This is a genomic window from Pseudomonas sp. GW821-FHT03A09, assembly GCF_059421065.1.
On the sequence record NZ_JBWKUX010000015.1, the window covers coordinates 55,251 to 110,405 of the forward strand.

Sequence of the window (55,155 nt, forward strand, 5' to 3'; positions counted from 1 at the left end):
CGGCAGGCTGCGAATACCAAAGCGCGCGACGATATCCTGCTCGGCCTCGCAATCGACCTTGGCCAGCAGCAGCTCGCCCTGATAACTCTCGGCGATCTGTGCCAGCAACGGCATCAGCGCCTTGCACGGCGCACACCACTCGGCCCAGAAATCCACCAGCACGGGCTTGTGGAACGAATTCTCGATCACCGCCTGGTCGAAGGTGGCAGTAGTGACATCGAAGATATACGGCGTGGGCTCACTCATGGGGCGTCTCGAATAAAGCGGGAATGGGGGCAACTATAAGGGCTGGCGCGATTAGCTGAAAGCGGGGTGGGCGCAAGATCGTTATCGCGGGCAAGCCCGCTCCCACAGGGGAATGCGGTCACTTGTGGGAGCGGGCTTGCCCGCGATGGCCTCAAGAGCGCCGCGAGTGGTACAGGCTCACCTTGCGAAACTCCCAAGGCTCAGCCAGATCCGGTAGCGTCAGGGCATCGAGGATTTCCAGGCGCTGGTACGCCGGATGCTGAAAGTCCCGTACCCGCGAATCCGCCACCAGCGCTTCACGACCACGGGTCAGGAACTGGTCCAGCAGCGGCAGGTTGGCGCGGTCGTAGAGCACGTCGGCGACGAGAATCAGGTCGAAGCGGTCGGCTTCGGCAAAAAAGTCGGCTGAATAATTCAGCTCAACCCCATTGAGCTCGGCATTTGCCCGGCAGGATGCGAGCGCCAGTGGGTCAAGGTCGCACGCCACCACTTCCAGCGCGCCCGCCTTGACGGCAGCAATCCCGGCCACGCCGGAGCCGGCGCCAAAATCCAGTACGCGCTTGCCCGCGACCCACTCGGGATTGGCCGCCAGGTAGCGCGCCAACGCCAAACCGCTGGCCCAGCAGAAACTCCAGTAGGGCGGCTCATGCAGGATGCGCCGGGTTTCTTCCTGGCTGAATTCGCGGTCCATGTTGTCGGCGTCCAGTAGCCACAACGACAACGCGGTGCCCGGCAGCGGGCAGGGCACCAATTGGGCGTCGCCGATCAACTCGCTCAGGGCGCTTTGCAGGCCCAGCGGTGGCGTCATGGTGCCTTGACGAGCTGCAGGGGGCCGGTGGTCTGGGTGATCGCCTGGGTGATACGCACGGCGGGCAGGTGCAGGATCAACTGGCCGGACTGGCTGGCGCGGCCACGCAATTCAACCCGTGCACCGGCCGGGAAGGCCTCGGGGTTGAAGCGCAGGCGGAAGGCCACAGGCTTGCCGTTGCCGGTCAGCACGCTGCTGGCGAGCAATTGTTGTGGGCGGTTACGCTCGTCGATCACCAACAACGCCAGTTCGACTTCGGCATTGGCCGGCACGCCGTTGAGGACGCCGCTGATTTCCCGCTGATAAGCCGGCAAGGGGCCGAGGTCTTCAATACCCGGGACTTTTTTCTCTTGTGCCGGTGTCGGTTGAGGCGCTGCCGGCTTGGGGGCTTCGCTGCTGCAGGCGACCAGAAAACTGAACAGGGTGAGTAAAACCAGTGGTCGTAGCGGCATGTACGGCTCCAGAAAGGACAAAATCCGTGGCGTGAAAATAAACAAACATAATAGCCCGCCTATATACCGTAAAGGCTATGGCTTGTCTTGCCACGGGGATGCGCTACCATGGCCCTCCCTTTTTTTGTTGCCTGCCACCATGCACTGTCCCTTCTGCGGTGCCAACGACACCAAGGTCATTGACTCGCGTCTGGTCGCCGAGGGCGATCAAGTGCGTCGCCGGCGCGAATGCCTGGCCTGCGGTGAACGTTTCACCACCTTCGAAACCGCCGAACTGGTATTGCCACGTCTGATCAAGTCCGACGGCAGCCGCCAGCCTTTCGACGAAGACAAACTGCGCGCTGGTATGCAGCGCGCCCTGGAAAAACGCCCGGTGAGTGTCGAGCGGCTGGAGGCGGCACTGGTGCATATCAAGCACAAGCTGCGCGCGACCGGCGAGCGCGAGGTCAAGAGCCTGGTCGTTGGAGAACTGGTGATGGGCGAGCTGCAAAAGCTCGACGAAGTCGCCTACATCCGTTTCGCTTCGGTGTATCGACGCTTCCAGGATCTCAATGAGTTCCGCGAAGAGATCGACCGCCTGGCCCGTGAGCCGGTTAAACAATGACCTCAGAACAAGCGGTCCTCGACGCCCATTACATGGCCCGCGCCCTCGAGCTGGCGCGCAAGGGCCTGTACACCACGCACCCCAACCCACGTGTGGGCTGCGTGATTGTGCGCGATGGGCAGATTGTCGGCGAAGGCTGGCATGAACGCACCGGCGAGCCCCATGCCGAACCGAATGCCCTGCGCGCCGCCGGCGACAAGGCGCGTGGTGCCACGGTGTACGTGACCCTCGAACCGTGCAGCCATCACGGGCGTACACCGCCTTGCGCGGATGCGCTGGTGAGCGCCGGGGTCGCACGCGTCGTGGCCGGCATGCAGGACCCCAACCCGGAAGTGGCCGGGCGCGGTATGCAGCGCTTGGCCCAGGCGGGTATCGAGGTGCACAGCGGTGTCCTGGAGGCCCAGGCCCGTGCATTGAACCCGGGTTTCCTCAAACGCATGGAACACGGCTTGCCATTTGTGCGGGTCAAGCTGGCGATGAGCCTGGACGGTCGCACCGCGATGGCCAGTGGCGAGAGCCAATGGATCACCGGCCCCGCCGCCCGCGCCGCTGTGCAGCGCCTGCGCGCCGAGGCCAGCGTGGTGCTGACGGGCGCCGACACGGTACTGGCTGACGGTGCGCGCTTGACCGTACGTGCCGCCGAACTGGGTCTGGATGAAGAAACCACTGCGCTCGCCATGTCGCGTCCACCGCTGCGTGTGTTGATCGATGGTCGCCTGCGCGTGCCGCTCAACGCACCGTTTTTCAAGGCTGGCCCGGCGTTGGTCATCACCTGCGTCACGCCGGAGAACCAGTTCCCCCGTGGCCCCGAGTGCCTGGTGGTGCCGGGCGTAGAGGGCCAGGTCGACCTGCGCTCGGCCCTGGTCGCGTTGGCCGCCCGTGGCGTCAACGAAGTATTGGTGGAAGCCGGCCCAAGCCTGGCGGGCGCCTTTGCCCAGCAGGGCCTGGTGGACGAGTACGTGATATTCGTCGCCGGCAAGTTCCTCGGCTCCGCCGCCCGACCCTTGTTGGACTGGCCGCTTGAGAAACTGGCGGATGCCCCCCAACTCAAGATCACTGAAATGCGCGCTGTAGGCGACGACTGGCGAGTCACTGCCATTCCCGTCCCGGCGGCGAGCGTATAATTCCCGGCCTGCGCCACGCGCAGCCTCGTTTTCCAGGAGAAGGCCATGTTCACCGGCATTATCGAATCCATCGGCAGCATCCGCGCCATGACCCCCAAAGGCGGCGACGTACGCCTGCTGGTTGAAACCGGCAAGCTCGACCTCGGCGACGTCAAGCTGGGCGACAGTATCGCCGTCAGCGGCGTGTGCCTGACCGTCATCGAATTGCCGGGCAACGGCTTTGCCGCCGACGTCAGCCGGGAAACCCTGGACTGCACCGCGATGAACGACCTCAAGGCCGGCAGCCCGGTGAACCTGGAAAAGGCCCTGACACCGACCACTCGTCTCGGCGGCCACCTGGTCAGCGGTCACGTTGATGGCGTCGGTGAAGTCGTTGCCCGCAGTGAAAACGCACGCGCCGTGGAATTCCGCATCCGTGCACCTAAAGAGTTGGCCAAGTACATCGCCCACAAAGGCTCGATCACCGTCGACGGCACCAGCCTGACCGTGAACGCCGTGAATGGCGCCGAATTCGAACTGACCATCATTCCCCACACCCTCAGCGAAACCATCATGGCCTCGTACCAGCCGGGTCGCCGGGTGAACCTGGAAGTGGACTTGCTTGCCCGTTACCTGGAGCGCCTGTTGCTGGGCGAAAAGGCCGCAGAGCCAGCATCCGGGAACATCACTGAAAGTTTTCTGGCCGCTAACGGCTACCTGAAATCCTGACCAAGGGGGTGCCGCGTGGCGCTCAATAGCATCGAAGAACTGGTTGAAGACATCCGCCAAGGCAAGATGGTCATCCTGATGGATGACGAAGACCGCGAAAACGAAGGCGACATCATCATGGCCGCCGAGGCCTGCCAGCCTGAGCACATCAACTTCATGGCCAAGCACGCCCGTGGGCTGATCTGCATGCCCATGAGCCGCGAGCGTTGCGAGTTGCTCAAGCTGCCGTTGATGGCACCGCGCAATGGTTCGGGTTTTGGTACCAAGTTCACGGTTTCCATTGAAGCAACCACCGGTGTCACCACCGGTATCTCCGCCGCCGACCGCGCACGCACCGTGCAAGCCGCTGCCGCGAAGGATGCCAAGGCTGAAGACATCGTCAGCCCCGGTCACATCTTCCCGCTGATGGCCCAGCCGGGCGGCACCCTGGCCCGTGCCGGCCACACCGAAGCCGCCTGCGACCTGGCGCGCATGGCCGGTTTCGAACCGAGCGGGGTGATCTGCGAAGTGATGAACGACGACGGCACCATGGCCCGTCGTCCGGAACTGGAAACCTTTGCCGCCGAACACAACATCAAGATCGGCACCATTGCCGACCTGATCCACTACCGCATGATCCACGAACGTACCGTTCAGCGGATTGCCGAGCAGCCGCTGGACAGCGAACTGGGCCAATTCAATTTGGTGACCTACCGTGATTCAGTGGAAGGCGACGTGCACATGGCCCTGACCCTGGGCAACATCTGTGCGGAAGAACCGACCCTGGTGCGGGTGCACAACATGGACCCGCTGCGTGACTTGTTGATGGTCAAGCAACCGGGGCGCTGGAGCCTGCGGGCCGCCATGGCTGCGGTTTCCGAGGCGGGCAGTGGCGTGGTGTTGTTGCTCGGCCACCCGTTGGATGGCGATGTGTTGCTGGCGCATATCCGCGAAACGGCTGACCACGCGCCGGTGAAAAAGCCGACCACCTACAGCATCGTCGGTGCCGGTTCGCAGATCCTGCGGGACCTCGGTGTGCGCAAAATGCGCCTGATGAGCGCACCGATGAAATTTAATGCGATATCCGGTTTCGATCTGGAAGTTGTAGAATACGTGCCCTCCGAATAAAGGCCGGCGATTTTTGCCCCTTGTTCGCGGTTAAATCATCACTAAGGGACGCCCTTTTCGCGTCCCGGCTCTTTAAGAGATTTGTCGAATGACCCTGAAGACCATCGAAGGTACCTTCATCGCCCCCAAAGGCCGCTATGCCCTGGTGGTTGGCCGCTTCAACAGCTTCGTGGTTGAAAGCCTGGTAAGCGGTGCCGTGGACGCCCTGGTTCGCCACGGTGTGAGCGAAAGCGATATCACCATCATCCGTGCCCCTGGCGCCTTCGAAATTCCACTGGTTGCGCAAAAAGTCGCGCAACAGGCTGAATACGCGGCGATCATCGCCCTGGGCGCGGTCATTCGTGGCGGTACCCCGCACTTCGAATACGTGGCGGGCGAATGCACCAAGGGTCTGGCCCAGGTGTCCATGGAGTTCGGCGTGCCAGTCGCTTTCGGCGTACTGACCGTTGATTCCATCGAGCAAGCCATCGAGCGTTCCGGCACCAAGGCCGGTAACAAAGGCGCTGAAGCTGCCCTGTCCGCCCTGGAAATGGTCAGCCTGCTGTCGCAGTTGGAGGCCAAGTGATTTCCGACGAGAGCGATCGTTTCAACCCACGCGACCCACGCCCAGCGGACGCCGGCAAGCCGTCCAAGAACGAGAAGCGTCGCGCTGCTCGTCAGTTGGCAACCCAGGCGCTGTATCAGCGTCAGTTGGCGGGCGCCTCGTTGAACGAAATCGAAGCACAGTTTCGCGTCGACAACGATTTCACCTTTGCCGATCTGCCGTACTTCCACGACATCCTGCACGGTGTGCATGCCCACCTGACCGAGATCGACACGGCCCTGGCACCTTGCCTGGACCTGACCCTCGAAGAGTTGGACCCGGTTGAGCTGTGTGTGATGCGCCTGTCGGCCTGGGAGCTGCTGTATCGCGTCGACGTGCCGTACCGCGTGGTGATCAACGAAGGCATCGAACTGGCGAAAGTCTACGGTTCGACTGACGGCCACAAGTTCGTCAACGGCGTGCTCGACAAGCTGGCTCCGCGCCTGCGTGAAGCCGAAGTAAAGGAGCACAAGCGCTGATCCGCGCTTGAGCTACCGTGGGCGAGTTTGAGCTGATCCGCAGATACTTCGCCGCCGCGCCTTGTGCGCAGGGCGGTGAAGGCATTGCCTTGGGGATCGGCGACGACTGCGCCTTGCTGGCGCTCCCCGCAGGGGAGCAACTGGCGGTTTCTACCGATACGCTGGTGGCCGGTGTGCACTTCGCCGACCCTTGCGATCCCTTCCTGCTCGGTCAGCGCTCGCTGGCCGTGGCGGTGAGCGACTTGGCTGCCATGGGCGCCAACCCTCTAGCGTTTACCCTTGCACTCACTACCCCGACGGTCGATGCCGATTGGTTGCAACGCTATGCCCAAGGTTTGAACGCGATGGCACAGCGCTGTGGCGTGGGCCTGATCGGTGGCGACACTACCCGTGGGCCGCTGAGCCAGACCCTGACCGTGTTTGGTCGTGTCCCGGCTGGGCAGGCGTTGACGCGCAGCGGGGCACGGCCGGGCGACCTGCTGTGTGTCGGTGGCGAGTTGGGTAACGCCGCGGGTGCCTTGCCGTTGGTACTGGGCCAGCGCAGCACCCAGGCCACCATCGCCGAACCGTTGCTGGCGCATTACTGGTCGCCGCAACCACAGTTGGCCTTGGGGCTGGCGTTGCGGGGCAAGGCGACGTCCGCGATGGATATCTCCGATGGGTTGTTGGCTGATTGCGGGCATATCGCCAAGGCGTCGTCTGTCGGTCTGTTGGTTGAGTGTCAGAAGTTACCGCTGTCCACGGCCTTGCTGGCGTTTGTTGGTGAGGACGAGGCGCGCGTGGCCGCCTTGAGCGGGGGCGACGACTACGTACTGGCGTTTACCCTGCCACCTGCCGAGTTGGCGCCGCTGCTGGCCGACGGCTGGCCGATCCATGTGATCGGCCGGGTCGAGGCGGGGCAGGGCGTGACGCTGCTCGACGCACACGGGCAGGACATCACTCCGGTCGTGCGCGGCTACCAGCATTTTCGAGACACGCCGTAAACCGGCGACCTGCGCTAACCTCTATACGGTTCACGCCGTGTAGGAGGTCGTCACCATGCCTGTGAGTTACTGGCTGCTGATAGCGCTGTGTACTGTCGTGCCGCTGGTGCAGGCGGGCGATGCAGCGCCCCCCGGCAAGATCATGCTGGCCAGCGAAGAATGGAACGACTACACCAACCGAGATGGTAGCGGCCTGGCGTGGGACGTCTTGCGCCAGATCTTCGAGCCGGTGGGCATCACTGTGCAAAGCCGTAGCGTGCCCTATACGCGTTCTGTAGGCCTGGCCCAGCGCGGCGAGGTGGATGGCTGGGTCGGTTCTTATCGTGACGAGGCCGACGGTGTGTTGTACCCCCACTGGAACTTCGACTCCGACCACATCTACGCGCTTGGGCTGGCCACCGCGCCAACGCCGAGCCTCGCCACTCTGGGCAAGTACCGTCTGGCCTGGGTGCGCGGTTATAAGTACGAGGAGTACTTGCCCAATGTGCTGCACTTCGAGCAGATCGAGCGCCGCAACGGCATTCTGTTGATGCTGCAACACGGACGTGCCGATTTTTATATCGATGCGCTCAGCGAAGCCAAATATGTCCTCGCTCAGGCAGACGACCCCACACAATTCAAGCTCACCCACATTGCCGAACTACCGCTGTACATAGGGTTTGCCGATAACGAGCGTGGGCGCGCCCTGATGGTTGTGTATGACCAGCGGGTGGCCGCCCTGGTCAAAAGCGGCGAGCTGAAGCCGATTTTCGAGCGCTGGAAGCAGCCTTATCCGTTCTGACCTGCATAGAACCAGGTCGAAGGCCAATCGAACCGATTGATCTTTATCAGCGATAATTCAGCTTAAGCGTCTGTAGGAACCTGCTGTTACAATGACCGCCTCTGTGAAATCTGAAATCAGGAGCACACGGTGCCCGTCGTTTTCGTCGCCGCTTCCAAGCTGCCTACCCCTTTTGCCACGTTCACCATGAACGGCTTCCTCGAAGAGGCCACCGGCCGCGAGCACGTTGTGCTCAGCCTGGGTGACATCGCCGACGGCGCGCCAGTGCTGGGTCGTGTGCACTCCGAATGCCTGACCGGTGACGCACTGTTCAGCCAGCGCTGCGACTGTGGTTCGCAACTGGAAGCCGCACTGCGCGCCATCGCCCGTGAAGGCCGCGGCGTGTTGTTGTACCTGCGTCAGGAAGGCCGTGGCATTGGCCTGATGAACAAGATCCGCGCCTATGAGTTGCAAGATGGCGGCGCCGATACCGTCGAAGCCAACGAGCGCCTGGGCTTTGCCGCCGACCAGCGTGACTACGGCATCTGCCTGCCGATGCTGGAACATCTGGGGGTGAAATCCCTGCGCTTGATGACTAACAACCCGCGCAAGGTCAAAGCCTTGACCGAGATGGGCATCACCGTGGCCGAGCGCGTACCGCTGCACACCGGGCACAATCCGCACAACAAGCTCTACCTGGCGACCAAGGCCAGCAAGCTCGACCACATGATGGGCAACGAGCATCAGGGCGAGGTCGACCGCGCGTGACCCGCGGCCAGGTGAAACGGCGACTATCCTTCAACTGGTGGCAGTACCTGGCCCTGGCACTGCTGCCCTTGTTCGTGATCAACCTGGTGTTCGGCCAAGCCGAACCCTTGTTGCCCGTACTGGCCATGCCGTTCTTTATCGCCGGCGTGGCCTCGATGTTTCTGAGCCTGCGTTACTTCAACGGCTATAAACACGCACTGATCGCCACCGCCAAAGCCCTCGACACCCACGATGAACCGGCCGCCTGGCTCACCCTTGCGGCCCGTCGGCGTACGGCGCTGATGGTGGCGGCCTTGCCGGCCTGGATCGGTGCGCTGGCGGTATTCGTCGGCCTGGAAGCGGTGCCGCTATGCCTGCTGGCGCTGTCGACTGGGGTGCTGTTCTATCTCTACCGCATTCCGCGTCAGTTGGGATGAAGCGTTACTGGCTGGCGGTGTTGCTGGCGTTCAGTGTCCAGGCGGTGGCGGTTGAGCGTGTCGTCAGCCTGGCGCCGTCCCTCTCTGAGATCGTGGTTGAACTGGGGGCTGCCGACCTGTTGGTGGGTGTGCTAGACGGTGGCGAACGGCCCGCTGCATTGGCCAACGTGCCCTCGGTCGGGCAATACGGCCAGTTGGACATGGAGCGCTTGCTCAGCCTCAAGCCGGACTTGATCCTGCTGTGGCCCGGCAGCGTCGGCCCGGCCCAGCGCGAGCAACTGCAGCGCCTGAATATCCCCGTGTATGTCGCCGAACCCCACAGCCTTGAACAGTTGACCACCCAAGTCCAAGCCATTGCCCAGCAGTTAGGGCGGGCCGAAGCGGGTCGGCAGTTGTCTGGGCAGTTGCGTCAACGCTTGGCCGAACTGCGTCAGCGCTATCAACGTGCCGAGCCCCTGCGGGTGTTTTACCAAGTGTGGAACCAGCCGCTGTATACCGTCGGCGGCGGGCAGATCATCAGCGATGCGCTCAGTGTGTGTGGTGCACGCAATGTGTTCGATGACTTGAAGCTGCCCGCGCCGCAGGTGAGCATCGAGTCGGTGTTGCAGCGTAATCCCGACTTGATTCTGGTAGGCGACCAGGCTCAGAAGGAAGCCTGGAAGGTCTGGCCCGCTATGGTGACGCGGGTGCGGTTGGTGCCCGACAAAGGCCTGGAGCGGCCCAGCGGGCAGATGCTGGAGGCTGTGGCGCGGTTGTGTCAGGTAATTGCTCCGAGTCTTTGAGACCTTCTCGGGGGCAAGCCCCCTCCCACCTTTGATCTGTGAATACATTCAAAATGTGGGAGGGGGCTCACTGGCGACGATCAGATTTCAGGCGTCCAGGTCACGCCGAACATCAGCGCCCGACCTTCTTCCCGGTAGCCATATTGCTGGCCTTGATACTGATACAGCGCCCGGCTGTAGGTTTTGTCCAGCAGGTTATCGACCTTCATGTTCAGCGTGACTTCACGGCTCACGGCCCAGTTGGCGCGTAATCCAAGCAATCCATAACCACCCAGCGGTTGCTGGTTCTTCGGATCGTCGTAGCTGCTGCTGACCGCTTGCCAGCTGGCACCGATGCCAAACTGGTCGAATTGACGGTCCAGGTCCAGGCTCAAGGTGCGCCTGGCACGACGGGCCAAAGTCCGCCCGGAGTCACGATCCCGTGGGTCAATCATTGCCAGTCCCAGGCTGCCTTGCCAGCCGAACAGCTCTTGCTTGAGTGTGGCTTCGAAGCCATTGATACGCGCCGAACTGACATTTTGCGGGCCATCGCTGCCGAATACGATCGCGTCCTGAATGTCGGTGCGGTACAGCGACGCTTCCAGGCGGCTAGTGTCGCTGAGCTGGCTGCGCCATTGCACTTCGTAGCTTTTCGAGGTTTCGGGTTTCAGGTTCGGGTTGCTGTTTTTAAAACCGTATTCGTCCGGGTAGTACAGGTCGTTGAACGTCGGCGCGCGGAAGCCCTCGCTGTAACTCAGCAGCAGGTCGTTGTCCGGGTTGACCGGTACGGTCAAGGTGCCGCTCCAGCTGTTGTGACCACCGAACTGTTGATTCTGGTCGCGACGCAGGCCCAGCTCTGTAGAAAAGTACCGGGCTTGAAACCGATGCTGGATAAACGCGGCACGGTTCCAGCGGCTGTCTTCGGCGAGCGTAGTGCTGCTGTTGACCCGATCTTCGTACCAGTCGGCGCCCAGGATCAGGCTGTTCTGGTCATTGAGGTTCAGGTCGTTCTGCCAGTTCAGCGAGTCGCGGTAAGTGTTGAACACACTGCGTTCGTCGCTGAGTTTATCCAGGGTTTTTTCGCGGTTTTCACTGTGTCCCAGTTCGACGCGGGATTTCCAGAGGTCGTTGATCTGTGCGTCGACATAGCTGCTGACACTACTGACGCTGAAGTCGGTGTAGGGCTTCTGCTGGAAACTTTGATAGGTGGCCGAGTCATAGCGACCGAAGGGGTTATCGAACTCGCTTTTGCCGCGGTTATCCAGAACGTTTATGCCGGCATCGACGTCATCGGTGAAGGCATGGCTCAGGCTGAAGCTGACAGCTTGGTTGCGATAGGCATCATGATCGCCATCGCTGGGGTACGAGGTGTGCGTGCGGTTGATCCCGGCCGTGTCATCCAGGCTGGCGCCGAGGCTGAAGCGGGTTTGCTGGTCGCCCCCGGACAGCCCAAGGCTGCGTTCCCACGTGTGGTTGCTGCCAATACCCACGTGCATGCGTGGTTGTAGGCCTGACTCGGTGTTGCGCCGGGTGAAGATCTGAATCACACCGCCAATGGCATCGCTGCCGTAGATCGCCGAACGTGAGCCACGTAGCACTTCGATACGCTCAACCTGCTCAATGTTGAGGTATTGCAGGTTGCTGGTGCCGGTGGTGGAGCTGCTGATGCGCTGGCCATCCACCAGCACCAGGCTCTGGGCGGTCGAGGTGCCACGAATGTAAACGTTGGTCGCGCTGCCACGGCCACCGCTTTGTGCCACCTGTACGCCGGGCACGCGGCTCAGCAAGTCGCTTACGCTGGTGGGTTGCAGGCGGTCGATATCATCGCGGGTGAAGACGGTGTTGGCAGCGCTGCTGTCATTACGCGCCTGGACCTGGCGGTTGGCGCTGATGACCACGTCGGGGAGCTTCAGGGCGTTGTCGCGCTCGAAGGTGTCGGCGAGCAGATCGGCGGCGGGGAGCAATAACAGCGGTAAGGCAAAGCGAAGACGGTTCATGGGCTGTCCATAGCAGTCAGCAACAATACAAAACAGATGTGGGAGCTGGCTTGCCTGCGATAGCGGTTTATCAGACACATTGATGTTGAATGTGCCACCGTCATCGCAGGCAAGCCAGCTCCCACATTTTGATCCGGTTTCTACCGGGGGACCGGGTTACAGGCCCAGCAGCGCCAGGCGCTCGCGAACCGAAGCCTCGATCCCAGCCTCATCCAGCCCACACTCGGCCAACATCTGCGCCGGCTTGGCGTGTTCGACGTACACATCCGGCAGGCCCAGGTGCAGCACCGACTTGAGGATATTCTCCCGCGCCAGGTACTCGCTGACCGCCGCGCCCGCGCCGCCCATGATGGCGTTCTCTTCGAGGGTTACCAGCAACTCGTGGCTACCGGCAATCTCGCGCACCAAGGCTTCATCCAGCGGTTTGACGAAACGCATGTCGACTACGGTGGCGTCGATCTTCTCTGCAACCTTCAGCGCTTCGGCCAATTGCACGCCAAACACCAGGAACGCGGTCTTGCTGCCTTGGCGACGGACGATGCCTTTGCCGATCTCGATCGGTTCCAGGTCCTTCTCGATCACCGCGTTCGGGCCGGTGCCGCGTGGGTAACGCACGGCGGCCGGGCCGTTGTACAGGTGGCCGGTGCTGAGCATCTTGCGCAGTTCGTTCTCGTCGCTCGGCGTCATCACCAGCATGCCGGGGATGCAACGCAGGTAAGACAAGTCGAAACTACCGGCGTGAGTCGGACCGTCTTCGCCGACTAAACCCGCGCGGTCGATGGCGAACAGCACGTCGAGGTTCTGTACCGCCACATCGTGAACAAGCTGGTCATAGCCGCGCTGCAGGAACGTGGAATAGATCGCGACCACCGGCTTGGCGCCTTCACAGGCCATGCCGGCGGCGAAGGTCACCGCGTGCTGTTCGGCAATTGCCACGTCGAAGTAGCGCAGCGGGAAACGCTCGCTGAATGCCACCAGGTCGGAGCCTTCCTTCATCGCCGGGGTAATCCCCACCAGGCGTGGATCAGCGGCAGCCATGTCGCACAGCCATTCGCCGAACACCCCGGAGTACTTCGGCCCGCTGGCCTTTTTCGGCGCAGCGGCGGGGGCGTCCACAGGTTCCAGTTTGGTGATGGCGTGGTAGCCGATCGGGTCGACTTCCGCTGGCGCGAAGCCTTTGCCTTTCTTGGTGACGATATGCAGGAACTGCGGGCCCTTGAGGTCACGCATATTGCGCAGTGTGGCGATCAGGGTCGGCAGGTCGTGGCCGTCGATGGGGCCGATGTAGTTCCAGCCCAGCTCTTCGAACAGGGTGCCTGGGACCAGCATGCCCTTGGCGTACTCTTCGGTGCGCCGGGCAATTTCCCAGGCGCCGGGCAGGCGCGAGAGCACCTTTTTGCTGCCTTCGCGCATGCTGGCGTAGGTGCGGCTGGAAAGGATCTTGGCCAGGTAATTGGACAGGCCACCGACATTGCGTGAGATCGACATGTCGTTGTCGTTGAGGATCACCAGCATGTTGGCGTCCACTTCCGGCGCATGGTTCAGTGCCTCGAAGGCCATGCCGGCGGTCAACGCGCCATCACCGATCACCGCAATCGCCTTGCGATCACTGTTTTGCAGGCGGGCGGCAATCGCCATGCCCAGCGCTGCACTGATGGAGGTGCTGGAGTGGCCGACGCCAAAGGTGTCGTACTCGCTCTCGGAGCGACGCGGGAAGGCGGCGATGCCGTCCTTCTGGCGCAGGCTGTTCATGCGCTCACGACGACCGGTGAGGATTTTATGCGGATACGCCTGATGGCCCACGTCCCACACCAACCGGTCGTCCGGAGTGTCGAACACGTAATGCAGGGCGATGGTCAGCTCGATCACGCCCAGCCCGGCACCGAAATGCCCACCGGTCTGGCCGACCGTGTAGAGCAATTCCAGGCGCAACTCATCGGCCAGGGTTTCCAGCTCGGCTTCACCTAGTCGACGCAGGCCGTCCGGCGTGGCAGCACGGTCGAGCAGGGGCGTGGACGGGCGCTTGCGGGGAATCTCTTGAAACGTCGTGGGCATCAGGCGAATCGTTATAGGTATAGAAGAGGCGGCAGTTTACCTCAAGCATCGCAAACTGCCCACGCGGAGCGCCGAACTTGGCTGATAGGCGGCGCGAATGGCCGCACTTATCAATGGCGGCGTTCGACGATATACCGCGCCAGGTCGCGCAGTGGCTCGGCCGCCGCGTCGAAAGGTCGCAGGGCATCCAGGGCTTGGTCGCGCAGTTCCAGGGCATAAGCCTTGGCCGCTTCGAGCCCGAGCAGCGCGGGGTACGTTGGTTTGTCCCGCGCGATATCGGCGCCTTGGCGTTTGCCCAGGGTGGCCGTGTCACTTTCCACGTCGAGAATGTCGTCCTGCACCTGGAATGCCAGGCCGATGGCCCGGGAATAGACCTGCAAGGCGGTCAATTGCGCCGTTTCTGCGCGGCCGCTGGCCAGGGCGCCCAGGTGCACGGCGGCTTCGATCAAGGCGCCGGTCTTGTGGCGGTGCATGTGTTCCAGGGCCGTTTGGTCCAGCTTGAGGCTGACCGAACCCATATCGATGGCTTGCCCGCCGACCATGCCGGCCGGGCCTGCAGCGTGGGCCAGGGCGGTCACCATGCGCAGGCGGATCTCGGCATTCACACTGCTCAGGCGCGGGTCCAGCAGGGCGCTGAACGCCAGGCTTTGCAGGCCATCACCGGCCAAAATCGCATAGGCTTCGTCAAAGGCTTTGTGGGTGGTCGGCTGGCCGCGACGCAGATCGTCGTCGTCCATCGCCGGCAAATCGTCGTGTACCAGGGAATAGGCGTGAATCAACTCCACCGCACACGCCGCGCCATTGGCCTCTTCGGCCGGTACGCCCAAGGCTTCACAGGCCGCGTACGCCAGCAATGGGCGCACCCGCTTGCCGCCATTCATCACGCTGTAGCGCATGGCGTCGTAGAGGCGGTTCATCTCCGGGCTTGGCGCAACAAACAAGGGTTCCAGCGCCGCATTGACCCGGGCTTGGCTACTGGCCTGATACGCGTCGATCATTCCGGCTGTTCCGCATCGAAAGGTTCCTCGGCCAACTCGCCGTCACGCTCCAGCAGCACCTGCACTTTCTGCTCAGCCTGCGCCAACGCGCTCTGACAGTCGCGAGTCAGGCCGATGCCTTGCTCAAACGCCGTCAACGAGTCTTCCAGCGACAACTCGCCGTTCTCCAGACGCTCGACCAGGGTTTGCAGGTCGGCGAGGGATTGTTCGAAATCGAGTGCAACTTTTTTGCGGGCCATGGCGGCTATTCCGGTAGACGGTAAACCGGCGCGACACTAGCAGACATGGGGATTCTGGGCAAATGAGTGGGGGAGGGTGTTCAGGCGGTGAGCCGAATAAGCGCCCTATTCGGCTCACCGCCGGTCAGGATCTTTGCGCCATTGACGAGCACTGTTCTTGTGATGTTTTCAACTGTGCTTCAAATGTCTGCAATCCCACGTGCATTTCCTGTAGCGCAGCAATTTTCAGGGCCAGTTCCTGCTTCTTGTCTGCGATTGCCTGGTCCGCCCGCTCCCAAGGCAATGCATCGCCTACGTGGCCGGAAAGAATTTCCTGCAACTCCTTGAGCTTGAACCCCAATTGCTGCGCGCACTTTATGAACATCAGCAGCTCAACGTTCTGCGCCGAATAGACCCGGTACTGGCCCTGACGCTGCGGCGCAGGCAGCAGCCCAATCGCCTCATAGTGACGAATCGCCTTGATGGTCGTGCCCGACAACTGCGCGGCTTTGCCGATGTACATGAAAACTCCTTTTTTCCGTTAAAGCGCCGGCCTGTTTCAGCCATGTATCCCGCTGCGCCGCAGTGGAGCCCAGCACCGGCCCGAGCAGCAATGTCTTTGCTGTCTTGATACCGCACAGCCCCAGCGTGGTCTTGCGCATCTGGTGAATGCCCGGCATGCGATAGAACCAGCGGTAATACCATGGCGGCGTGTCCAGGGTCACCAGCAAATGTGCCGTTCGGCCGCGAAGCAGTTTGTCAGGAAAAACCTTGCCTGCACGGTATTTAAAGGCAAAGCCGGGTAGGAAAATTCGGTCTATAAAGCCCTTCATCAACGCGGGGATGCCACCCCACCAAATCGGGAAAACAAATGTCAGGTGAGTGGCCCAAAGAATGTCGTCTTGCGCGCTGAGTAGGTCGGGCTCCAGCGGTTGAATCTGGGTGTAACCATTATGAAGGACGGGGTCGAAAGCCAGTTCGCCCAAGCGCAGGACGCGTACTTCATGGCCGACGGTTTTTGCTGCGTGGATGTAGGAGTCGGCCAGGGCTGAACAGAAGCTGGAGGCAGAAGGATGGCAAAGGATCACCAGCGTGCGCAGGGTCATGGGGGAGGTCCTGAATGTGGCATTTCAGGGTAAAGGCTGCTGTATAGGGGAGAGTCAAGTCCGTGGTCCGCAATTGCCAGCAGGAGGTTTCTGTAGTTATTGAAAGGTCCTTCTTGAAGCGCGCTTCGCCCCTTGTGACAGTAAATCCGCCTGACTAGCCTGCCTCAAAACTCCAGAGTGAAATGGCATGAGCGAACCCTGTATCGGCTTGACCACACCCCCTGCGGGCTACAGTGACTGGTTGACGGACTTGAAGGGCCGTATTCATGCGGCGCAACAGCGCGCAACACTGGCGGTGAATCGGGAATTGGTGTTGCTCTATTGGCAGATCGGCCACGACATTTTGACCCGCCAGGCGGAGCAGGGCTGGGGCAGCAAAGTCATTGATCGACTTGCCCAGGATTTGCGTGCGGCCTTTCCCCGAATGAAGGGTTTTTCGCCGCGTAATCTCAAGTACATGCGTGCTTTTGCCGAGGCGTGGCCAGATGCTGAATTTGTGCAAGAGGTGCTTGCACAATTGCCCTGGTATCACCATTTGGCATTACTGGACAAACTCCCCGGCCCCGAAACCCGCCGCTGGTACATCACCCAGGCGATAGAGAACAACTGGTCGCGTAACTCGTTGGTGATGCAAATCGAAAACCGCTTGCTGGAGCGCAGTGGCAAGGCCGTCAGCAACTTTGAGAGCCACCTGCCCAAACCGCAATCCGACCTGGCGCGCGAGTCGCTGAAAGACCCTTACCGTTTTGACTTTCTCAGCCTGGCCCTGGACGCGCAGGAGCGCGATATAGAAAACGCCTTGATCAAACACGTCACCGACTTTCTGTTGGAGCTGGGCGCCGGTTTCGCCTTTGTCGGCCAGCAAGTACTGGTGGATGTCGGGGGCGATGAGTTCTTTATCGACCTGCTGTTCTATCACGTGAAGCTACGATGCTACGTGGTCATCGAACTGAAAGCCGGCAAGTTCAAACCCGAACACCTGGGGAAGCTGAGCTTTTATCTCGCTGCAGTCGATGCCCAGCTTAAACACCCACAAGATGGGCCCACCATCGGCCTGCTGTTGTGCAAGAGCAAGAACGAAGTCGTCGCCGAATATGCATTGCGCGACAACAACCGACCGATTGGCGTGGCGGAGTATCAGGTGGTTGAGTCGTTGCCCGCAGAATTGCGGACCAGCCTGCCAAGTATTGAGCAGATAGAGCGGGAATTGGCGGGTTGAAACCGACTGATTGCCTCAAAAACCCGGCGGAATATACCCCGGCACAAACGGCACATTCAGGCACTTGCCATGCAAGATCCGGCCATCTTCAATCCTGAACAGCACGATCTTCTTCGCCTTATCCACCGTGGCTTCAAGCTTGCAATCCGAACTGTGCCCGACTTGCTGGTAATACTCCGTATACACCATCCCGTTCCCGGTGTGGTTCATTGAAGTCCCAGCAGCTTCGGTGGTCGTCCATGAAGAAGACTTGTGCCAGGTCATCACCACTTGGGTGTCGCCATTGGGTGCATTTTGCTTCTTCATCGAATCGGGTTTGCCGAACAAATTCAGCGCCTCTTGCACGTCACGGCCTTCCCAGCGCGATTGTGCAATCAGGTGGCACCCGTTGATAAACAGCACGGCAGGCAACAAAAGCCCAGCCAGCAACAGCCTTGTCCATGTAGGCATAGTGAATCCTTCCTGTAGGTGAGTGTTGCTCAGCGTTTGTTGCCCAACATGTCGTCGAGGTCATCGACCATCTGGCGCTTCTCCTGAGTTGGCCCCAATTGGTCGAACATGGCTTTGGTGGTCTGGATCATCTGCAGGTGGGTCATCTTGCCCATGGCGATGGTGTCCTTGCTCTTGCCCGGTTCGCAGACAAACGCGAGCGTGCGGTCGAGCCAGAACTCCTTCGGCGTCTGCCAGGTGTTGGATACCTTCAAGTGCGTGAGGGTGTAGGAAAAGGATGCGACCGACTGGCCGTTAAGAAAGCGCACCTTGCGTGTGGGGCACTGCACCTCGATGTTGTACACATCGATCATCGGTTTGCCCGGTTCTTCATACACCACCGTGACAGCGACCAGTTTCGCGCCCTTGTTGTGGTTCGAGGGCACCACAGAAGTGCGGTCAGCCACGTACATCACGTTTTTATGGGCCCGGCCGCTGCCGTAGATGATCGACCAGTCGCCGATCGGTGTTTGTTCATCGGCCAATACCGACGTTGTGCTGGTGAGTAAGATGGGCAGCAGTGCCAGGCAGCGACCGACCTTGGTTAATGTATTCAATAGCGTCCTTCCTTGAGGCTCGAAATAAGCGAAGGACTTTAGTGGTGAGGTGGCGCGGTCACAATTAGGGCGAGTGTGCTAATGGCGCATTGCTAGTTAACCAAAAAAGCCTGCGTTTTAAGGCAGGCTTAGTGTGTGCAGCAGTTGAGTTAGTCCTTACGCGCCGTCAACGCTGAGTAACCGTTCATCAAGTTACGATAGTTGGGAATGCGCTGGGACAACAGATTCCCCAGCCCTTCGACATCGTTGCGCCAGTCGCGGTGCAACTCACACGCCACCGAGAACCAGTTCATCAGTTGTGCCCCGGCTTGCGTCATCCGGCTCCACGCCGCCTGCTGCACCGTGGTATTGAACGTGCCCGACGCATCGGTGACCACAAACACCTCAAATCCTTCCGCCAGTGCCGACAGCGTCGGGAACGCCACGCACACATCCGTCACCACACCGGCAATGATGATCTGCTTACGCCCGGTGGCCTTGATCGCCTTGACGAAATCTTCATTGTCCCACGCATTGATCTGACCAGGGCGAGCGATGTACGGCGCGTCCGGGAACATTTCCTTCAGCTCTGGCACCAGCGGGCCATTGGGGCCTTGCTCGAAGCTGGTGGTGAGGATGGTCGGCAAGTTGAAGAACTTGGCCAGGTCCGCCAGGGCGAGCACGTTATTCTTGAACTCGTTGGGCGAGAAGTCCTGCACCAGGGAGATCAGGCCGGTCTGGTGGTCGACCAGCAGAACGATGGCGTCGTCTTTGTTGAGGCGGTTGTAGGTTGGCGTGCTCATGGTTGAATCCCTTTTTGTTTAAGTGGGTTTGGCGTTGCGTTCAACATGGGCACAGATTAATGGGTGGAATGTGGTGGATAAATCGGGTGAGACCGGTAATACCGTCAACTCAGAGGTGACAATTGTTGGAGCGCCAGCAATACCCATCTCTTTCATTTGAAGGACGTTTCCGAGATAGGCGGGAATGCGTGACTAGGCTGCGGATCGTCACTGCTTATTCAGTGATCAGGTTTAGTCGCTCGGACCTCGCTAGGCGCACGCGCCATCCCAAAGACAGGTGTCTTCTCACCTGCACTTTATGGTGGCTGTGCGCAGGGCACCTCCGGGTGCGCCGGTGCCTAGCGGCCGGTCGATTAACCTGCGTACAGCCGCCACCTCTACTCGTTTAGTCGTGAAAGGACGGTGGTATTCACTTACCGCTAGAGGTTTTGCCATGGATAACGTTTGTTCGGACTTACAGTCTTCGCGTGCACCCAACCCATTTGTAGTCAATGAAGAACTGAGCTTTGAGGATGCTGGGTGCGGGTTGCGGAGTTGCTGCAATGTGCGGTGGCGACGCCGCAGGTGCTCGGGGAACCGCTGGGTGCACCGCAGAGGGTGGTGATTCATTTGGTGGAGATGGCGAAGATGGTGGCGGATCGGGCTGTGGAGTGTTTGCAGCCTAGCTAACGCCCTTCAACGGCGGGAAGGTCTATAGGCCGCTGGCTTTTGATCATTCAATTGTCCAATAGCTGTTGGACAATTGAGTTGGGATCTTTACAGACATTAAAAAGCCGGCTTGTGGCCGGCTTCTCGGGGACTGCCTCAGCTTGTTTTTGACAAACCTCACCAGCCTTCAAATCGCTCAGCCCACATCGCGTCTGGCTGAATAGTAGGGGCATCCGCGGGAACTCCTCCGCTTCGCCGAGCAGGGTGGATAGCCTTAAGCCACCCCCTGCCAAATGTGGGCCGCATGATACCCACATTCACCTCAATTGCCCACCTCCGGTTCCGATTTAGAGCCTTCCCAGCCCACTAAGTGTTCATCCAGCGGTACGGGTGGGCGGCGGTTGTTGAGGGTGGACCACCAGAATACCCACCCGACGATCTGGAAGTTCTGCTCGAAGCGCTGGTCGTAGGTGAGGTATTCGTCCGGGTGTTCGCTGGCGTTGTGGCTGCGCATGCGCAAGCCCCCTCCTGGTCGGTTGTAGAGGTATTTGATGCGCAGCATGCCGTCGTGTTCGACGGCGTAGATTTCGCCGTCGATGATTTGGGTGCGGCCGCAGTCGATGGCGAGGGTGGCGCCTTGTTGGATGATGTCGATCATGCTGTTGTCGACCATGTAGGCGCCGCAGGCACGGTCGGGGTTTACGTTGAGGGTGTCGAGGGTGTGCAGGGAGACGCGGATGCGTTCGGTGGAGGTAAATGTGGGGTGGAGGGGGATCTCCACGTCGAGTTTTTCCGGGAGGCAGGCGGGGCCTGTGAGGTATTTGCCGCTGTCTTCGCGGGTGGGTGCAGTCCTTGCGGTGGGGCCGTCCAACAGGAAGTTGACCGGTGGGTGTTTGGGGCCAAGGCCGGTGTTCAGCCACCGGCTGGAGACGCACAGCAGTTCTGCGATCTCGTTGAGTCGGCCCATGGGCACGCCGCGTTTGAACCAGTTGTTCACGTGTTGAGGCGTGACGCCACGGTTCTTGGCGAAGTCGGAAGCGGAAAGATGAACTTCCCGCAGTAGCGCTTTTAAACGATCACCTGATGTATTCATAAACGCAGAGTTTACTGGCCGGGAAAACCAATCAAATAAACTATGCGTTGAATTGCGCCTGTAGGTTTTTGCTTAGTTGTAGCCTGTTTTTTCTATATTTCTTCGCTGTTAAACGTTAGTTGTTGTTAGTTGAACCGGGTGTTTAATTTTTTCCACAAAAAAGCCCCGAATGATCGGGGCTTTCTGGATTGCCGAAGCGGGTATCAGCCTTTGTAGGCGGCAACCGACTTGGTGATCTCGGCGCGGGCGGCGTCTGCGTTGCCCCAACCTTCGATCTTCACCCATTTGCCTTTTTCGAGGTCTTTGTAGTTCTCGAAGAAGTGCTTGATCTGTTCCAGCAGCAGTGGCGGCAGATCGGTGTATTCCTTCACGTCCACGTACAGCTGGGACAGCTTGTCGTGTGGTACCGCGATCACTTTGGCATCGCCGCCGCCGTCGTCGGTCATGTGCAGGATGCCGACCGGGCGTGCGCGGATAACCGAGCCAGGGGTAACCGGGTAAGGGGTTACCACCAGCACGTCGAGGGGGTCACCGTCGTCAGCCAGGGTGTTTGGGATGAAACCGTAGTTGGCCGGGTAGAACATCGGGGTGGCCATGAAACGGTCAACGAACAGGCAGTCGCTGTCTTTGTCGATTTCGTATTTGATCGGCGCGTGGTTGGCCGGAATTTCGATGGCGACGTAGATGTCGTTCGGCAGGTCTTTGCCAGCCGGAATCTTGCTGTAGCTCATTGGGCGTTGCCCCCGTAGTTGGCCATGGAACATGGCCGGATTGGCCTAAAAGTGGCGGCGATTATAGGCATATTCTGACGCCGATGCCACGCGCCAGACGTCGCAAGCTCATTCGCCGTGCGGCTGGTAGCGCGGGTCATGGGCTTGCAGTTGAGTCAGCCGGGCCAGTGGGTCCTGGCGGTAAAAGTGGCTGAGTTGTGCGTACACCTGTGGATAAGTGCTGGCCAGTAAATCCGGGGCACTGAAGAAATATTCGCTGGTGACGGCAAAGAACTCCGCCGGGTTTTCGGCGGCGTAAGGGTCGATCTCGGTTTCGGCGTTCGGGTTGGCGTCCAGCTGGCGATTGAGGTCATCAAAGGCGCTCTGCATCACGCTGGCCCATTCCTGCACGCGCATGTCGTGGTGCAGTGGTGGCAGGCCATTGGCATCGCCGTTGAGCATGTCGAGCTTGTGGGCCAGCTCGTGGATCACCAGGTTGTAGCCTTCCCAGTTGCCACTGGCCAATACGCCGGGCCAGGCAAGGATCACCGGGCCTTGTTGCCAGGCTTCGCCGCTGTGTTCGCCGTCCCACTCGTGTTCGACACCGCTGGCATCGCGATGGCGCTGCGGGCTCAGGAAGTCGTCGGGGTACAACACGATTTCGTGGAAGCCTTGGTACCAGTCGAGGTCGCCCAGGTTCATCAGCGGCAACTGCGCTTGGGCCGCGAGCAGCAGGCGTTGTTCCTGATGCAGTTCGACGCCGGGCAGGGCGGTCAGGTGTTTTTCGGCGAGGAACACCACGCAGGCTTCACGCAGCCACTGGTCCTGTTCGGCGCTGATGCCGTCGAGGAAGGTCAGGTGGTGGCGCACCCGTTGCCAGGTGTCATCGGCAATCGGGTGCTTGGCCAGCAGGCGCCGGCGACGCCAGGCGCTGAGGGACCACATCGGCGGTTACGGCTTGGCTTCGGAGGAAGCGTTGCCAAAGCGGCTGCGGATGACGCCGATGATCATCGGCACCAGGGACAGCAGAATGATGAACACCACCAGCAACGACAGGTTTTTCTTGATAAAGGGCACGTTGCCGAAGAAGTAACCCAGGGTCACCAGGCCGCCGACCCAAATGATGGTGCCGAACACGCTGAAACCGAAGAATCGCGGGTAAGGCATTTTGGCGATGCCGGCGACGAACGGTGCAAAGGTCCGCAGGATCGGCAGGAAGCGCGCCAGGGTCACGGTTTTGCCGCCGTGCTTATCATAGAAATCGTGGGTTTTTTGCAGGTAGTCGCGACGGAAGATTTTCGAGTTCGGGTTACTGAATAGCCGTTCCCCCGCCGTTCGTCCGATCACGTAGTTGGTACTGTCCCCGAGGATCGCCGCCAACATCAGCAGGCCTGCCAGCAAGACGGGGTCCATGCCGCCGCCTGCGGCGACTGCGCCAGCGATGAACAGCAGCGAATCACCCGGCAAGAACGGCATGACCACCAGGCCGGTTTCACAAAAAATAACCAGGAACAAAATGGCGTAGATCCACACACCGTAGTTTTTTACCAGCATGTCGAGGTACACGTCGAGATGCAGGATAAGGTCGAGCGGGTTGAAATCCATGAATGGCACCTGTGTGAATGGCCCGGCTCAGCAGGCCAGTGCGGGGGCTACGGGGGAAGTTAGGCTACAAGCTTATGTCGTGATTCTTACAATCCCTAAGAGGTCGGCATTATACGGATTGGCAAGTGAAAAGCGTGTTGGTTTTGTAGCGGGGGATGTCGTGATTATCCAGGATATGCATCGATCTAAATGTGGGAGGGGGCTTGCTCCCGATGGCGGCAGGTCAGCCAATGAATCTGTTGGCTGACACTCCGCCATCGGGAGCAAGCCCCCTCCTACAGAGGATTTGTGGTGTTTTTGCGGTCAGTCTTCGGTGATCGGCAGCACGTAGCTCTTGAACTCCGTATCTTCACGAAACCCTATCGACTCGTACGTCTTGCGCGCCACGTCGTTATCAACGCTGGTCGACACCCGCAGCCGCACCGCATGGGTTTCCTTGGCCATTTTCTTCGCCGTACGCATCAGGTTGTCCGCGACCAGTTGGCGGCGGGCGTCTTCGGCCACGTAGATGTCGTTGAGAATCCACACGCGCTTGAGTGACAGCGACGAAAAGCTTGGGTACAGCTGGCAGAATCCAAGCAGTTTGTTGTCGTCATCATCCGCCAAGGCCAGGTAAATCACCGATTCCTTGCGCCGCAGGCGCTTTTCCAGGAAGTCACGCGATGAGTCCGGGAACGGCAACGCGCCATAGAACTCGCGATATTTGACGAACAGGGGCGTCAGCAGGTCCAGGTGTTCCAGGGTCGCTTGAGTAATCCGCATGTCAGGCCTCAACGTCTCAATGGGGGATGACCACACAAGCGGCCGTGACTCGATGCTGCCTAACGGCGCTAAAAAGCGCAATCGTGCCGCTATCGGTCATCCGGTGGGCTGAGTAGGAAATTCCCTTTCATCAGGTCGGGGTTATCCGACTCGATGGTCTGAACCTGCGCCTCGTCCTTGAGGTTGACCCCCGACAGCTGCCGGCGACACGCCTCTTTCATCAAGTAAAGCAGGCGATGGGCCGCCATGCCGTAGCTCAAGCCTTCCAGGCGCACATTGGAGATGCAGTTGCGGTAGGCATCGGTAAGGCCGACCTTGGGGTTGTAGGTGAAATACAGCCCCAGGCTATCGGGCGAACTCAGCCCGGGTCGTTCGCCGATCAGGATCACGGTCATCTTGGCACCGAGCAGTTGCCCGATTTCGTCGGCGACGGCCACACGGCCTTGTTCCACCAGAATGACCGGCGACAAGGACCAGCCTTCAGCGTGGGTCTGTTCCTCCATCCGTGTAAGAAACGGCATGGTGTGTTTATGCACCGCCAGCGCCGACAAACCATCGGCGACGACGACGGCCAGGTCGACGCCGCCCGGGTTGGCGTCGGCGTAGTCCCGCAATTGTTGAGCTGACTCCTCACTCAGGCGTCGCCCCAGGTCTGGGCGTTGCAGGTAAAGGTGACGGTCGGCGGCGGCACTGTGCAGCAACAGGCTGTCACGCCCGCGTTCGGCCAACTGGCTGCTCAGGCCGCCATGGTCGAAGGGCAAATGCACGGCATCGCGCGCCTGGGCGTGGGCGAATTGGAAATCCAGCTGTGCGTTGGTGGGGATGCTGGTGCCGGTACGGCCCAGGGCAATACGCGCCGGTGTCAGGCGGCGCAGTTCCAGCCACGGGTTGTCGGGCAGTTCGAGTGATTGCACGGGCGGCTCCTTCATCCCAATTGCGCCAAGGCGTGGCGAAACGCTGGTGGCAGGCTGTTGCCGAAGTGCACCTTGCCGTCGGCTTGCGTGAAGATGCCCATTTTCGCCAGCCATTGTTCAAACTCCGGCGCCGGCTTCAGACCCAAGGTTTGGCGGGCGTACAGGGCATCGTGGAATGACGTGGTCTGGTAATTGAGCATGATGTCGTCGGAGCCGGGGATGCCCATGATGAAGTTGATCCCGGCCACACCCAGCAGGGTCAGCAGGGTATCCATGTCGTCCTGGTCGGCTTCGGCGTGGTTGGTGTAGCAGATGTCACAACCCATCGGCACGCCGAGCAACTTGCCGCAGAAGTGGTCTTCGAGCCCGGCGCGAATAATCTGCTTACCGTTGTACAGGTACTCCGGGCCGATGAATCCTACGACCGTGTTCACCAAGAACGGTTTGAAATGCCGCGCCACGGCGTAGGCCCGGGTTTCGCAGGTTTGCTGGTCGACACCAAAGTGCGCGTTGGCCGACAAGGCACTGCCCTGGCCGGTTTCGAAATACATCAGGTTCTGGCCGAGGGTGCCACGCTTCAGGCTCAGGCCCGCTTCGTACCCTTCCTGCAGCACGCTCAGGTTGATGCCGAAACTGGCGTTGGCCGCCTCGGTGCCGGCAATCGACTGAAACACCAGGTCCAGCGGCACGCCACGGTTGATGGCCTCGATGGAGGTAGTGACGTGGGTCAGCACGCAGGCTTGGGTCGGGATTTCGTAGCGTTGGATGATCGCGTCGAGCATCTCCAGCATGGCGCAGATCGAGGCGATGCTGTCGGTCGCTGGGTTGATGCCGATCATGGCGTCGCCGTTGCCGTAGAGCAGGCCATCGAGAATGCTGGCGGCAATGCCTGCGGGTTCATCGGTGGGGTGGTTGGGTTGCAGACGGGTGGATAAACGCCCGCGCAAGCCCATGGTGCCGCGAAACTGCGTGACCACACGGATCTTTTGCGCCACCAGGACCAGGTCCTGCACGCGCATGATCTTCGACACGGCAGCGGCCATTTCCGGTGTCAGCCCTGGCGCCAGGGAGCGTAGGGTTTGTTCGTCGGCGGCATCGCTGAGCAGCCAGTCGCGCAGGCCGCCGACCGTCAGGTGGCTGACCGGGGCAAACGCCTGTTTATCGTGGGTGTCGATGATCAGTCGGGTGACTTCATCGCTTTCGTAGGGGATCAGCGCTTCTTCGAGGAAGTGTTTCAACGGAATATTCGCCAGCGCCATTTGCGCGGCCACGCGTTCACCGTCGTTTTGCGCCGCGACGCCCGCGAGGAAATCCCCGGAGCGTGCGGGGCTGGCCTTGGCCATCACGTCCTTGAGGCTGTCGAAACGGTAGGTGTGTGCACCCACCGCGTGGGAAAAACTTGCCATACAGTGTCTCCTTGGCGACGCGGGCAACCTGTGGGTAAAGCGCCCGCGTCGAGGTTTACGGCTATCAGTGCAAGGCGGCTTCTGCGGCCTGGATCGCCGCGAATTCTTCTTCCGGCGTGCCTGCTACCAAGTGATGCCGGCTGTAGAAAGCAAAGTAAGCAATTAATACTCCATAGATGATCGCCGCGCCAATCACGACGCGCGGATCGACCAGGAAGCCCGCCACCACGGCCACGCAGGCCAGTACCAGCGCGATGCCCGAAGTAAAGATCCCGCCCGGTGTGCGGTACGGACGGTCCATTTTGGGGCGGCGGATGCGCAAGGTGATGTGCGCGGCCATCATCAGCACGTAGGAAATGGTCGCGCCAAACACCGCGACCAGGATCAGCAAATCACCCTGGCCGGTCAGCGACAGGCCGAAACCGATGATGCCGGGGATCACCAGCGCCAGTACCGGTGCTTTGCTTTTATTGGTCTGGGACAGTTTGCGCGGCAGGTAACCGGCGCGGGACAAGGCGAAGATCTGCCGCGAATAGGCGTAGATAATCGAGAAAAAGCTGGCGATCAGCCCGGCCAGGCCGACCAGGTTGACGAAACTGCCCATCCAGGTCGAGCCGCCGTAGGACAACGCCAGCGCTTCAACCAGTGGGTTGCCTGACTTGATCAGGGCGTAAGTGCCCGCGCCGCCCGGCGCAATCACCAGGATCAACAGGGCAAAACTGGTGAGCACCACGATGGCGCCGATCAGGCCCCGTGGCAGGTCGCGTTTGGGGTTCTTGGTTTCTTCGGCAGCCAGGGGTACACCCTCTACTGCGAGGAAAAACCAGATTGCATAAGGGATCGCCGCCCACACGCCGACGTAGCCGAATGGCAGGAAGGTGCTGGCGCCCTTGGCTTCGGTCACCGGAATATCCAGCAGGTTGGCCACGTTGAAGTGCGGCACCATCGACACGAGGAACACGCCCAAGGCAATCGCGGCCACGGCGGTAATGACAAACATCAGCTTCAGGGCTTCGCCCACACCAAAGATGTGGATGCCGATAAAGATGATGTAGAACGCCAGGTAAATCATCCAGCCGCCAATGCCGAACAGCGACTCGCAATACGCGCCGATAAACACCGCGATGGCGGCGGGCGCGATGGCGTATTCGATAAGGATCGCGGTGCCCGTGAGGAAGCCGCCCCAGGGGCCGAAGGCGCTACGGGCAAAACCGTAGCCGCCACCGGCTGTAGGAATCATGGAAGACAGTTCGGCCAGGGAAAAGCACATGCACAGGTACATGGTGGCCATCAGCAATGTGGCGAGGAACATACCGCCCCAACCCCCTTGGGCCAGGCCGAAGTTCCAACCGGCGTAATCGCCGGAGACCACATAGGCAACGCCGAGGCCGACCAGCAGCACCCATCCGGCGGCGCCTTTTTTCAGTTCGCGTTGTTGGAAATATTGGGAGTCGACTTTTTCGAAGTCGACAGAAGAACTTGTAGGTTCGCTAGACATGGGAAGTACCGTCCGTTCTTATTGTTTTAACTCGACCTGCTTGCGCCGGATGAGGTAGCAGTTACTTGCGAAGCTCAAATGTGGGAGCTGGCTTGCCTGCGAAAGCGGTCTGTCAGCTACCGCATATTTGATTGATACACTGCCATCGCAGGCAAGCCAGCTCCCACACTTGATTGCATTTCAAGTTGGGAACTGGTCGCCTGCTAGACGGTTAAGTTAGAAGAAGCCCAGCGGATTAATGTCGTAACTCACCAGCAAGTTTTTAGTTTGCTGGTAATGATCCAACATCATCTTATGGGTCTCACGCCCTACACCGGACTTCTTGTAACCGCCAAACGCGGCGTGCGCCGGGTACAGGTGGTAGCAGTTGGTCCACACGCGACCGGCCTTGATCGCGCGGCCCATGCGGTAGGCGCGGTTGATGTCGCGGGTCCACACACCGGCGCCCAGGCCGAACTCGGTGTCGTTGGCGATTGCCAGGGCTTCAGCTTCGTCCTTGAAGGTGGTGATGCTCACCACCGGGCCGAAGATTTCTTCCTGGAACACGCGCATTTCGTTGGTGCCTTTGAGCAAGGTCGGCTGGATGTAATAGCCGCCAGCCATATCGCCGCTGAGCTGCTCGACCTTGCCGCCAGTCAGTAGCTGCGCGCCTTCGCCTTTGGCGATTTCCAGATAAGACAGGATCTTGTCGAACTGCTGCTCGGACGCCTGGGCGCCGACCATGGTGTCGGTGTCCAGGGGATCGCCGCGTTTGATCTGCTCGATTTTCTTCATCACCACTTTCATGAAGTCGTCGTAGATCGACTCTTCTACCAGTGCGCGGGATGGGCAGGTGCACACCTCGCCTTGGTTGAAGAACGCCAGCACCAAGCCTTCGGCGGCCTTTTCGATAAACGACGGCTCGGCTTTCATGATGTCGGCAAAGAAGATGTTCGGCGACTTGCCGCCCAGCTCCACGGTGGAGGGAATGATGTTCTCGGCGGCGCACTTCATGATGTGCGAGCCCACCGGGGTGGAACCGGTGAAGGCGATCTTGGCGATACGCTTGCTGGTCGCCAGGGCTTCGCCTGCTTCCTTGCCGAAACCGTGTACCACGTTCAGCACGCCCGGTGGCAGCAGGTCTCCGATCAGTTCCATCAGTACGTTGATGCCCAGAGGGGTTTGCTCGGCAGGCTTGAGCACCACGCAGTTACCGGCGGCCAGGGCGGGTGCGAGTTTCCAGGCGGCCATCAACAGCGGGAAGTTCCACGGGATGATCTGGCCGACCACGCCCAGCGGTTCGTGGAAGTGGTAGGACGCTGTGAGTTCGTTGATTTCGGCGCTGGTGCCTTCCTGGGCGCGGATGCAGCCAGCGAAGTAGCGGAAGTGGTCGGCGGCCAGTGGGATGTCGGCGTTGAGGGTTTCACGCACGGCCTTGCCGTTGTCCCAGGTTTCGGTGATGGCCAGCAGTTCGAGGTTCTGCTCGATACGGTCGGCGATTTTCAGCAGCACCAGCGAGCGGTCCTGAGCCGAGGTCTTGCCCCAGGCGTCAGCGGCGGCATGGGCGGCGTCCAGCGCCTTGTCGATGTCTTTGGCGGTGGAGCGGGGGAAGTCGGCGATAGGCTTGCCGTTGACCGGCGAGGTGTTGGTGAAATAGTTGCCATCGACCGGTGCAACGAATTCGCCACCGATGTAGTTGCCGTACTTGGCCTTGAACGAAACGAGCGCGCCTTCAGTACCGGGGTGTGCGTAACGCATGGTGGGTATCTCCTGGCTTTTATGTTTATTGGAGTGCAGCGCAAAGCGCTTGATAAAGCGTAGAGCAAAGGTCGGGCCACTGCGTTGCAGGTCAGTTAAATCAAGGGTTTAGGGTTTGTGGCAGGGCATTCATGTGGCACGCCTGGCACAGTCTGGGTGACAGTTTGTGCCATAAGCGGTACAGCCTGTGACCGATGAGTCGGCCCGGGATTGCATTGGTCGGATGGCTGGGGGATGCTGGCCGTTCTCACGCAGGGAGAATAATAAGAACATGCACAACGATCATTTCAGTCGCCATGCCCAGCAAGTCTTGACCGTCACCCGTGGACAAGACCTTTCCCAAGGCCCGGGCAGCGACCCGTCCATCGCCCGCTCCTGGCTGCGTTGCCTGGAGGACTATCACCTCGACCCCGCGTTGACCATTGCCCCCACCGTGCTTGAACACGGCCGCCTGCTGGAAAGCCGCGAGCGCCTGCAGCAGGTGCTGCACATCGCCGGCAGTGAGATGAACAGCCTGCATCAACAGCTGTCCGGCGCCGGCCACGCGGTGCTGCTCACCGATGCCCGCGGGGTCATCCTCAACTGTGTCACCGCGCCGTCCGAGCGCAAAATCTTCGAGCGGGCCGGGCTGTGGCTCGGTGCCGATTGGAGCGAAGCCTGCGAAGGCACCAATGGCATCGGCACCTGCCTGGTGGAGCGCCAGTCCCTGACCATTCACCGCGATGAGCATTTTCGTGGGCGCCATACCGGGCTGACCTGCTCGGCGAGCCCGGTGTTCGATCCCCATGGCGAATTGCTGGCGGTGCTGGATGTGTCATCGGCGCGGGAGGCCGTGTCGCGCCAGAGCCAGTTCCACACCATGGCGCTGGTGAACCTTTCGGCGAAGATGATCGAGAGTTGTTACTTCCTGCGGCATTTTGAAAACCACTGGTTATTAAGGTTTCACCTTCAAGCAGAGTCTGTGGGGCTGTTCAGCGAAGGCTTGCTGGCGTTCGATGGAGAAGGGCGCATCTGTGCGGTCAATCAGAGCACCTTGAACCTGTTGGGACAGGCTCGCGTCGGTTTGTTGGGGCAATCGGTGGAAGCGTTCTTCGAATGCTCCCTAGACCAGTTGCTCGGCCGCGCCAGTGCTAATGCCACGGCCAGTTGGCCGTTGCGCACGCGGGACGGGCGGCACCTGTTCGCGGCGTTGCGCGGCCAGCCGGTCCGTGTATCGGCACCGCCCGCCAGGCCAGTGACCCAAAAGCCGCGCCTGCCGGGTATCTGTCTGGGCGACTCCGCGTTGCAGGAAGGGTTTCGCAAAGCCCTGCGCGTATTCGAGCGTGACGTACCGCTGCTGATCAATGGTGAAACCGGCTCCGGCAAGGAAGCCTTTGCCAAAGCCGTGCACTTGGCCAGCCAGCGCGCCGACCGTGCGTTTGTTGCGCTCAACTGTGCCGCCATCCCCGAAAGCCTGATCGAGAGCGAGCTGTTCGGCTATCGCGGCGGCAGCTTCACCGGGGCACTTAAGGATGGCATGCGTGGCAAGTTGCAACAGGCCGATGGCGGCACGTTGTTCCTGGATGAAATCGGCGACATGCCGCTGGCCTTGCAGACCCGTCTATTAAGGGTGCTGGAAGATCGTCTGGTGGTGCCCATCGGCGGTGAACCCCAGGCGGTGAACGTCAGAATTATCAGCGCCACGCACCGTAATCTGCTTGAACGCGTGCAGGACGGCAGCTTCCGCGAAGATTTGTATTACCGCCTCAATGGCTTGGAAATCGCCTTGCCGGCCTTGCGCGAGCGCACGGATAAGTCGCAGTTGCTGGACTTCCTGTTGGCGCAAGAGGCGGGCGGGCAGACGGTATTGCTCGACCCGGCAGTGCGTGCGGCGCTCTTGGTTTTCGGCTGGCCGGGCAACGTTCGACAGTTGCGCACGGTGCTGCGCACCTTGGTGGCATTGTGTGATGAGGGGCGTGTGGGCCTTGAGGACTTACCCCAGCCTATTCGTCAGGCCCGGCCTGTGACGGTCGCCGAGGCCAAACCTGTGGATTCGCCGTTGGAAGATGCCGAGCGCCTTGTGCTGCTAACGGCCCTGGAGCAGCAACGCTGGCATATGACACAGACGGCGGAACAGTTGGGCGTCAGTCGCAACACGCTCTATAGAAAGCTGCGCAGACATGGCATTGCCCGTCACGCGCTCAGCTAAAGAGTGCGATTTGCCCCTCCCTGCGCTAACCTGCCTCGATGTTTTACGAGGTCGACTATGCACATTCATATTCTCGGTATTTGCGGCACATTCATGGGCTCGATGGCGGTTCTGGCCAAAGAGCTGGGCCATCATGTTACTGGCTCCGATGCCAACGTTTATCCGCCCATGAGCACGCAACTCGAGGCCCAGGGCATCGAGCTGACCCAAGGCTACGACCCGTCGCAATTTGACCCGGTGCCCGACCTGGTGGTGATCGGCAATGCCATGGTGCGTGGCAACCCTGCGGTCGAATACGTGCTCAACAAAGGCTTGCCGTATGTGTCCGGCCCGCAGTGGCTGGCGGACCATGTGCTGCAAGGCCGTTGGGTGCTTGCGGTCGCGGGCACCCACGGCAAGACCACCACCAGCAGCATGCTGGCCTGGGTGCTGGAGCATGCGGGCATGAGCCCTGGCTTCCTGATCGGCGGCGTACCGCAGAATTTCTCGGTGTCGGCGCGCCTGGGTGACACGCCATTTTTCGTCATTGAGGCGGATGAGTACGACAGTGCGTTCTTCGACAAGCGCTCCAAGTTCGTTCACTACCGTCCGCGTACGGCGATCCTGAATAATCTTGAGTTTGATCACGCGGACATTTTCCCTGATTTGACAGCGATCGAGCGGCAATTCCATCACTTGGTGCGTACCATTCCGAGCGAAGGCCTGGTCATCCACCCCACCACCGAGCCGGCCCTGCAGCGCGTGATCGAGATGGGCTGCTGGACCCCGGTGCAAACCACCGGTACGGGCGGGCAGTGGCAGGTCAAACTGCTGAGCGAAGACGGTTCTCGATTTGAAGTGCTGTTTAACGGTGAAGCCCAGGGCATTGTCGATTGGGCCATGACCGGCCAGCACAACGTCGCCAACGCCTTGGTAACGCTGGCTGCCGCACGGCATGTCGGCGTGGTGCCGTCGATGGGCATCGCCGCCTTGAGCGCCTTCAAAAGCGTTAAGCGCCGCATGGAAAAGGTCGCTGATGTGAATGGCGTTACTATCTACGATGATTTCGCTCACCACCCGACGGCGATTGCCACCACCCTTGATGGCCTGCGCAAGCGTGTCGGTAACGCGCCGATCATTGCGATTGTCGAGCCGCGCTCCAACTCCATGAAACTGGGCGCGCACCGCGATGGCTTGCCGGAAAGCGTCAACGACGCTGATCAGGTCGTCTGGTATGCGCCAACCAATCTGGGTTGGGACCTGCCGGCGATTGCAGCCCTGTGCACGATACCCTCCATCGTCTGCGACTCTATCGAAGGCATCATCGAACACGTCAAGCATCAGGCCAAACCGGGGACCCACGTGGTAGTGATGAGCAACGGCGGCTTTGGTGGCCTGCACGGTAAATTGGCTGAGGCGCTGAAGTGAGCGGCCCCGAGCGCGTCACCCTGGCGATGACCGGTGCCTCTGGCGCGCCCTATGGTTTGCGCCTGCTCGATTGCCTGGTGCGCGAAGACCGCGAGGTGCACTTTCTGATCTCCAAGGCTGCGCAGTTGGTGATGGCAACCGAGACCGATGTCGCACTGCCCGCCAAGGTGCAGACGATGCAGGCGTTCCTCACCGAATACACCGGTGCGGCGGCGGGCCAGATCAAGGTGTACGGCAAGGAGGATTGGATGTCGCCCGTGGCCTCCGGCTCCGGCGCGCCGGCCGCGATGGTCGTGGTGCCGTGCTCCACGGGTACGTTGTCGGCGATTGCCACGGGCGCGTGCAATAACTTGATCGAGCGGGCCGCCGACGTGACGTTGAAGGAGCGTCGTCAATTGATCCTGGTCCCACGTGAAGCGCCGTATTCGAGCATTCACCTGGAGCACATGCTCAAGCTGTCGAACATGGGCGTGACCATCTTGCCGGCGTCGCCGGGCTTTTATCACCAGCCGCAGACCATCGATGATCTGGTGGATTTCGTGGTGGCGCGCATTCTCAACCTGCTGAATATTCCCCAGGACATGCTGCCACGTTGGGGTGAACACCATTTGAGCAGTGATGAATAAGGCGCTGTCGATCCTGCTGGCGCTGCAACTGACGGGCTGCGCCACTGCACGCACGTTGGACGCGGCGCAGCCGGGAGCTCCGGTGGTGTATGCCGGCACGCGGTTGGATTTGTATGCAATCAATGGGGGTTGCTGCGCCAAGGACCGTTTTGGTGCCGAGGCGCCGAGCTATCCCCATGTCGACCTGCCGGCCAGTGCGGTACTGGATACGCTGTTGTTGCCGCTGTCGGTGTTGACGGTACTTGGGGTTGGCTTCAACGCTACGGGTGGTCTTTAGATGACCGGTGGCTGTGCTGGCCTCATCGCGGGCAAGCCCGGCTCCCACAGGGGAATGCATTCCAAATGTGGGAGCTGGCTTGCCTGCGATGACGCCCTTCTGTTCACCACAAAATTACTTGCCTAGCTTGCGCAACTCATCCGACTCCACCACCCGCACCCCATCCTGCTCTTCCAGTGCCAGTCGCCACATGGCCCGGGCCAGTTCGCATACTTCAATGCCGCGGTATTTACCCGGAATCAAGCGTGACAAGGGGCCGGCCAGTTGCTCGGCCAAGCGAGGCTCCAGCCGGTCTCCCAGCAGCAACGAAGGTCGCACGATGGTCAGTTGCGGCCAGTCCTGTGCTTTCAGCGCTTGTTCCATCTCGCCTTTGACGCGGTTGTAGAAGATCGAGGATTTCGGGTCGGCACCAATGGCGCTGATCACGATGAGGTGGCGTGCACCCATTTCGCGTGCGCGTTTGGCAAACGCCACGACCATGTCCAAGTCGACGGCGCGAAAGGCGGCCTCCGAGCCGGCTTGCTTGATGGTGGTACCCAGGCAGCAGAAGGCGATATCCACCTGGCCGCTCAGTTGCGGCAGGAACACGGCGGGGTCACCCACCGGGTTCTCCAAGTGTGGGTGTTCGGCCAGGGGTTTGCGGCTCGGTGCCAGTACGCGGGTCACCGTGGGCTCGTTGAGCAGGCGGTCAAGCAGGTGCTCTCCGGTCAGTCCGGAGGCCCCGGCCAACAGGATATGTTGAGGTGTCAGGTACATGGTGTTTCCCCCTTTGTTACACGTTACAGCTTAGTTGCCTTTGGCTTCCTTGCTATTCATTGAGACGCTTTCGAGCGCCTTTCGTGCCTGCTGTTTACGTAAGAGTTGCCAATGGGCGATCACGCCTTTGGGGGCCCACATCTGCGGTTCCGAGGCCTCGAAATTGTCAGCTTGTTCACGCTCGGCCACGTGCAGTTGCGCCAGCTTGAAGGCTTGCTGCAAATCGTCGGTCTGGTTGAAAGCCTGGGCAAAAAGGGCGTCGCCGAAGTAGGTGAAGTCCGCTTCCTCGGAGCAGCCGAACGACACGCGATCGGCGCGGGAGGCGGTCATGATCAAGGTGCGTTCATCCTTGAGTGCCGGGATGAAGCCGCCCGAGTAGCAGGCGGAGATCACGATGATCTTGTCACGGTTTTTCAGCGGCTCGAGCACGGCGGCCAGTTCGTCGGCGGGCAAGTCGGCCAGTTCCATGCGTGGCTGGTCCAGCACGAACTCGTGTTCGTGGGTGCCGTGGCTGGTCATATAGATGAACACCAGGTCTTCCGGCCCCGTGCGCTCGGCCAGGGTCTGCACGGCCCGGCGCAGGCTTTCGCGCGTCGCCAGCGGGCGGTCGGCGATATGGTCGCGATGGTTGACCAGGCGAATCTGCCCATGCGCACCGAAGCGGGTGGCGAGCATGTTGCTGACGTAATCCGCTTCGCGCAGGAACACGCTTTGCTTGCCATCACCGGCGACGGCCAGGGTGTAGAGCTCGACGGCAGGCGTGGAGCGCGGCACGGCAGCAAGCGCCTCATCCAGCAAGCGACCTTGGGCCAGCACGCCGATTTCCAGCGGGTCAGGCAGCAGCTTGCCGTCGGCGTCGCGGACCCGCATGCCGTTGACCCAGGTGCCGGCCTGTACGGTGCCGTCGGTGAGGACGAGGGTGCCTTTGCCCTGATAGTTGTCGCTGTCGAAACCGCCGATATAGAAGCTGCCATCGGTGAGGTTCAGGCGACCCTCACCGGTAAAGCGCCATTCGCTGAACTGGCCCACATAGTGGCTGCCATCTACACCGATCAGCTCGCCCTTGCCGCTGAGGGCGCCTTCCTTGAACTGGCCGATCCACACGTCGCCGTCGGCATTTTCATAGCGACCTTTGCCGTTGAGCTGGTTCTGCTTGAACTGGCCGACATAGATATCGCCCTCGGCGCTGTTGAAGGTGCCATTCCCTTCGAGTTGGCCGTCGACGAAGTGGCCGCTGAACTGGTTGCCACTGTCGTCGTTGCGCTGGCCTTCGCCATTGGGCTTGCCATGGGCGAACTGGCCCTGGTACTGGCTGCCGTCAGCCAGCTCCAGGCGGCCGAGGCCGGAATACTGGTCGTCCAGGAATTCGCCGCGATAGGTCATTTGCCCCTCTTTGAGGGTGCCTTCGCCGTTACGTCGACCGTTTTTGAAGCCGCCCACGTAGCTGCTGCCCGAAGTGGTCAGGCTGCCTTGGCCATCGAACAAGCCTTGCTGGAACTGGCCTTTATAGACTTCGCCGTTGCTGCCATGCCATTCGCCCTGGCCGTGCCACTGGCCCTTGTCGAACTGGCCGGCGTACCAACTGCCGTTGGGGTAGTCCACACGGCCCTGGCCTTGCAGCAAACCGTTGACCACATCGCCCCGATAGCGGCCACCATCGGGCAGGCGCGCATCGGGCGGCAACAGCGATTCGCCGTCTCCGCAAGCGGTGAGCAACAGGGCAAGGGCAAGGGGAGCGAGTGGGCGCATAGCGGGATCCGGATAATTGAGCGCCGAGTATGCCGCAGCTGCGAGATTCATACATAAATTTACATACACTGTGGCAAGGTTTATCGCCTCGCCACAGGGCCGACCTTATACGAAGCAGAGTGACAACGACTCGGCGATGTAAGCGGGTTTTTCCTGGCCTTCGATTTCCAGGGTAGCAGTGGCTTTAAATAGCCATTGCCCCGGCTTTTTCTCGCTGACGTCGGTGAGGGTGACGTTCAGGCGGACCTTGGAGTTCACTTTCACCGGCTGGATGAAGCGCACGCTGTCCAGGCCATAGTTGACCGCCATCTTCAGGCCCTCGGGCATGATCAGGATGTCTTCCATCAGCTTGGGCATCAGCGACAGCGACAGGAAACCGTGGGCGATGGTGCCGCCGAACGGGGTCTGGGCGGCCTTGACCGGGTCGACGTGGATGAACTGATGATCGCCGGTGGCTTCTGCGAACAGGTTGATACGCGCCTGGTCGATGGTGAGCCATTCGGAACGTCCCAGTTCCTTGCCGACATAATCTTTGAGCTGCGCTACAGGTACATAGGGCATTGCGACTCTCCTTGGTTCATCGATTTTTATAGATTTGCGAGATCCATGGTAGATCATCATGGGCAATCGGCTCGGTCAACCCACCATGCTTTTGGCGAATGCCGGAGCATAGGGCGGGCATGCTTATAATGCGGGCGAGCTTTGAGGGGAGAGAGCGGATGCTGTTACGTGGCCTGACCTGGCTGGTGCTGTTTCAATTGATCGGCACGGCGATCAACCATTTGCTGTTGCCGGTGCTGCCGGGGCCGATCATCGGCTTGCTGCTGATGTTGGGTTTCCTGATATGGCGCGGTGAAGTCGGCGAGCCCCTGAGCCAGGCGGCCGGCAGCCTGTTGCGTTACTTGCCGCTGCTGCTGGTGCCACCGGCGGTGGGCGTGATGGTGTACGCCAAGGACATTGCTGCCGACTTCTGGGCCATCGTCGGTGCGCTGGTGGTGTCGCTGGTGATCGCCATGGGCTTTGTCGGCGTGCTGATGCAGCAGATGGTCAAACGCAAGGAGAAGGACCAATGACCTTCGACTGGATGGGCGCGTGGACGGCTGTGATTCATCATCCCTTGTTCGGCATCGGTATCACTCTGGGCGCCTATCAACTGGTGCTGGCAGGGTTCGAGAAAACCCGCTGGATTTTCCTGCAACCGGTACTCGTCTCCATGTTGCTGGTGATCGGCGTATTGATCAGTTGCGGCCTGAGCTACACCGAATACCGCAAGAGCACCGAGATCATGGGCATCTTGCTCGGCCCTGCGACCGTCGCCCTGGCCGTGCCGCTTTATCTGAACCTGCGGCGGATTCGCCAATTGTTCTGGCCGATCTTTACTACGCTGGTGATAGGTGGCGTGTTGGCCACCGGTTTGTGTGTATGGCTGGGTTGGTGGTTCGGTGCCGAACATATGATGCTGATGACCATGGCACCCAAGTCGGTCACTTCACCGATCGCCATGTTGGTGGCTGAACAAATCGGCGGCGTGGCTGCGTTGGCGGCGGTGTTTGTGCTGATCACCGGCGTGATCGGCGCGATGATCGGCCCGGCGTATCTGTCGGCCTTGGGCGTGCGCAGCCCTGAAGCTCGCGGTATGGCGCTGGGCATGACCGCTCACGCCGTAGGCACTTCAGTGGCTTTGCAGGAAAGCGAAGAATGCGGCGCCTTTGCGGCGCTGGCCATGAGTCTGATGGGCGTGGCCACGGCAGTGTTCCTGCCACTGGCCGTGTCGGTGATCGTTTAAACCGGGTTTAAGGAAACCTTTATGAGTCTGGCGCTGTTCCCGCTCAATACCGTGCTGTTCCCTGGCTGCACCCTCGACCTGCAACTGTTCGAGGCGCGCTACCTGGATATGATCAGTCGCTGTATGAAAAAGGGCGAAAGCTTCGGCGTGGTGTGCATCCTCGACGGCAAGGAAGTGGGCATGGCCCCCGACGGTTACGCGTTGATCGGCTGCGAAGCGTTGATTCGCGACTTCAAGCAGCAGGACAACGGGCTGCTGGGGATTCGCGTTGAAGGCGGGCGCCGTTTCCGCGTACGCGATGCCGGCGTGCAGAAGGACCAGTTGCTGGTGGCCGAAGTGCAATGGCTGGAAGAGCTGCCGGACCAGGCATTGGAAGAAGAGGATGCAGATTTGCTGGCCCTGCTGCATGCCCTGGCAGAACATCCGATGGTCGCCTCGCTGGACATGGGGACCCACGCTGATGGCCAGCAGGCGCTGGGCAATCAGTTGGCCTACCTGCTGCCGTTCACCGAGGCCGACAAGGTCGACCTGCTGCAACTCGACGATCCGCAACTGCGGCTGGATGCGATCCAGATGTTGCTCGACGAGTTGCAGGGTGAGCTCTTCACTCAGTAGGCGTAGCGCAGCATGGCGTGGGAGGTGCCGGTGAGGGCGATAAAGCCCAATACCACCACCACGACCGGCAGCAGCAACCACCAGGTTTTTTGCGACATGGGCGGCAGCGGGCTGCGGTATTGGATGGCGGTCAGGCTGAAGGCGCATACCGTCATCGCCAGTAGTGTGCCGGCCAGGATGTCGGTGGGCCAGTGTGCGCCCAGGTACACCCGCGACAGTGCGATAAACGCGGCGGGAATACACCCCAGCAACAGCCAGGTCAGGCGCAACCGCGTGGGTTGCCCACGACCGGCCAGCACTGCCAGTGCCAGGAAAAACGCGAAGGCGCCGGAGGCGTGGCCGCTGGGCATGCTGAAGCTGGTCAACGGGTCTGTCAGGATGTCCGGGCGGCCACGGGCGAAAAACAGTTTGGTGCCGGTGTTGATCACCGCCGCGCCGGCCAATGTTGCACCGACAAAAAGGGCGTGTCGCCATTGCCGCGCCAGTAGCAGTAAAGCGGTGAATACCGCGCTGGCAACGAACATCTTCTTGAACTCGCCCAGCTGGGTGATCATTACCATGGCTTCGTCCAGCCACGGGCTACGGTGCTCCTGCACCAGTGCGCTCAAGCCCTGATCGAATGCGTCGAGGTGCGGGTAGCCGATAAACAGTGCGATCAACAGCGTCAGGCAGGCGCAACCTACCCACAGGGTGGCGCGACGGTGGCCGCGCAGGCTGCTGTTCAGGCTCAGCCCCAGCAGCACGGCCAGGCAGGCTGCGACAATGCCGGCCTGTGGCCAGAAACCTTCCGGCAATGGCAGGCGGAACGCTGCGCCGGTCGCCCAGCCCGGCAGCAGGTAAGCCACCGACCAACCTGCCGCCGCAACAATGCTCACCGCCGCGAAACGTGGGAAAGGCATGTCGCACATGCCGGCCACCATCGGCAGCATGGGGCGTAATGGGCCGATGAAACGGCCTACCAACAGGCTGGCGATTCCGTACTTGTGGAAGTAGGTCTCGGCGCCGCTCATCCATTCGGGATGATGGCGCAGGCCGGGCAAGCGCCGGATATTCTGATGGAAGTGGCGGCCCAGGTAATAGGAAATCCCGTCGCCCAACAAGCCGCCGAGAAAGCCCAGCAGCAAGGTTTCACTCAAGGACAGTGTGCCGCTGCCGGCCAGTGCGGCAATCGCAAACAGCAACACTGTGCCCGGCACGATGACCCCAGCGATGGCCAGGCACTCTATGAATGCGACGATAAACACCGCCACCGCCAGCCACTCGGGGTTCAGGGACAGCCAGCCGGTAATGCTATCGAGCCATTGGCTCATACGCTCCACTCCATCATGGGGAACACTGAGGATCAAAATGTGGGAGGGGGGCTTGCCCCCTCCCACATGGGATCTGCTTTGCTGCTGATATTGGTTTTCAGCAGGAGGCGGCGTGTTCAAATCAGAAAATAATCGCGGCCTTCGACCTGGCCTCGGCGTAACGGGTTCCGCGTGCAGTACGGCGCGTAGCCAGCATCCACAAAGCGGTACATCAGGTGTTCATCGCGTCCACTGGGGATGCCCAGGCGGGTGGTCTGGATAATGTGTGTCGGCGTTTGGCCTGCGTCTTCAACGTAGAGCCGCTCCTGATCAAAGCGCTTGGCGTCCCACATCGGCACTTTCAGGCCCAGTGCCTTGCACAGCAGGGTCTGGCCGGCGCACAGCTTTTGCGAGGCGCGTGGGTGGCCGTTGGCGTCCGGGTTGTTCAGCAGCATCTGCGCCAGGCTCGCTGGGCCGGACACTTCGTCTACCCACGGGTAGGCCGATTTGATCAGGACGGCATTGCCCGGGCCCTGGGCGCTGAAGTTCAGCGAGTCGCCGCCACGGGCGTAGTACATGTAGACATGGCCGCCATCCAGAAACAAAGCCTTACGCTTTTCTGTGTAGCCGAGTGAGGCGTGACTGCCTTTTTCGGCCACGTAATAGGCTTCGGTTTCAATAATTCGCGCTGAAAGCCAGATATCGCCGACGCGATGGCGGATGACTTTTCCGAGCAATTCTCGCGCAAGAATTTGCGCGTCACGGTCGAAGAAGCTGTCGGGCAGGGCGCTGGCGGGGCGTTCGGGCAAAAAAATGGTCATGGCGGTTGGAGGTTAATACGGCTAAATGTGACGGAATCATAACAACTCCCACCTTAATTACCGCTGAACCCCAGGTTTTTACAGTTCATTTCGACCATCCGCCCCTCACCGCTGTCAGTCGGGCGGCGTCACAGCTATAATCTGCCGCTTTCCTCCCTGCCAAGACTCCCTGACCATGACTGAGTCCGTTCTTGACTACATGACCCGCCTGGGTCGCGCTGCCCGTCAGGCCTCGCGGTTGATCGCCCGTGCGAGCACCGCGCAGAAGAATCGCGCCCTGCTGGCCGCCGCCGACGCTCTGGATGCTTCGCGCTCCGAGCTCACTGCCGCCAACGAGCAAGACCTGGCCAACGGTCGCGCCAATGGCCTGGAGCCGGCCCTGCTGGACCGCCTGGCGCTGACCCCGGCGCGTATCGACGACATGATCGAAGGCCTGCGTCAGGTGGCCAAGCTGCCTGACCCCATCGGTGAAATCCGCGATATGCGTTACCTGCCGTCCGGCATCCAGGTCGGCAAGATGCGCGTGCCCCTGGGCGTGATCGGCATCATTTACGAGTCGCGCCCGAACGTGACCATCGACGCTGCGAGCCTGTGCCTCAAGTCCGGCAACGCCACCATCCTGCGTGGCGGTTCCGAGGCGATCAATTCCAACCGTGCCATTGCGGCCTGCATCCAGCAGGGCCTGGCCGTGGCCGAATTGCCTGCCGAAGTGGTGCAAGTGGTCGAAACCACCGACCGCGCTGCCGTTGGCGCGCTGATCACCATGCCGGAATTCGTCGATGTGATCGTGCCGCGCGGTGGCAAGAGCCTGATCGAACGCGTCAGCCGCGATGCCAAGGTGCCTGTTATCAAGCACCTGGACGGCGTGTGCCACGTTTATATCGACATCGCTGCCGATATCGACAAGGCCATCCGCATCGCCGACAACGCCAAGACCCACCGCTACGCCCCGTGCAACACCATGGAAACCCTGCTGGTGCACGCCGGCATTGCCGAGCGCGTGCTGCCGCCGCTGGCTGCCATCTACCGCGACAAGGGCGTTGAACTGCGTGGTTGCGAACGTACCCGTGCGCTGTTGGGCGCGGACGTGATCGAAGCGACCGAGCTGGACTGGTACACCGAATACACGGCACCGATCCTGTCGATCAAGATTGTCGACGACCTGGACGAAGCCATCGAACACATCAACACCTACGGCTCCAAGCACACCGACGCCATTGTTTCCGAACATTTCAGCGATGCCCGGCGCTTCCTCAACGAGGTGGATTCCGCCTCGGTGATGATCAACGCCTCGACGCGCTTTGCCGACGGCTTCGAATATGGCCTGGGCGCGGAGATCGGTATTTCCACCGACAAGCTCCACGCCCGTGGCCCGGTTGGGCTGGAAGGCCTGACCAGCGAGAAGTACGTGGTGTTCGGCGACGGTCATGTGCGCACTTGATGGCTAAACGCATCGGGCTGCTCGGCGGTACTTTCGACCCCGTGCACATCGGCCATTTGCGCAGTGCCCTGGAAGTTGCGGATGCCCTCGCGCTGGATGAGCTGCGCATGATGCCCAACGCCCGGCCGCCGCATCGCGATACGCCGCAAGTGTCGCCACGGCAGCGCCTGGAAATGGTGCGCCTGGCAGTGGAAGGCATAACGCCGTTGGTGGTGGACGACCGCGAGCTCAAGCGCGATAAACCGTCCTACACTGTTGACACCCTGGAGCTGATGCGCGCCGAGTTGGCCGCGGATGACCAGTTGTTTCTGCTTTTGGGCTGGGACGCATTCTGCGGCCTGCCCTCTTGGCATCGCTGGGAGGAACTCCTCCAGCATTGCCACATCCTGGTTTTGCAACGCCCGGATGCCGACAGCGAACCGCCGGATGCCTTGCGCAACCTGCTGGCCGCGCGGTCGGTAAGTGACCCCTTGGCCCTGACCGGGCCGAACGGGAATATTGCATTCGTCTGGCAGACCCCGCTTGCGGTGTCCGCCACCCAGATCCGTCAACTGCTGGCCAGCGGTAAGTCGGTACGTTTCCTGGTGCCTGACGCGGTCCTGGCCTACATCGATGCGCACGGACTTTACCGTGCGTCGAACTGAAAAGGCGCGCTTGAACGCACGAATGAATGTGCAGCGAGCGCCCGAACATACGAGCAAAACGAGTTTTATATGACGAACAAAGACGTAAGCAAAGTTAAGCGCAAAGGCACCTTCAAAAGCGCGCCGTTGCCGGTTGAAGCCCACACCGGCCCGGAGCTGGCTGGCGAAGATCTGGTAAAAGTCGCCGTGGCTGCCCTGGAAGACGTTAAAGCCCAGGATATCCAGGTGCTGGACGTGCGTGACAAACAAAGCATCACCGACTTCATGATCATCGCTACCGGTACTTCGAACCGTCAGATCGGCGCGATGCTGGACAAGGTCCGTGAAGCCGTCAAAGCCCAAGGCGTGAAGCCGCTGGGTGAAGAAGGCAAGGGCGACAGCGACTGGGTATTGCTGGACATGGACGACGTGATCGTTCACATGATGACTTCCAACGCTCGCCAGTTCTATGACCTGGAGCGTCTGTGGAAAGGCGCCGAGCAGAGCCGTGCCGCTGATGGCAAGCACCACAGCCCGGAAGTGGGCCACGCACACTTCGACAAGCTCAACAAAGACCAGGAATAAGGAACGGCTGTGCGCCTGCGTCTGATCGCTGTCGGTTCACGCATGCCCAAGTGGGTGGAAGAAGGCTGGCACGAGTATGCCAAGCGTCTGCCCGCTGAGCTGTCGCTGGAACTGGTGGAAATACCGCTCAATACCCGGGGCAAGAATGCCGACGTGGCCCGCTTTATCCGTCAGGAAGGCGAAGCCATGCTGGCCAAGGTCGGCCCTAACGAGCGCATCGTCACCCTCGAAGTGCACGGCAAACCCTGGAGCACCGAGCAGTTGGCGGTGGAGCTGGATCGCTGGCGCCTGGACTCGCGTACCGTCAACTTCATGGTGGGTGGCCCGGAAGGGCTGGCACCTGAAGTCTGTGCGCGGGCCGATCAGCGCTGGTCGCTGTCGGCGCTGACGTTGCCGCACCCGTTGGTAAGGATTCTGATCGGTGAACAGCTGTATCGCGCCTGGACAGTTCTGTCCGGGCACCCTTACCACAAATAATCTGCGCCCCTCCCGATGACTCAACCGATCCGCATCAAGGACCATGAGAAAGACGCACGTCTGGTACGCGCGCGGGTGGTGTTTGGTGCGATTCTGGTGGTGGTCCTGATGGGCGTGCTGATCGCGCGCCTGTATTTCCTACAGGTGATCCAGTACGACTATCACTCCACCTTGTCGGAAAACAACCGGGTGCATGTGCAGCCGATCCCGCCGACCCGTGGCCTGATTTTCGACCGCAATGGCGTGGTGGTGGCCGATAACCGGCCCAGCTTCAGCCTGAGCATGACTCGTGAGCGTTCCGGCGATTGGCAGCAGATCCTCGATGTCATTGTCGAAGTGCTGCAACTGACGCCGGAAGACCGGGCGATCTTCGAAAAGCGTATGAAACAGGGGCGACGGCCATTCGAGCCGGTGCCGATCCTGTTTGAGCTGACCGAAGAGCAGATCGCGCGGATCGCGGTGAACCAGTTCCGCCTGCCCGGTGTGGAGGTGGTGGCGCAGTTGGTGCGGCATTACCCGCAAGGGCCGCACTTTGCGCACTCGGTTGGCTACATGGGGCGGATCAACGAGAAAGAGCTGAAAACCCTCGACCCAGTCAACTACAGCGGCACTCACCATATCGGCAAGACCGGCATCGAGCGCTTCTACGAGCCCGAGTTGCATGGCCAGGTGGGTTACGAAGAAGTCGAGACCAACGCCCGTGGCCGCGTGCTGCGGGTACTCAAGCGCACTGATCCGATCCCTGGCAAAGACATTGTGCTGAGCCTGGACATCAAGCTGCAGGAAGCGGCGGAGATGGCGCTTGGCGGTCGACGTGGCGCAGTAGTCGCTCTGAACCCGGCCACCGGCGAAGTGCTGGCGATGGTCAGCCAGCCGAGCTTTGACCCGAACCTGTTCGTCACCGGCATCAGCTTCAAGGCCTATGCCGAACTACGTGATTCCATCGACCGTCCGCTGTTCAACCGCGTGTTGCGCGGACTGTATCCGCCAGGCTCGACCATCAAGCCGGCCGTGGCGATTGCCGGCCTGGATTCGGGCGTGGTCACGGCATCGAGCCGCGTGTACGACCCGGGCTACTACATGCTGCCCAACTATGACCACAAATACCGTAACTGGAACCGCACGGGTGACGGCTATGTCGATCTGGACACCGCAATCATGCGCTCCAACGACACCTATTTTTACGACTTGGCCCACAAGCTGGGGATTGATCGCTTGTCTGCCTATATGGGCAAGTTCGGCCTCGGCCAGAAAGTCTCCCTGGACATGTTCGAAGAATCCCCTGGCCTGATGCCGTCACGGGAATGGAAGCGTGCGACCCGTCGTCAGGCGTGGTTCCCGGGCGAAACCCTGATCCTCGGCATCGGCCAGGGCTATATGCAGGCAACGCCTTTGCAACTGGCCCAGGCCACGGCGCTGGTGGCGAACAAAGGTATCTGGAACCGTCCGCACCTGGCCAAGACCATCGAAGGCGAAAAGCCGGTGGACGAAAACCCGATTCCCGACATCGTACTGCGCGACCCGTCCGACTGGACCAAGGTCAACCATGGCATGCAGCAAGTGATGCACGGCGCTCGCGGTACGGCACGCAAGGCGGCGGTTGGCGCGCAATATCGCATCGCCGGCAAGAGTGGTACGGCCCAGGTGGTCGCGATCAAGCAGGGTGAGAAATACGACCGCTCCAAGGTTCAGGAACGTCACCGTGACCACGCCTTGTTTGTCGGTTTCGCCCCGGCGGACGACCCGAAAATCGTGGTGGCGGTGATGGTCGAAAACGGTGAGTCCGGCTCCGGCGTTGCCGCTCCTGTGGTACGCCAAGTGATGGACGCCTGGCTGTTGGCCGACGACGGCAGGCTCAAGCCCGAATATGGCGGCCCCCCTTCAAGCCCCGAGGTTACGGCCCGTGAAGAGTAATTTTGACCGCATCCTCTCCAGTGAAGATGTGATGCGTCGCCGTGCGACGTTGCTGCAGCGCATGCACATTGATGGCCCCTTGCTGATCCTTCTGCTGACGCTGGCGGCCGGCAGCCTGTTCGTCCTTTATTCGGCCAGCGGCAAGAACTGGGATTTGCTGATCAAGCAAGCGTCCTCATTCGGCCTGGGCCTGTTGTCGATGGTGGTGATTGCCCAGTTGGAGCCGCGTTTCATGGCGCGCTGGGTGCCGCTGGGTTACGTGGCCGGTGTGTTGTTGCTGGTGGTGGTGGACGTGATGGGCCACAACGCCATGGGCGCAACGCGTTGGATCAATATCCCGGGGGTGATTCGCTTCCAGCCGTCGGAATTCATGAAGATCCTGATGCCGGCGACCATCGCCTGGTACTTGTCCAAGCGCACCTTGCCGCCGCAGCTCAAGCATGTGGGGATCAGTCTGATCCTGATCGGCGTGCCGTTTATCCTGATCGTGCGCCAGCCCGACCTGGGCACCTCGCTGCTGATCTTGGCGGGCGGTGCGTTCGTGCTGTTCATGGGTGGCTTGCGTTGGCGCTGGATTCTCAGTGTGCTGGCTGCCGCGATCCCGGTGGCCGTGGCCATGTGGTTCTTCTTTATGCATGACTACCAGAAGCAGCGGATCTTGACGTTCCTCGATCCGGAGAGCGACCCATTGGGCACGGGCTGGAACATCATCCAGTCGAAGGCAGCCATTGGTTCCGGTGGTGTATTTGGCAAGGGTTGGCTGCTGGGCACTCAGTCGCACCTGGACTTTTTGCCCGAGAGCCACACCGACTTCATTATTGCGGTGATGGGTGAGGAGTTCGGTCTGGTGGGCATTTGCGCACTGTTGCTGATCTATTTGCTATTGATTGGTCGCGGGCTGGTGATTACCGCCCAGGCACAGACGCTGTTCGGCAAATTGCTGGCCGGCAGCCTGACCATGACCTTTTTTGTTTACGTTTTTGTCAACATCGGTATGGTCAGTGGCCTGTTGCCGGTGGTTGGGGTGCCGTTGCCATTCATTAGCTACGGCGGAACTTCGCTGGTGACATTGCTGTCAGCGTTTGGGGTTTTGATGTCGATTCATACGCATCGCAAGTGGATCGCACAGGTTTGAATAAGGTGAAGATGTCAATGCAAGTAATGCGCGGTTGGGCGACTCGGCACGCGTCCTGGATGAGCCTGATCGGGCTGCTGAGCGCGACGCAAGAGGCGCAGGCCGGTGACTACGATGGTTCACCCCAGGTCGCCGAATTTGTCGGTGAAATGACCCGCGACTATGGTTTTGCTGGCGAACAACTGATGGGCGTGTTCCGTGAGGCCCAGCGCAAGCAGGCGATCCTCGACGCGATCTCGCGCCCCGCCGAGCGCGTGAAGCAGTGGAAGGAATATCGCCCGATGTTCCTCACCGATGCCCGGGTGGCACGTGGTGTGGACTTCTGGCGTCAGCACGAAGCGGTGCTGGCCCGCGCCGAGCAGGAATACGGTGTACCGGCCCAGGTCATCGTCGCGATCATCGGCATTGAAACCTTTTACGGGCGCAATACCGGCAGTTACCGGGTGATCGACGCCCTGTCGACCCTGGGTTTCGATTACCCGCCACGCGCCGAATTCTTCCGCAAGGAACTGCGCGAGTTCCTGCTGCTGGCCCGCGAAGAACAGGTCGACCCGTTGACCCTCAAGGGTTCCTATGCGGGTGCGATGGGCTTGCCGCAGTTCATGCCGAGCAGCTTCCGTGCTTATGCGGTGGATTTCGACGGTGATGGCCACATCAATATCTGGAGCAACCCCGACGACGCCATCGGCAGCGTGGCCAGCTACTTCAAGCGCCATGGTTGGGTGGCCGGCGAACCGGTAGTGATCCGTGCCGATGTGACCGGCAACCGCGCCGACGAAGGTCTGACCCAGGGCATTGAGCCGGTCAAGACGGTCGGGGAGTTGCGGGCGCTGGGCTGGTCGAGTCAGAATGCGCCACGCGATGACATGCCGGTGACGGCGTTCCGCCTGGAAGGCGCAGACGGCCCGGAATACTGGATGGGCCTGAAGAATTTCTACGCAATCACGCGTTATAACCGCAGTGTGATGTACGCCATGGCCGTGCATCAGCTGTCAGACATGCTGGTCCAAGCACGGGGCAACAAGTAATGCGGGTATCGCCGTTCAACAAACCGCTCAAGCTGGTGGCGTTCGCCGCGTTGTCCTTGTTGGTTGTCAGTTGCTCATCCACGACCAGTCGTGCACCGGCCCAGAAGGGCGGCAGCATCGTCCGCGCCCAGCCTGGCCTGGATATCAACCGCGCGCACAAAGATGGCGCGCCGTGGTGGGATGTCGATGTTTCGAAGATCCCGGACGCCACGCCAACCCTGCACACCGGCCCGTACAAGGCCAACCCCTATACCGTGCTGGGTAAAAACTACTTCCCGCTGCAGGAATCCAAGACCTACTCGCAAACGGGTACGGCGTCCTGGTATGGCACCAAATTCCATGGCCAGAACACCGCCAATGGCGAGGTATACGACCTGTATGGCATGAGCGCGGCGCACAAGACGCTGCCGCTGCCCAGCTATGTACGGGTAACCAACCTGGACAACAACCGCACGGTGATCCTGCGGGTCAATGACCGTGGGCCGTTCTATTCGGACCGGATCATCGACTTGTCCTACGCTGCCGCGAAGAAACTCGGTTATGCCGAGACCGGCACGGCGCGGGTGAAAGTCGAAGGTATCGACCCGGCGCAGTACTGGGCCCAGCGTGGCAAGCCGGCGCCGTTGATGCTCAACGAACCGCAGACACCGCAACCGCAAGTGACGGCCTCGGCCGGTAAGATCGAGCAGTGGACGCCGCCGCCAGCGCAGCACGCACCCGATACCGTGGCGGTGCCGCGTGCCGTGCCCGGCGCCTCGATGGTCGGCGGGCAGTACCTGCAAGTGGGCGCTTTCGCTAACCCGGATGCGGCAGAGCTGCTAAGGTCGAAACTCAGCGGTATGGTCAGCGCGCCGGTTTTCATCAGTTCCATCGTGCGTAACCAACAGACTCTGCACCGTGTGCGCATGGGGCCGATCGGCTCGCCGAGCGAGATTGCGCAGGTACAGAACAGCGTGCGTCTGGCCAACCTGGGGCAACCCAGCGTAGTCACCGCAGAATAACAGTAAGGGATTGATGGCTTGGGCCCGTGCGCGGGCTTGAGCCCTGGTTGTTGGCTCGTGAACAATAAAAACCCAGGGGCAAGGGGTGAGCGGGCAACCGAACACGCGACAGTCTGGAAGCGGGCTGTCTGAATAGTTTTGCCCGCGAGGGCAAGTTTCCATAAGCAATTTCGAGAGACGGATGAACATCACCACCTTAGCCAAACGCACGTGCCTGCTTCTTTCGCTGATCATCACCCCGGCCGCCTGGGCGGTTGAAATGGTGCCGGCTTCCCCGCAACTGGCCGCCAAGGCCTGGGTCCTCATGGATGCCGCCAGCGGCAACGTGCTGGTCGAAAGCAACGGTGACCAGCGCCTGCCACCGGCCAGCCTGACCAAGCTGATGACGGCTTACATCGCGACCCTGGAAATCCGTCGCGGCCAGATCGGCGAGAATGACCCGGTCACCGTCAGCGAAAACGCATGGCGCACCGGCGGTTCGCGGATGTTCATCAAAGTGGGTTCGCAGGTGACTGTGAGCGACCTGCTGCACGGCATCATCATTCAGTCCGGTAACGACGCCAGCGTCGCCTTGGCCGAGCACATCGCCGGCAGCGAAGACGCGTTCGCCGACATGATGAACAAAACCGTGTCCGACCTGGGCATGACCAACAGCCACTTCATGAACCCGACCGGTCTGCCGAACCCAGAGCACTACTCGTCGGCTCACGACATGGCGATCCTGGCGCGCGCGATCATTCGTGTCGACCCGGTGCACTACGCGATCTACTCCCAGAAAGAATTCTTCTGGAACAACATCAAGCAGCCTAACCGCAACCTGTTGCTGTGGCGTGACAAGACCGTCGATGGCCTGAAAACCGGCCACACCGACGAAGCCGGCTACTGCATGGTGTCGTCCGCTGTACGTGATGGCCAGCGTCTGATCGCCGTGGTCTTCGGTACCAACAGCGAGCAGGCCCGTGCGGCCGAGACGCAAAAACTGCTGACCTACGGCTTCCGTTTCTTCGAAACCCAGACGTTCTACCAGAAGGGTGCAGAGCTTGCGCAGGCGCCGGTATGGAAAGGCGCGACCCACCAAGTCAAGGCCGGCCTGGCTGAAGACCTGACCCTGACCATGCCTAAAGGCCAGCTGAAAAAGCTTGCCGCCAGCATGACCATGAACCCACAACTGGTTGCGCCAATCGCCAAGGGCGACGTGATCGGTAAAGTCGAAGTGAAGCTGGACGATAAAGTGGTGCACAGCGCCGACCTGATCGCTCTGGATGCCGTCGATGAAGGTGGTATCTTCCGCCGCGTGTGGGATAGCATCCGTCTATTCTTCTACAGCTTGTTCAACTGATAGTGTGCACCTGCAAGGCCCCGTGTTGACCCGACACGGGGCTTTGCCCGTCGCCACGGCTTACGCTTACGAGGCCGTTACGCCATGACCGATAAAGAAGTAAAGGCGCCAAAGATCGAATTCCCAGTGACGGATTATCCCGTCAAAGTGATCAGCGATACCGGTGCAGGCAACAAAGACAAGATTCTCGAGATCGTGCGTAAACACGCCACGATCAACGACAACCGGGTGGACGAGCGTTCGAGCACCAACGGTAAGTACACCACGATCCAATTGCACATCGTTGCGACGGATCAGGACCAGCTCTACAACATCAACAGCGAACTGCGGGCCACTGGCTTCGTGCACATGGTGTTGTGATGTCACAGGTCCTGGGCTTTCGCGAGCTCGGCCGGATGGACTACGAGCCGGTCTGGCATGCCATGCAGCGCTTCACCAACGAGCGCGGCACCTCGGCTCCCGATGAAATCTGGTTGGTGGAACACCCGCCGGTATTCACCCAGGGCCAGGCTGGCAAGGCCGAACATCTGCTGCTGCCAGGTGATATTCCGGTGGTGCAGGTCGACCGAGGTGGCCAAGTGACTTACCATGGGCCCGGTCAACTGGTGGCTTATTTGCTGCTGGATGTACGCAAGCTGGGTTTTGGCGTACGCGATCTGGTGACTCGAATGGAGGCTTGCCTGATCGAGCTATTGGCCAGTTACGGCGTGACTGCCGCGGCCAAGCCCGATGCGCCCGGTGTGTATGTGGACGGCGCGAAGATCGCTTCCCTGGGGCTGCGCATTCGCCATGGGTGCTCCTTTCATGGCCTGGCCCTGAACGTGGACATGGACCTGGCGCCGTTTCGCCGGATCAACCCGTGTGGCTACGCCGGGCTGGCCATGACCCAGTTGAGCGATCATGCCACACCGATTAAATTTGCCGAGGTTAGTGCCCGGCTGCGTGCGCAGCTCGTCAAACACCTCGACTATGCTGAGCAGACGACCCTCACGGGCGGAATCGACTGATTATGACTACTGATGCAGTGCAAACCATGATCCCGACGGTGGACGTTACCGAACGTCCGGCCCCGGCCCCGCGTGCCAAGGTGGAAGCCGGCGTCAAGCTGCGCGGCGCCGAGAAGGTTGCACGCATCCCGGTGAAGATCATTCCGACCACCGAACTGCCGAAGAAGCCTGACTGGATCCGCGTACGCATCCCGGTTTCGCCGGAAGTCGACCGCATCAAGGCCCTGCTGCGCAAACACAAGCTGCACAGCGTGTGCGAAGAGGCCTCCTGCCCGAACTTGGGCGAGTGCTTCTCCGGTGGCACCGCGACCTTCATGATCATGGGTGACATCTGCACCCGCCGTTGCCCGTTCTGCGATGTGGGCCATGGCCGTCCGAAGCCTCTGGACGCCAACGAGCCGGAAAGCCTGGCCATCGCCATTGCTGACCTGCGCCTCAAGTACGTGGTGATCACCTCCGTAGACCGTGATGACCTGCGCGACGGCGGTGCCCAGCACTTTGCCGACTGCATCCGCGAGATCCGCAAGCTGTCGCCGAACGTGATGCTTGAAACCCTGGTACCGGACTACCGTGGTCGCATGGACGTAGCGCTGGAAATCACCGCTGCCGAGCCACCGGATGTGTTCAACCATAACCTGGAAACTGTGCCACGCCTGTACAAGGCCGCGCGTCCGGGGTCGGACTATCAGTGGTCGCTGACCCTGCTGCAGAAATTCAAGCAGATGATGCCGCACATTCCGACCAAATCCGGCCTGATGCTGGGCCTGGGCGAGACTGACGAAGAAGTGATCGAAGTCATGAAGCGCATGCGCGAACACGACATCGACATGCTGACTTTGGGCCAGTACCTACAGCCGTCCCGCAGCCACTTGCCGGTGCAGCGTTTCGTGCACCCGGACACCTTCGCCTGGTTTGCCGAGGAAGGTTACAAGATGGGCTTCAAGAACGTGGCATCCGGTCCGTTGGTACGTTCCTCGTACCACGCTGACGAACAGGCCAAGCTGGTCAAGGCGAGCCTGGTGTCCTGATAGAGAAGTGAGCAGCACCGCAGGTCCAATGTGGGAGGGGGCTTGCCCCCGATTGCGGAGTGTCAGTCAGCACATCTGATACTGACGCACCGCCATCGGGGGCAAGCCCCCTCCCACATTTCGTTTTACGTTAGTTAAGGAGATTTTTGGATGACCGCTGCCGTCCCTGCATTGCGCTCTGAAGGTACCATCGCCCTGATCGCCCCCGCTGGCCCCGCCGCACTGGATGTCGAAAAAGCTCAGCAATGGGCGCGCACCCGTGGCTATGAACTAAGGATCTATCCCGGTGTGTATGAGCGCGAAGGCTACCTCGCCGGCAGTGATGACGTGCGTCTGCGTGATTTGCATGCGGCCTTCTCCGATCCCGAAATCGATGCCATCTTCTGCCTGCGCGGCGGTTATGGCACACCGCGCTTACTCGACCGCCTGGATTTCGACCTGCTGCGTGCCAACCCCAAGCCATTCGTTGGCTACAGCGATATCACCGCCGTGCACCTGGCTATCAGCCGTTATGCCGGATTCGTCACGTTCCACGGGCCGATGCTCAATGCCGACTTGCTCGGTGACAAGCAGCAGCCTACCGAGTCGTCATTGTTCAGCATGCTACGCGGGCAATTGGGCGTCGGCAGCGTGCTGGCGCACCCGGTGGCCTACCCGCTGACTACGATTGCGCCTGGTATCGCCTGTGGGCGCTTGCTGGGGGGGAACCTGTCGATGATCGCGGCGGTGATGGGGACCGCTTACGAGATTGACGCCGAAGGCATCATTTTATTGATCGAAGACGTCAACGAGCCGATTTACCGTATCGACCGCTTGCTGACCCATCTGCGCCTGGCCGGCAAGCTGGCCCAGGTGGCGGGCGTGCTGGTGGGAGATGTGGCGGGTGTGGATCAAGCTGCGCTGGAGCGGCTGCTCAAGCAGACCTTCGAACCGCTGTGCATTCCGGTGCTGTCCGGCTGGCGCAGCGGGCATTGCGATCCGAACCTGACGTTGCCGATGGGCGCGTTGGTGCGCTTGGATGCGGGGGAGAAGCGGGTGGTGTTGGAGCAGGATGTGGTGTTTAAACCCTGAGCATGTTGTCGCCTGTTAAGCCGCTTTCGCGAGCAAGCCCGCTCCCATATTCGACCGCATTCCAAAGGATGTTTGCGGTACAAATGTGGGAGCGGGCTTGCTCGCGAAAGCGGTAGTCGCCATACGCCGATCTAGCGGCTCTGCAACGACTCCAGCAACTTCACCGTCGGGTACCCATCCGCTGGCCAGCCCAGCGACTGTTGCGCCGCCCGAATCGCCTTGCGCGTGTTGGCCCCGATAATGCCGTCTGCGTTGCCCGCGTCATAACCCTTGGCGCTGAGCACTGTCTGCAAATCGATACGCTGGGAGCGACTCAATGGCAGCTCATCTTTCGGCCAGCTCCCACGGATCACGCCAGCGCCGGTAAAGCGCTCCGACAACAACCCGACGGCCAGTGCATAGGACGACGAGTTGTTGTACTTGAGGATCGCGCGGAAGTTATCCAGCACCAGGAATGCCGGGCCACGGTAGCCGGCCGGCAGCAGCAGGGCGGCAGACAGTGGGTCGACGTTGGGTGGCATGCTCGCGCCTGGCGGCAGTTGGATGCCCAGTCTCATCCACTCGGCGACGGTCTTGCGGATACCACCGTCGGCCAAGGCGTAGTCGAAGTTGGCTGGCAACTGCTGCACTTCGAAGCCCCACGGCTGGCCGCGCTGCCAGCCGGAGCTTTGCAGGTAATGCGCGGTGGAGGCGAGGGCGTCGGCAGGGCTGTTCCAGATGTCGCGACGACCGTCGCCGTCGAAATCGACCGCGTGGGTGTTATAGGTGGTCGGGATGAACTGGGTCTGGCCCATGGCGCCGGCCCAGGAGCCTTTCATCTGGTCGGCGGCGATATCGCCATGCTGGATGATCTGCAACGCCGCCAGCAACTGAGCCTGGGCGAACGCCGGGCGACGACCCTCATAGGCCAGGGTCGCCAGGGAGCGGATCACCGAATTATTGCCCTGGAACTGGCCGAAGTTACTTTCCATGCCCCATACAGAAACCAGCGCTTGGCGATCAACGCCATAACGCTCCTCGATGCGCTGCAGGATGTCGGCGTACTTGATCAGCAGGGCCTGGCCGTTACGCACGCGCAGCGGCGACAGTGCGCCGTCGAGGTATTCCCACACCGGGCGGGAAAACTCCGGTTGGCTGCGGTCGGCGCGGATCACCGCCATATCGGGAGTGACCCCGGCAAAGGCGTTGTCGAACACGGCAGGCGTGATTCCGGCTTTCAGGGCTTCAACGCGAAACCCGGCCATCCACTCGGCAAAGGTCTGGGTCGGTTGGATATCGAGGTTGTCCACTGCCAATGGGGCCACCACCGCGGGCGCTACGGCCGGTGCGGTCTGGAGCTTAGGCAATGGTTGAGCGTCTGCGGCGGTAGGTTTCTCCGCACAGGCGACAAGCAGAATGA

At 60.8% G+C, this 55,155-nt stretch carries 59 protein-coding genes and 1 pseudogene (2 of these 60 running past the window's edge); 33 read left to right on the forward strand and 27 right to left on the reverse strand.

What is annotated here, in order from left to right; all coding sequences use genetic code 11:
• The 3 genes from trxA to AC07V4_RS23015 form a co-directional block, all read right to left on the reverse strand.
• On the reverse strand, nt 1-246 hold the 5' end (the start) of the coding sequence (gene trxA, locus AC07V4_RS23005) for a thioredoxin (protein WP_492638271.1). The gene continues 627 nt to the left of window position 1, outside the view; only the first 246 of its 873 coding nucleotides appear in the window; it begins with the start codon at nt 244-246; the stop codon falls past the left edge of the window.
• Nucleotides 247-397: 151 nt separating this feature from the next.
• Nucleotides 398-1,054: a class I SAM-dependent methyltransferase gene (locus tag AC07V4_RS23010; RefSeq protein WP_492638270.1), complete on the reverse strand. Its 657-nt coding sequence runs from the start codon at nt 1,052-1,054 to the stop codon at nt 398-400.
• A complete protein-coding gene (locus tag AC07V4_RS23015) occupies nt 1,051-1,506 on the reverse strand; it encodes a YbaY family lipoprotein (RefSeq protein WP_431750092.1) in 456 nt (151 codons plus the stop codon). Before AC07V4_RS23015 ends, AC07V4_RS23010 begins: the two co-directional genes overlap by 4 nt.
• Before the next feature lie 139 nt (nt 1,507-1,645).
• Here AC07V4_RS23015 and nrdR point away from each other — a divergent pair, with 139 nt between their 5' ends.
• From nrdR to AC07V4_RS23070, 11 genes are all read left to right on the forward strand, one after another.
• Nucleotides 1,646-2,110 carry a transcriptional regulator NrdR gene (nrdR, locus tag AC07V4_RS23020; protein WP_167659696.1) on the forward strand — a complete coding sequence of 155 codons (465 nt, stop codon included), beginning with the start codon at nt 1,646-1,648 and terminating at the stop codon, nt 2,108-2,110.
• Nucleotides 2,107-3,234 carry a bifunctional diaminohydroxyphosphoribosylaminopyrimidine deaminase/5-amino-6-(5-phosphoribosylamino)uracil reductase RibD gene (gene ribD / locus AC07V4_RS23025; protein WP_492638269.1) on the forward strand — a complete coding sequence of 376 codons (1,128 nt, stop codon included), beginning with the start codon at nt 2,107-2,109 and terminating at the stop codon, nt 3,232-3,234. Before nrdR ends, ribD begins: the two co-directional genes overlap by 4 nt.
• 45 nt (nt 3,235-3,279) lie before the next feature.
• The gene (locus AC07V4_RS23030) at nt 3,280-3,942 is read left to right on the forward strand and encodes a riboflavin synthase (protein WP_005791849.1); all 663 of its coding nucleotides are present in this window, start codon (nt 3,280-3,282) and stop codon (nt 3,940-3,942) included.
• Between the two features lie 15 nt (nt 3,943-3,957).
• Nucleotides 3,958-5,049: a bifunctional 3,4-dihydroxy-2-butanone-4-phosphate synthase/GTP cyclohydrolase II gene (gene ribBA / locus AC07V4_RS23035; protein WP_492638268.1), complete on the forward strand. Its 1,092-nt coding sequence runs from the start codon at nt 3,958-3,960 to the stop codon at nt 5,047-5,049.
• 88 nt (nt 5,050-5,137) lie between these two features.
• Complete coding sequence (ribH, locus tag AC07V4_RS23040; RefSeq protein ID WP_034100965.1) at nt 5,138-5,614, forward strand: 6,7-dimethyl-8-ribityllumazine synthase; 477 nt, start codon at nt 5,138-5,140, stop codon at nt 5,612-5,614.
• Nucleotides 5,611-6,111 carry a transcription antitermination factor NusB gene (gene nusB / locus AC07V4_RS23045; protein WP_492638267.1) on the forward strand — a complete coding sequence of 167 codons (501 nt, stop codon included), beginning with the start codon at nt 5,611-5,613 and terminating at the stop codon, nt 6,109-6,111. Before ribH ends, nusB begins: the two co-directional genes overlap by 4 nt.
• A gap of 17 nt (nt 6,112-6,128) precedes the next feature.
• Nucleotides 6,129-7,094 (forward strand): thiamine-phosphate kinase, encoded by a 966-nt coding sequence (gene thiL / locus AC07V4_RS23050; protein ID WP_492638266.1) that lies wholly within the window; start codon nt 6,129-6,131, stop codon nt 7,092-7,094.
• A 55-nt stretch (nt 7,095-7,149) separates the two neighbouring features.
• Complete coding sequence (locus tag AC07V4_RS23055) at nt 7,150-7,875, forward strand: substrate-binding periplasmic protein (protein ID WP_492638265.1); 726 nt, start codon at nt 7,150-7,152, stop codon at nt 7,873-7,875.
• A 129-nt stretch (nt 7,876-8,004) separates the two neighbouring features.
• Nucleotides 8,005-8,622 carry a GTP cyclohydrolase II gene (gene ribA, locus AC07V4_RS23060; RefSeq protein ID WP_123717382.1) on the forward strand — a complete coding sequence of 206 codons (618 nt, stop codon included), beginning with the start codon at nt 8,005-8,007 and terminating at the stop codon, nt 8,620-8,622.
• Entirely contained in the window at nt 8,619-9,038 is a 420-nt protein-coding gene (locus tag AC07V4_RS23065) for an MFS transporter (RefSeq protein WP_492638264.1), read from the forward strand. The genes ribA and AC07V4_RS23065 overlap by 4 nt, the downstream gene beginning before the upstream one ends.
• Nucleotides 9,035-9,820: a cobalamin-binding protein gene (locus AC07V4_RS23070; protein WP_492638263.1), complete on the forward strand. Its 786-nt coding sequence runs from the start codon at nt 9,035-9,037 to the stop codon at nt 9,818-9,820. Before AC07V4_RS23065 ends, AC07V4_RS23070 begins: the two co-directional genes overlap by 4 nt.
• 80 nt (nt 9,821-9,900) lie before the next feature.
• On the opposite strand, the gene AC07V4_RS23075 is transcribed toward AC07V4_RS23070, so the two are convergent.
• The 6 genes from AC07V4_RS23075 to AC07V4_RS23100 form a co-directional block, all read right to left on the reverse strand.
• The gene (locus tag AC07V4_RS23075; protein ID WP_492638262.1) at nt 9,901-11,796 is read right to left on the reverse strand and encodes a TonB-dependent receptor domain-containing protein; all 1,896 of its coding nucleotides are present in this window, start codon (nt 11,794-11,796) and stop codon (nt 9,901-9,903) included.
• A 156-nt stretch (nt 11,797-11,952) separates the two neighbouring features.
• Nucleotides 11,953-13,851, reverse strand: coding sequence for a 1-deoxy-D-xylulose-5-phosphate synthase (dxs, locus tag AC07V4_RS23080; protein WP_492638261.1), 1,899 nt, complete (start codon nt 13,849-13,851; stop codon nt 11,953-11,955).
• 110 nt (nt 13,852-13,961) lie between these two features.
• The gene (ispA, locus tag AC07V4_RS23085) at nt 13,962-14,849 is read right to left on the reverse strand and encodes a (2E,6E)-farnesyl diphosphate synthase (protein WP_492638260.1); all 888 of its coding nucleotides are present in this window, start codon (nt 14,847-14,849) and stop codon (nt 13,962-13,964) included.
• On the reverse strand, nt 14,846-15,088 hold the full coding sequence (locus AC07V4_RS23090) for an exodeoxyribonuclease VII small subunit (protein WP_003176346.1): 243 nt from the start codon (nt 15,086-15,088) through the stop codon (nt 14,846-14,848). The genes ispA and AC07V4_RS23090 overlap by 4 nt, the downstream gene beginning before the upstream one ends.
• A gap of 124 nt (nt 15,089-15,212) precedes the next feature.
• Nucleotides 15,213-15,590: a MerR family transcriptional regulator gene (locus tag AC07V4_RS23095; RefSeq protein WP_038850090.1), complete on the reverse strand. Its 378-nt coding sequence runs from the start codon at nt 15,588-15,590 to the stop codon at nt 15,213-15,215.
• Nucleotides 15,529-16,173, reverse strand: a complete 645-nt coding sequence (locus tag AC07V4_RS23100; protein ID WP_492638259.1) for an NAD(P)H-dependent oxidoreductase — start codon at nt 16,171-16,173, stop codon at nt 15,529-15,531. The genes AC07V4_RS23095 and AC07V4_RS23100 overlap by 62 nt, the downstream gene beginning before the upstream one ends.
• Nucleotides 16,174-16,360: 187 nt before the next feature.
• Between AC07V4_RS23100 and AC07V4_RS23105 the strand changes: the two genes are divergently transcribed.
• Nucleotides 16,361-17,392, forward strand: coding sequence for a PDDEXK nuclease domain-containing protein (locus AC07V4_RS23105; protein WP_492638258.1), 1,032 nt, complete (start codon nt 16,361-16,363; stop codon nt 17,390-17,392).
• Between the two features lie 15 nt (nt 17,393-17,407).
• Here the strand turns inward: AC07V4_RS23105 and AC07V4_RS23110 are convergent, their stop codons facing one another.
• The 3 genes from AC07V4_RS23110 to ycaC all read right to left on the reverse strand — a co-directional run bounded on the left by AC07V4_RS23110 (nt 17,408) and on the right by ycaC (nt 19,220).
• Nucleotides 17,408-17,842 carry a hypothetical protein gene (locus AC07V4_RS23110; RefSeq protein WP_492638257.1) on the reverse strand — a complete coding sequence of 145 codons (435 nt, stop codon included), beginning with the start codon at nt 17,840-17,842 and terminating at the stop codon, nt 17,408-17,410.
• A gap of 29 nt (nt 17,843-17,871) precedes the next feature.
• Nucleotides 17,872-18,438 carry a hypothetical protein gene (locus tag AC07V4_RS23115; protein ID WP_492638256.1) on the reverse strand — a complete coding sequence of 189 codons (567 nt, stop codon included), beginning with the start codon at nt 18,436-18,438 and terminating at the stop codon, nt 17,872-17,874.
• Between the two features lie 149 nt (nt 18,439-18,587).
• On the reverse strand, nt 18,588-19,220 hold the full coding sequence (gene ycaC, locus AC07V4_RS23120) for an isochorismate family cysteine hydrolase YcaC (protein ID WP_492638255.1): 633 nt from the start codon (nt 19,218-19,220) through the stop codon (nt 18,588-18,590).
• Between the two features lie 433 nt (nt 19,221-19,653).
• Here ycaC and AC07V4_RS23125 point away from each other — a divergent pair.
• Nucleotides 19,654-19,889, forward strand: a pseudogene (locus AC07V4_RS23125) (hypothetical protein).
• A 301-nt stretch (nt 19,890-20,190) separates the two neighbouring features.
• On the opposite strand, the gene AC07V4_RS23130 reads toward AC07V4_RS23125, so the two are convergent.
• From AC07V4_RS23130 to exaC, 9 genes are all read right to left on the reverse strand, one after another.
• Nucleotides 20,191-20,961, reverse strand: a complete 771-nt coding sequence (locus AC07V4_RS23130) for a LexA family transcriptional regulator (RefSeq protein ID WP_492638254.1) — start codon at nt 20,959-20,961, stop codon at nt 20,191-20,193.
• A gap of 203 nt (nt 20,962-21,164) precedes the next feature.
• On the reverse strand, nt 21,165-21,692 hold the full coding sequence (gene ppa, locus AC07V4_RS23135) for an inorganic diphosphatase (protein WP_003317259.1): 528 nt from the start codon (nt 21,690-21,692) through the stop codon (nt 21,165-21,167).
• A gap of 108 nt (nt 21,693-21,800) precedes the next feature.
• Nucleotides 21,801-22,616 carry a M90 family metallopeptidase gene (locus AC07V4_RS23140; protein WP_492638253.1) on the reverse strand — a complete coding sequence of 272 codons (816 nt, stop codon included), beginning with the start codon at nt 22,614-22,616 and terminating at the stop codon, nt 21,801-21,803.
• Nucleotides 22,617-22,622: 6 nt separating this feature from the next.
• Nucleotides 22,623-23,276, reverse strand: coding sequence for a DedA family protein (locus tag AC07V4_RS23145; protein ID WP_458291020.1), 654 nt, complete (start codon nt 23,274-23,276; stop codon nt 22,623-22,625).
• Between the two features lie 303 nt (nt 23,277-23,579).
• Nucleotides 23,580-24,038, reverse strand: a complete 459-nt coding sequence (locus AC07V4_RS23150; RefSeq protein WP_492638252.1) for a GNAT family N-acetyltransferase — start codon at nt 24,036-24,038, stop codon at nt 23,580-23,582.
• A gap of 89 nt (nt 24,039-24,127) precedes the next feature.
• The gene (eutC, locus tag AC07V4_RS23155) at nt 24,128-24,967 is read right to left on the reverse strand and encodes an ethanolamine ammonia-lyase subunit EutC (protein WP_492638251.1); all 840 of its coding nucleotides are present in this window, start codon (nt 24,965-24,967) and stop codon (nt 24,128-24,130) included.
• A complete protein-coding gene (locus AC07V4_RS23160; RefSeq protein WP_492638250.1) occupies nt 24,964-26,358 on the reverse strand; it encodes an ethanolamine ammonia-lyase subunit EutB in 1,395 nt (464 codons plus the stop codon). The genes eutC and AC07V4_RS23160 overlap by 4 nt, the downstream gene beginning before the upstream one ends.
• Nucleotides 26,359-26,422: 64 nt before the next feature.
• Nucleotides 26,423-27,856: an ethanolamine permease gene (gene eat / locus AC07V4_RS23165; protein WP_492638249.1), complete on the reverse strand. Its 1,434-nt coding sequence runs from the start codon at nt 27,854-27,856 to the stop codon at nt 26,423-26,425.
• 216 nt (nt 27,857-28,072) lie between these two features.
• Entirely contained in the window at nt 28,073-29,593 is a 1,521-nt protein-coding gene (gene exaC, locus AC07V4_RS23170; protein ID WP_431750676.1) for an acetaldehyde dehydrogenase ExaC, read from the reverse strand.
• Nucleotides 29,594-29,864: 271 nt separating this feature from the next.
• Between exaC and AC07V4_RS23175 the strand changes: the two genes are divergently transcribed.
• The 4 genes from AC07V4_RS23175 to AC07V4_RS23190 are packed head-to-tail and all read left to right on the forward strand — an operon-like array spanning nt 29,865 to nt 34,091.
• Nucleotides 29,865-31,781, forward strand: a complete 1,917-nt coding sequence (locus AC07V4_RS23175) for a sigma-54-dependent Fis family transcriptional regulator (RefSeq protein ID WP_492638248.1) — start codon at nt 29,865-29,867, stop codon at nt 31,779-31,781.
• A gap of 57 nt (nt 31,782-31,838) precedes the next feature.
• Nucleotides 31,839-33,188: a UDP-N-acetylmuramate:L-alanyl-gamma-D-glutamyl-meso-diaminopimelate ligase gene (gene mpl, locus AC07V4_RS23180; protein ID WP_492638247.1), complete on the forward strand. Its 1,350-nt coding sequence runs from the start codon at nt 31,839-31,841 to the stop codon at nt 33,186-33,188.
• Nucleotides 33,185-33,814 (forward strand): flavin prenyltransferase UbiX, encoded by a 630-nt coding sequence (ubiX, locus tag AC07V4_RS23185; RefSeq protein ID WP_060754740.1) that lies wholly within the window; start codon nt 33,185-33,187, stop codon nt 33,812-33,814. The genes mpl and ubiX overlap by 4 nt, the downstream gene beginning before the upstream one ends.
• Nucleotides 33,807-34,091, forward strand: a complete 285-nt coding sequence (locus AC07V4_RS23190; RefSeq protein WP_431750679.1) for a YceK/YidQ family lipoprotein — start codon at nt 33,807-33,809, stop codon at nt 34,089-34,091. The genes ubiX and AC07V4_RS23190 overlap by 8 nt, the downstream gene beginning before the upstream one ends.
• A gap of 114 nt (nt 34,092-34,205) precedes the next feature.
• Here AC07V4_RS23190 and AC07V4_RS23195 read toward each other — a convergent pair whose 3' ends face one another.
• From AC07V4_RS23195 to AC07V4_RS23205, 3 genes are all read right to left on the reverse strand, one after another.
• Nucleotides 34,206-34,847 (reverse strand): oxidoreductase, encoded by a 642-nt coding sequence (locus AC07V4_RS23195; protein WP_431750680.1) that lies wholly within the window; start codon nt 34,845-34,847, stop codon nt 34,206-34,208.
• 30 nt (nt 34,848-34,877) lie between these two features.
• Complete coding sequence (locus tag AC07V4_RS23200; protein WP_431750681.1) at nt 34,878-36,596, reverse strand: C13 family peptidase; 1,719 nt, start codon at nt 36,594-36,596, stop codon at nt 34,878-34,880.
• 105 nt (nt 36,597-36,701) lie between these two features.
• Nucleotides 36,702-37,157: a MaoC family dehydratase gene (locus AC07V4_RS23205; RefSeq protein WP_431750682.1), complete on the reverse strand. Its 456-nt coding sequence runs from the start codon at nt 37,155-37,157 to the stop codon at nt 36,702-36,704.
• 158 nt (nt 37,158-37,315) lie between these two features.
• Between AC07V4_RS23205 and AC07V4_RS23210 the strand changes: the two genes are divergently transcribed.
• Genes AC07V4_RS23210 through AC07V4_RS23220 form a run of 3 tightly spaced genes read left to right on the forward strand, consistent with a single transcriptional unit; the run spans nt 37,316 to nt 38,997 of the window.
• Nucleotides 37,316-37,669 (forward strand): CidA/LrgA family protein, encoded by a 354-nt coding sequence (locus AC07V4_RS23210; RefSeq protein WP_431750683.1) that lies wholly within the window; start codon nt 37,316-37,318, stop codon nt 37,667-37,669.
• A complete protein-coding gene (locus AC07V4_RS23215) occupies nt 37,666-38,382 on the forward strand; it encodes an LrgB family protein (RefSeq protein ID WP_492638246.1) in 717 nt (238 codons plus the stop codon). The genes AC07V4_RS23210 and AC07V4_RS23215 overlap by 4 nt, the downstream gene beginning before the upstream one ends.
• A 21-nt stretch (nt 38,383-38,403) precedes the next feature.
• Entirely contained in the window at nt 38,404-38,997 is a 594-nt protein-coding gene (locus AC07V4_RS23220) for an LON peptidase substrate-binding domain-containing protein (protein ID WP_431750685.1), read from the forward strand.
• Here AC07V4_RS23220 and AC07V4_RS23225 read toward each other — a convergent pair.
• The gene (locus AC07V4_RS23225; protein ID WP_492638245.1) at nt 38,991-40,307 is read right to left on the reverse strand and encodes a bifunctional DedA family/phosphatase PAP2 family protein; all 1,317 of its coding nucleotides are present in this window, start codon (nt 40,305-40,307) and stop codon (nt 38,991-38,993) included. The two genes, AC07V4_RS23220 and AC07V4_RS23225, sit on opposite strands and share 7 nt — an antisense overlap.
• Nucleotides 40,308-40,423: 116 nt before the next feature.
• Nucleotides 40,424-41,107, reverse strand: a complete 684-nt coding sequence (locus AC07V4_RS23230) for a DNA-3-methyladenine glycosylase (protein WP_492638244.1) — start codon at nt 41,105-41,107, stop codon at nt 40,424-40,426.
• A gap of 175 nt (nt 41,108-41,282) precedes the next feature.
• Between AC07V4_RS23230 and AC07V4_RS23235 the strand changes: the two genes are divergently transcribed.
• The 13 genes from AC07V4_RS23235 (at nt 41,283) to AC07V4_RS23295 (ending at nt 53,756) form a co-directional block, all read left to right on the forward strand.
• Nucleotides 41,283-42,548, forward strand: a complete 1,266-nt coding sequence (locus tag AC07V4_RS23235; protein ID WP_492638243.1) for a glutamate-5-semialdehyde dehydrogenase — start codon at nt 41,283-41,285, stop codon at nt 42,546-42,548.
• On the forward strand, nt 42,548-43,192 hold the full coding sequence (nadD, locus tag AC07V4_RS23240) for a nicotinate-nucleotide adenylyltransferase (protein WP_431752245.1): 645 nt from the start codon (nt 42,548-42,550) through the stop codon (nt 43,190-43,192). The genes AC07V4_RS23235 and nadD overlap by 1 nt, the downstream gene beginning before the upstream one ends.
• 69 nt (nt 43,193-43,261) lie before the next feature.
• Nucleotides 43,262-43,756, forward strand: a complete 495-nt coding sequence (gene rsfS, locus AC07V4_RS23245) for a ribosome silencing factor (protein ID WP_492638242.1) — start codon at nt 43,262-43,264, stop codon at nt 43,754-43,756.
• Nucleotides 43,757-43,765: 9 nt separating this feature from the next.
• Nucleotides 43,766-44,233: a 23S rRNA (pseudouridine(1915)-N(3))-methyltransferase RlmH gene (gene rlmH / locus AC07V4_RS23250; RefSeq protein ID WP_003176297.1), complete on the forward strand. Its 468-nt coding sequence runs from the start codon at nt 43,766-43,768 to the stop codon at nt 44,231-44,233.
• 15 nt (nt 44,234-44,248) lie between these two features.
• Complete coding sequence (gene mrdA, locus AC07V4_RS23255) at nt 44,249-46,147, forward strand: penicillin-binding protein 2 (RefSeq protein WP_492638241.1); 1,899 nt, start codon at nt 44,249-44,251, stop codon at nt 46,145-46,147.
• A gap of 31 nt (nt 46,148-46,178) precedes the next feature.
• Complete coding sequence (rodA, locus tag AC07V4_RS23260) at nt 46,179-47,282, forward strand: rod shape-determining protein RodA (protein ID WP_057703348.1); 1,104 nt, start codon at nt 46,179-46,181, stop codon at nt 47,280-47,282.
• Between the two features lie 17 nt (nt 47,283-47,299).
• Complete coding sequence (gene mltB, locus AC07V4_RS23265) at nt 47,300-48,310, forward strand: lytic murein transglycosylase B (protein ID WP_492638240.1); 1,011 nt, start codon at nt 47,300-47,302, stop codon at nt 48,308-48,310.
• Nucleotides 48,310-49,311 carry a septal ring lytic transglycosylase RlpA family protein gene (locus tag AC07V4_RS23270; RefSeq protein WP_492638239.1) on the forward strand — a complete coding sequence of 334 codons (1,002 nt, stop codon included), beginning with the start codon at nt 48,310-48,312 and terminating at the stop codon, nt 49,309-49,311. The genes mltB and AC07V4_RS23270 overlap by 1 nt, the downstream gene beginning before the upstream one ends.
• A 181-nt stretch (nt 49,312-49,492) precedes the next feature.
• Nucleotides 49,493-50,650 (forward strand): D-alanyl-D-alanine carboxypeptidase family protein, encoded by a 1,158-nt coding sequence (locus AC07V4_RS23275; RefSeq protein ID WP_431752248.1) that lies wholly within the window; start codon nt 49,493-49,495, stop codon nt 50,648-50,650.
• A gap of 84 nt (nt 50,651-50,734) precedes the next feature.
• Entirely contained in the window at nt 50,735-51,010 is a 276-nt protein-coding gene (locus tag AC07V4_RS23280; protein ID WP_492638238.1) for a DUF493 domain-containing protein, read from the forward strand.
• Complete coding sequence (gene lipB / locus AC07V4_RS23285) at nt 51,010-51,657, forward strand: lipoyl(octanoyl) transferase LipB (RefSeq protein WP_492638237.1); 648 nt, start codon at nt 51,010-51,012, stop codon at nt 51,655-51,657. The genes AC07V4_RS23280 and lipB overlap by 1 nt, the downstream gene beginning before the upstream one ends.
• Nucleotides 51,658-51,683: 26 nt before the next feature.
• Nucleotides 51,684-52,685: a lipoyl synthase gene (lipA, locus tag AC07V4_RS23290; protein ID WP_431752251.1), complete on the forward strand. Its 1,002-nt coding sequence runs from the start codon at nt 51,684-51,686 to the stop codon at nt 52,683-52,685.
• Nucleotides 52,686-52,835: 150 nt separating this feature from the next.
• Nucleotides 52,836-53,756 carry a S66 peptidase family protein gene (locus tag AC07V4_RS23295; protein WP_492638236.1) on the forward strand — a complete coding sequence of 307 codons (921 nt, stop codon included), beginning with the start codon at nt 52,836-52,838 and terminating at the stop codon, nt 53,754-53,756.
• 131 nt (nt 53,757-53,887) lie between these two features.
• Here the strand turns inward: AC07V4_RS23295 and AC07V4_RS23300 are convergent, their stop codons facing one another.
• Nucleotides 53,888-55,155, reverse strand: partial view of a lytic murein transglycosylase gene (locus tag AC07V4_RS23300; protein ID WP_492638235.1) — the 3' portion only. The gene runs 58 nt beyond the window's last position; the window shows 1,268 of its 1,326 coding nt (coding positions 59-1,326); its start codon lies beyond the right edge, outside the window; it ends in the stop codon at nt 53,888-53,890.

Coding starts and splice junctions, on each gene's coding strand:
- AC07V4_RS23095 (WP_038850090.1), bottom strand. CDS start 15,590: ATGTACATCGGCAAAGCCGCGCAGTTGTCGGGCACGACCATCAAGGCG.
- rsfS (WP_492638242.1), top strand. CDS start 43,262: ATGACGAACAAAGACGTAAGCAAAGTTAAGCGCAAAGGCACCTTCAAA.
- AC07V4_RS23280 (WP_492638238.1), top strand. CDS start 50,735: ATGACCGATAAAGAAGTAAAGGCGCCAAAGATCGAATTCCCAGTGACG.
- dxs (WP_492638261.1), bottom strand. CDS start 13,851: ATGCCCACGACGTTTCAAGAGATTCCCCGCAAGCGCCCGTCCACGCCC.
- eat (WP_492638249.1), bottom strand. CDS start 27,856: ATGTCTAGCGAACCTACAAGTTCTTCTGTCGACTTCGAAAAAGTCGAC.
- AC07V4_RS23010 (WP_492638270.1), bottom strand. CDS start 1,054: ATGACGCCACCGCTGGGCCTGCAAAGCGCCCTGAGCGAGTTGATCGGC.
- AC07V4_RS23110 (WP_492638257.1), bottom strand. CDS start 17,842: ATGCCTACATGGACAAGGCTGTTGCTGGCTGGGCTTTTGTTGCCTGCC.
- ispA (WP_492638260.1), bottom strand. CDS start 14,849: ATGATCGACGCGTATCAGGCCAGTAGCCAAGCCCGGGTCAATGCGGCG.
- ribD (WP_492638269.1), top strand. CDS start 2,107: ATGACCTCAGAACAAGCGGTCCTCGACGCCCATTACATGGCCCGCGCC.
- AC07V4_RS23160 (WP_492638250.1), bottom strand. CDS start 26,358: ATGGCAAGTTTTTCCCACGCGGTGGGTGCACACACCTACCGTTTCGAC.
- AC07V4_RS23175 (WP_492638248.1), top strand. CDS start 29,865: ATGCACAACGATCATTTCAGTCGCCATGCCCAGCAAGTCTTGACCGTC.
- AC07V4_RS23105 (WP_492638258.1), top strand. CDS start 16,361: ATGAGCGAACCCTGTATCGGCTTGACCACACCCCCTGCGGGCTACAGT.
- lipA (WP_431752251.1), top strand. CDS start 51,684: ATGATCCCGACGGTGGACGTTACCGAACGTCCGGCCCCGGCCCCGCGT.
- mltB (WP_492638240.1), top strand. CDS start 47,300: ATGCAAGTAATGCGCGGTTGGGCGACTCGGCACGCGTCCTGGATGAGC.
- AC07V4_RS23150 (WP_492638252.1), bottom strand. CDS start 24,038: ATGCGGATTACTCAAGCGACCCTGGAACACCTGGACCTGCTGACGCCC.
- AC07V4_RS23270 (WP_492638239.1), top strand. CDS start 48,310: ATGCGGGTATCGCCGTTCAACAAACCGCTCAAGCTGGTGGCGTTCGCC.
- AC07V4_RS23145 (WP_458291020.1), bottom strand. CDS start 23,276: ATGGATTTCAACCCGCTCGACCTTATCCTGCATCTCGACGTGTACCTC.
- AC07V4_RS23200 (WP_431750681.1), bottom strand. CDS start 36,596: ATGCGCCCACTCGCTCCCCTTGCCCTTGCCCTGTTGCTCACCGCTTGC.
- nrdR (WP_167659696.1), top strand. CDS start 1,646: ATGCACTGTCCCTTCTGCGGTGCCAACGACACCAAGGTCATTGACTCG.
- mrdA (WP_492638241.1), top strand. CDS start 44,249: ATGACTCAACCGATCCGCATCAAGGACCATGAGAAAGACGCACGTCTG.
- ribH (WP_034100965.1), top strand. CDS start 5,138: ATGACCCTGAAGACCATCGAAGGTACCTTCATCGCCCCCAAAGGCCGC.
- AC07V4_RS23230 (WP_492638244.1), bottom strand. CDS start 41,107: ATGACCATTTTTTTGCCCGAACGCCCCGCCAGCGCCCTGCCCGACAGC.
- AC07V4_RS23140 (WP_492638253.1), bottom strand. CDS start 22,616: ATGTGGTCCCTCAGCGCCTGGCGTCGCCGGCGCCTGCTGGCCAAGCAC.
- AC07V4_RS23210 (WP_431750683.1), top strand. CDS start 37,316: ATGCTGTTACGTGGCCTGACCTGGCTGGTGCTGTTTCAATTGATCGGC.
- nadD (WP_431752245.1), top strand. CDS start 42,548: ATGGCTAAACGCATCGGGCTGCTCGGCGGTACTTTCGACCCCGTGCAC.
- AC07V4_RS23275 (WP_431752248.1), top strand. CDS start 49,493: ATGAACATCACCACCTTAGCCAAACGCACGTGCCTGCTTCTTTCGCTG.
- AC07V4_RS23055 (WP_492638265.1), top strand. CDS start 7,150: ATGCCTGTGAGTTACTGGCTGCTGATAGCGCTGTGTACTGTCGTGCCG.
- ppa (WP_003317259.1), bottom strand. CDS start 21,692: ATGAGCTACAGCAAGATTCCGGCTGGCAAAGACCTGCCGAACGACATC.
- AC07V4_RS23100 (WP_492638259.1), bottom strand. CDS start 16,173: ATGACCCTGCGCACGCTGGTGATCCTTTGCCATCCTTCTGCCTCCAGC.
- eutC (WP_492638251.1), bottom strand. CDS start 24,967: ATGAAGGAGCCGCCCGTGCAATCACTCGAACTGCCCGACAACCCGTGG.
- AC07V4_RS23190 (WP_431750679.1), top strand. CDS start 33,807: ATGAATAAGGCGCTGTCGATCCTGCTGGCGCTGCAACTGACGGGCTGC.
- AC07V4_RS23195 (WP_431750680.1), bottom strand. CDS start 34,847: ATGTACCTGACACCTCAACATATCCTGTTGGCCGGGGCCTCCGGACTG.
- AC07V4_RS23295 (WP_492638236.1), top strand. CDS start 52,836: ATGACCGCTGCCGTCCCTGCATTGCGCTCTGAAGGTACCATCGCCCTG.
- AC07V4_RS23075 (WP_492638262.1), bottom strand. CDS start 11,796: ATGAACCGTCTTCGCTTTGCCTTACCGCTGTTATTGCTCCCCGCCGCC.
- AC07V4_RS23235 (WP_492638243.1), top strand. CDS start 41,283: ATGACTGAGTCCGTTCTTGACTACATGACCCGCCTGGGTCGCGCTGCC.
- mpl (WP_492638247.1), top strand. CDS start 31,839: ATGCACATTCATATTCTCGGTATTTGCGGCACATTCATGGGCTCGATG.
- AC07V4_RS23070 (WP_492638263.1), top strand. CDS start 9,035: ATGAAGCGTTACTGGCTGGCGGTGTTGCTGGCGTTCAGTGTCCAGGCG.
- ycaC (WP_492638255.1), bottom strand. CDS start 19,220: ATGAGCACGCCAACCTACAACCGCCTCAACAAAGACGACGCCATCGTT.
- AC07V4_RS23220 (WP_431750685.1), top strand. CDS start 38,404: ATGAGTCTGGCGCTGTTCCCGCTCAATACCGTGCTGTTCCCTGGCTGC.
- AC07V4_RS23130 (WP_492638254.1), bottom strand. CDS start 20,961: ATGAATACATCAGGTGATCGTTTAAAAGCGCTACTGCGGGAAGTTCAT.
- AC07V4_RS23225 (WP_492638245.1), bottom strand. CDS start 40,307: ATGAGCCAATGGCTCGATAGCATTACCGGCTGGCTGTCCCTGAACCCC.
- AC07V4_RS23015 (WP_431750092.1), bottom strand. CDS start 1,506: ATGCCGCTACGACCACTGGTTTTACTCACCCTGTTCAGTTTTCTGGTC.
- exaC (WP_431750676.1), bottom strand. CDS start 29,593: ATGCGTTACGCACACCCCGGTACTGAAGGCGCGCTCGTTTCGTTCAAG.
- AC07V4_RS23205 (WP_431750682.1), bottom strand. CDS start 37,157: ATGCCCTATGTACCTGTAGCGCAGCTCAAAGATTATGTCGGCAAGGAA.
- rodA (WP_057703348.1), top strand. CDS start 46,179: ATGCGTCGCCGTGCGACGTTGCTGCAGCGCATGCACATTGATGGCCCC.
- lipB (WP_492638237.1), top strand. CDS start 51,010: ATGTCACAGGTCCTGGGCTTTCGCGAGCTCGGCCGGATGGACTACGAG.
- AC07V4_RS23030 (WP_005791849.1), top strand. CDS start 3,280: ATGTTCACCGGCATTATCGAATCCATCGGCAGCATCCGCGCCATGACC.
- AC07V4_RS23090 (WP_003176346.1), bottom strand. CDS start 15,088: ATGGCCCGCAAAAAAGTTGCACTCGATTTCGAACAATCCCTCGCCGAC.
- AC07V4_RS23215 (WP_492638246.1), top strand. CDS start 37,666: ATGACCTTCGACTGGATGGGCGCGTGGACGGCTGTGATTCATCATCCC.